Source organism: Ruegeria sp. CG4 (assembly GCF_056537185.1).
Genome location: NZ_JBQFRB010000017.1, coordinates 1 through 47,621, shown reverse-complemented (window position 1 = coordinate 47,621; position 47,621 = coordinate 1). Strand labels below are relative to the sequence as shown.

The window sequence follows — 47,621 nt, the reverse complement described above, 5'->3', positions numbered from 1 at the left end:
CATCAATATCTCAACCTGCCGCAACTTCGAGACAATCTCTTCCGGCTTCGGTCGCTTGTTCGCCATGTGGTTCCTCCGTTTTCTTAACCATAACGGCGGACCACTTCAGAGGGGGAGGATCACGAAAGTTCCCTTGAGGTCTGCGACTTGTTCTGCATTCAACATTCGGGTTCGCATACCGCGCAAAGCCACTAGCAGCTTGGCTGTTTCTTCTAACTCTTCTGCTGCACAGACCGCTGAGAACAGATCCTTTCCTGATACGACAGGTCCGTGATTGGCCAGCAGAACAGCACTATCATTGCCGCCCAGTTCGCGGATCATATCACCGGATTTCGGATCACCCGGCTTGACGTATGGAACCAGTTTGACCGTGCCGACGCGCATGACCACGTATGGTGTAAGCGGTGGAATACAGTCATTGGGATCGGTGTCTTCCAGGCAGGACAGAGCAGTGGCCCAGGTCGAATGCAGATGAACCACGGCGCCCGCTTCTGGCCGCGTCTCATAGAAGGCTTGGTGCAGAAAAACTTCCTTGGTCGGCTTGTCGCCGGAGACGTGGTGCCCATCCAAATCAATCTTGGCGATGCGCTCGGGATCGATATTCCCCAAGGTGGAGTTGGTTGGTGTCATGAGGATCCCGTCATCAAGACGTGCCGAGACATTGCCCGCAGTGCCGACGGAAAATCCACGCTCAAACAGCGAGGCGCATAGCTCTGACATCTGCTGCCGCAAAGCCGATTCATCCGAACTCATTTGCCTGCCTCCATCATTCTGAGCGCCTTCGCGAAAAAGTCCGGAGCGCCAAAGTTTCCAGATTTTAGAGCCAGCGCAATGGTTTCAGTTTTTCCGACGCTCAGGACAGGTACGCCCGGGTCGATCTCTGGACCAATTGACATGGCAGGAGACCCCAGTGCCTCAGATACGACCTTGGCGACAGCTCCCGACGTCTCCCCTCCGGCAACGACAAGGCGCTTATAGCCCGTTTGGACAAGTTCCCGGGTAGTTTCAGCAAAGAGATTGTCCAGCTTTTCCGCCACAGTTTCCTGACCGAATTGACTTTGGATCGCGCGCACCTCTTCCGGGCTTCCTGATGAGTAAGCGAGGGGGGCCTCACCTGAATGCTTTTCAAAGAAATCCAGAAGCGTTTGCTTAGTCACATCCCCGGACATGACACCCGGAACATTGATGGCGAACGTCGGATTGGATTCCGCATGAACATCGATCTGTCCGCGGGTCGCACCTGAACATGATCCTGCAAGGATGGCGGCGGGTCCAGCGATACCTGTGAACACACTACCACCTCTTTTGGACGACGCTCTTCTGACGAAGTTTCTGGGTAGACCCAATGCTATCCCGGATCCCCCGGTAGTGAGCTGGGCATCCTTCAGAGCCTCACCCCAGGCCAGCAAATCCTCGTCCGAGATCGCATCACCGATTACAAAGCGTTCGTTTGCGTTCTGCAAAGCATCAGCAATCGCCTCTAGCCCTTGCTTCACGGTGTCAACTGGCACTAACCCAACCGCTTCTTCGGTCTGATGCTGCAACCAACGCCTGATGTTGGCATCCGTCATCGGAGTAAGAGGGTGATTTTCCATCCCAGACTCGTTCAACGGCTTGCCAAGCACAAAAAGATGGCCCTGATAAACCGTACGCCCCGTGGTGGGAAAGGCCGGACAGAAAACCACCTTTTGCGCACTCAGTTCATTAGCCAACGCTTCCGCAACGGGGCCGATGTTTCCTTCTTTAGTGGAATCGAATGTGGAGCAATACTTAAAGATGAACTGCTCGCATCCTTGATCTTTAAGCCACCGCAGAGCGCGCAAGCTGTCCGCTACCGCTTCCTCAGTCGGTGCGGTGCGGCTCTTGAGTGAGATCACACCCGCTTCGATCTCCTCGTCGGCTGGGGTCGTTGGAATACCCGGGAACTGAGCCGTTCGTAATCCACCTTCCGGCTCAACGCCCTTGGCCAAGGTGTTCGCAATATCACTCGCACCAGTGAAGTCGTCTGCAATGACACCGATTTTCATAATTCAATGTCCCTCGTCGGTCCTGGATCCAACCTATGGATATGTGGTGCCGCACCGACGGGAAAAATCTCACGCACAAGTGGATCATGGCCGGGCACGATAAGTCGAGGATGCGAGGCCAACCTCTCCAGGGTCTTGAAACCATCCATCATTTCCTGCAAATCGACGACGATGGGAAAGGCTTTGCGTGCCATGAAATTCTCGTAGTAATGCGAGGCATCAGAGGCGAGCACCATCCACCCGGCTGCCGTTCTTACGCGAACACATTGCAACCCGCGCGAATGCCCACCGATGCAGTGTACCGTAACCCCATCTGCAATCTCGGCTTCTCCGTCGTAGAATATGACCTGGCCTGAATAGAGACGCTTTACGACCTCGCAGACATGGTCAGCCGTGAAAGGCGCACGCAGGTGATCATGGCACATGCAGGGACCTGTAGCGAAGGCCATTTCCGCCGACTGCATATGCAACTTCGCGTTGGGGAACATATGCAGTCCCCCTGCGTGGTCATAATGAAGATGGGTCACGATGACTTCGGTCACCGCTTCCGGCGCAATGCCCAGGGGCAGCAAAGCCTCGCGAGGGTCCATCGCAATGGGACGACCACGGGCAGCGGCCTCATCGGAGTCGTAGCCAGTATCGACCAGAATGACTTTGTTGCCGCGTTTTAGCACCCAAACGAAATAATCCATCGCATGAGGCGCGTTGTGATTGTCATCGATGATGAAACTATCAGCTCGTGTCCGGGCGTTGCGATCCGCGTATTTCACGGCATGGATTTCCCAATCGTTCATCGGATGACCTCGGAATACTGGTGAACTACCTTGGTGGCGATCATATCAGCCACTGCCGTATCGAAGGACTGAAAATGCGCACTTTCTAGGTGGCCAGAAAACGCCGCGCTGTCATCATAAACCTCATAGAGAAAAACCGTCTCGGGATCGTCGCCGAGGCAAACGTCAAACTGCTGGCATCCGGGTTCTTCACGCAAAGAGGTTGAAGCGTTTTCGACCATCAGCGGTAAAAAGGTGCATCTCGTACCGGGTTTGAGAGTGAAAGTTACAGTGACTACAAACATCAGACGGAAAGTCCTTTCAGACGTGAGAAAGCTCGCTTCGCGACGGGCAATTGGCTGAGGATCAGGCCAATGTTGAGCACTAGCAGAATGGCCGCACCAGGCCGTGAAAAGAAGACCGACAGATCCCCATCCGACAAGAACAGCGACCGGCGGAAGGTTTCGTCAAACAGGCTGCCCAGAATAACCCCGATCACCAACGGCGCGATTGGGTATTTCATCAAGTTCATGAAATAGGCCACGGCGCCTACTCCAAGCATCAGGTAGAGATCATTGATACCACCACCGACGCTGAAAGACCCAATTGTTGTCAGAACCATAACGACGGGTAAGAAGATGGTCTGCGGGATGGCAAGTATTTTGATGAATACCCGAGCGGTGAACAGGCCCATCAAGAACATTGTCAGGGAGGCCAGCACTAAAATTGCAACCACGCGCAAAATGATCTCGGGGTCTATCGTGGGGCCTGGGATCACGTTGTTGATCTTGAAGGCCCCCATCAAAGCCGCGGCGGGTGGCGAACCGGGAATGCCCAACACTAAAAGCGGGATTAGCGCACCACCAATACAGGCGTTGTTTGCAGTCTCAGAGCACAGCAGACCTTCCAATGATCCTTTTCCAAACTTGTCGCCCTCGGCAGATACGGTCTTGCCAACACCGTAGCTGACCCAACCGGCAACATCTTCGCCGACGCCAGGAAGCGCTCCTACCCCAGTTCCAATCACTCCTGACCGGCCAATGGTGGGCAGGTAGCGTCGGATGGAGCGTAGGTTCGGAAGGATGCGACCTTTCAGGGCCAGAACTTTCCCGGCCTCAACGTGCCTCAAGCCGTCGATGATTTGGGGGATGGCGAAGGCCCCCATCAAAACTGGCACGACCTGAAACCCGCTCAACAGGTAAGACCAGCCGAAAGTATAGCGCGGTTCAGACAACAGAGGGTCGAGCCCCACCATTGACATCGCAAGCCCGATCAAACCGGCGATCCATCCCTTAATCACCAGGTCTTCGCTCATCAAAGTGCCAGAAAGCAGAATGCCGAACAGGGCCAGCAATGCTTTCTCAGGGCTTGCGATGTTCTTTGAAACCAAAAGCAGCGCCCAGACAAAAATCAAAAGCGTGATGGTCCCGATAACTGTGCCAATAAAACTGGCCGTTGTGGTCAGCCCAAGTGCTTCGCCCCCTCGACCCGCTTTAGCCAAAGGGTAGCCATCCATGGCCGTCGCCGCGCTCGCTGCTGTACCGGGTATGTTCAGCAGAATAGACGGGTAAGAGCCGCCGTAAATCGCGCCGACATAGGCGCCGAGCAATGCGATAAGTGAATAGTCCAGCGGGATTTTGTTGCCGAAAAATCCCGTCAGGATCGTCACTGCTAGGGTTGCCGTAAGGCCCGGCAATGCGCCGAACGTGATGCCCAGGAACACGGATGCGATCAAATAAAGATAGGTCAGCGGGTCTACTGCCAGGCCCATGAAGGCAGCCCCAAATCCAGCCAGTTGCGAAAAGATAAAGTCCATCCGGTCAATCTATCCATAGCGGACGAAGCGTCACGTAGTAGTGGTATTCGATTTGTTTGAAGATCAGCCCTCCGCGCGCAGGTACGTTTTGGCGGAAGACGAAGGCCATCGCACAAACGAGGATGAGCGGGGCAAGTACTGCCACCAATGGAACGAACCGCAAAACCCGTTCGGTAGTCGCTTTGACCGGCACCAACAGCGTCAATGCGACCCACAGGATCAGCGTGAACCAATCATCGCCGTGCGCATTCCAATCCACCTGTGCCGGAAAGCCGATGAAGGCAAACAGTCCCGCAGCAACTACTGCAATGCACGCCACCAAAGCACGCCGCGCATGCCCCCCGTAGTAGCCGTAAGTCAAAGCTGTAATCAGCAACCCAGAACACAGAATGAAGTCCACTCTGGGGACCAGCCCCACGACATATGCAAGAAGGATCAGGCCGATTGTTGAAGCTCGAAAGGCTTCCGACTTATCCCATCCGATACCCAAAGCGCTAAGCGCGTTTTGGGCTCCACCTGAGCGGATCGAAATAGCTAGCAAGACGAAGGACAACACAAGCAATCCACCGAAGATAAACAGCGGTACAATTGCAGCCGAGTTGTACCAATCCGATCCACTCACACCTGCGCGGTTTTCACCCCAAAGTGGAATTTCCGACGTCTTCCAAAGAAATAAAACGGCCACGGTAATAAGAACTATCGCTGCCCAAAAGTCGCGGGTCCGCATGACCAGTGTTTCGTCGATTTTGTCCATGCCTGCCTCCTACAGGAAAGGGCACGGTCAAACGCGCCCTTTCAAAATTGATCGGATTAGGGCTTCTCGATACCCAGCGAGGCCGGATCGACCGTGGCAGCGCCCAGATCTTGCAAGGTATAGGCAAAAGTAGCCTCGAGGTTCGCAAACAGCTCTTGCGCTTCTTCGCCGTGTTGACCACCGACATCGTAATTGTTTGCTGCGGCCCATTCGGCGACGGTTTCGGACGCAATCGCTTGCTCGAAGGCATCACCAAGCGCGGCCTTTACGTCGTCCCCGGCTGAACTGTGAACTGCAAACCCAATGGCCTGTTTGAGCGGCAAATACTGATCGAGACCGTCGTAAATGCCAAAGGCAGAAGGCACCGTTGCCCCTGCAATCTGCGCATCTTCGGGCGTCAGCATCGCGAGCGGCTTCAACTGACCGCCTTCGATCAGCGGAGCTTGTTCAGCCAGCGAAGTAACAACCAACGCAACCTCACCTGCTATCGCCGCTTCCTGCCCGGGCGCTGAGCCTTTGTATGGAACAAACTTGAACTCTGCACCGGACCCTTTCTCGATGGCGAGAAGATTCAAGTGGTGGATCGAACCCGCGCCGGACGCGGCAGCAGGAATTGTGCCAGGGGCGGCTTTGGCAGCATCAACCAATTCTTCCAGAGTATTGTAAGGGCTGTCCGCCGGAACCGAGATCAGATCAGGTGAACCACCGACAATAAACGGATACCAAAAATCAAATTTCTTGTCCCAACCGCCCTGCACAGCAGCGGTGACGTTCGACTCAGACAGACCAACCAGCGTATAGCCATCGTCTGGTTGATTCATGACGTAGACCATACCGTTAGAGCCTGCGACACCACCTGTTTGATTGATCACATTGATCGAGACCGGAAGGTGTTTTTCCATCTCGGCCATGATCATTCGGTTGATCGTATCCGTGCCACCTCCGGCCCCCCAGACCACAGCTGTAGTGATATCACGATAGGGATAATCCTGCGCAACAGCTGCCCCTGCAATGCCGGTCGCCATCACGGCTGCGGCCGCCAACCGCCCTAGCTTTAGTTTCATTTCCAAGTCCTCCCAAACATCTTTGCGTTTATTATTGCATTTATTTGCGTATACATTAAAGAATGCGTTGTCAACGGACTGTAGTGAAAGCTGCTATCGCGCTATGAATGCGAAACGGGAAGGAAGCGGGCTAAGATGAAGAAAAGTTATGATGTGGCAGTGTTCCACGGGGACGGAATCGGCCCTGAAATTATGGCCCCTACGCTTGAAATTCTACGCCAGCTCTCAGGCGAAAACCCCAGCTACGAATTGGCGTTTTCGGACGCGCCGGCAGGCGCCTCCCACTACGCAGAAACTGGAGAATCGTTTCCAGCGGGATCACTTGAAACGGCTCGCAACGCCGACACAATTCTGCTGTCTGCAATGGGTTTGCCGGATGTTCGCTACCCGGACGGAACTGAGATTTCACCGCAGATTGATCTGCGAAAGCAACTGGGACTTTTCGCTGGTGTACGTCCAGTAAAGGTAAGCAGCGGACAAATGACCCCCTTGGCGCTGCCTCCCGGAAAAGAGATCGACTTTGTCTTGATACGCGAAAGCACAGAAGGACTGTTCTTCACTCAAGGCGCTGGAGAAGTTACCGAACACGAAGCACGTGAAACTCTGCTGATCACTCGTGAGGTGTCCGAAAAACTGTTCCGTTTCGCGTTTGAACTCGCCCAGAACCGCAAAAGAACCGGGCGCGGTCAGGGTCGAGTTACATGTGTCGACAAAGCCAATGTATTCCGCGCCTTTGCATTCTTCAGATCGATATTTGATGCAGAAGCCGCCCACCATCCCGATTTGCAGGCAGACCATGCTTATGTTGATGCCACCGCACTGTGGATGGTCCAAAAACCTTGGGAGTTCGATGTCTTGGTGACCGAGAACATGTTCGGAGACATCCTCTCCGACCTTGGTGCAGGTCTTATGGGCGGTCTTGGACTGGCTCCATCAGCGGATATCGGGTTGAATCACGCTGTATTCCAACCCTGCCATGGTTCCGCTCCAGACATTGCAGGACAGGGTATTGCCAACCCTTTTGCGATGATCCTGTCCGCAGCAATGATGCTTGAATGGTTGGGTTTGACCCATGATCACCCAAGCCTGTCCAATGACGGCGAACGATTGCGTGAAGCCGTGGAAAAGGTGACTGCGAACGGAAAGAACCTAACGCGTGACCTAGGTGGCTCCGCCGGAACGCAGGATGCAGCCGCGTCGGTATTGGAAGCATTGTGGGCATGAACACTCGCCAAACCATCAGAGTCGCGTGTGTGGGTGCGGGGTATTTCAGCAGGTTCCACTACGAAAGCTGGTCCCGAATGCCCGGAGCGGTTCCGGTTGCATCCTGCAACCGTGATATCAACAAGGCGAAGGAAACAGGACTCGCCGCTTACGATGATCTGTCAAAAATGCTGGAGGTGGAAAAACCAGATCTCGTGGACATCATCCTTCCACCTGTGGCGCAGGCCGACGCTATCCGAACGGCACTGCGCTCAGGAATAAAATGGCTGATCTGCCAAAAACCTTTCTGCATGTCATTGGATGAAGCTAAGAAGATCGTCTCCGAAGCTGACGCAGTAGGCGCAACCATTGTCGTGCATGAGAATTTTCGCTTCCAGCCCTGGTATCGGGCGATCAAGGTGGCGATGACCGAGGGTCGAATTGGAACACCTCTACAAGCGACTTTCCGGCTTCGGCCCGGCGACGGACAGGGACCACAAGCCTACCTTGACCGGCAGCCGTACTTTCACGACATGCCGCGTTTCCTGGTTCATGAAACAGCGGTTCACTGGGTAGACACATTCCGATTTTTGTTCGATGCGCCCAGCGCAGTTTATGCGGACTTGCGCCAAGTTAACCCCGTTATCGCAGGCGAGGATGCAGGTTACATCCTGTTTGACCACCCCAACGGTTTAAGAGCTCTGTTCGATGGCAACAGATGCCTTGATCACAGCGCCGAAAACCTGCGTCAGACCATGGGCGAAGCGCTCATCGAAGGAACGGAAGGATCACTGGTTCTTAACGGCGACGGTTCAGTTGACTTCCGCGCTTTTGGAAAACAGGAGCGACGGCAGGTTTTACTTCCGAGCAATCATGATGGGTTTGGCGGAGACTGCGTACACGCCTTGCAAAGTCACGTCGTTTCAGGCCTTGTAAAGGGCACGCCGCTGGAAAATACGGCTCGAGACTATTTGGACGTGATCCGAATCGAAGAGAACATCTATCTCTCGGCTGCGGAGGGACGAAAGATCAATCTGGAGACGCCGTGAAGGGTCAAGACGCAAAAACTCTTTCCAATACGCAACGCGCTGTGAGGGATTTGCGAAAGATGATCCTGTCCGGCGAACTTGCAGCCGGAACTGACCATCTGGAATCGGAACTCGCCGAGACCCTTGGCATGTCCCGTACCCCGATACGGGAAGCTGCGCTGATGCTGGAAAGTAAGGGCTTGCTGGAAATGCGGCCCCGAAAGGGCGTGCGAATACTGCCCGTTTCATCAGATGATATGCGTGAAATCTACGACATACTGACGGAACTCGAGAGTCTCGCAGCACAGCGCGCTGCCGAAGCGGGCTATTCCGAAGATGAACTGGCGGTCCTTGCTGGATCAATTGCAAAGATGGATCAAGCCATCGAAGCCGAAGACCTTGAAGCCTGGGCCGAGGCCGACGAGTTGTTTCATCAGGAACTCGTTCGGTTGGGCGGCAACAAACGGGTCGAAGCGATTGTTGCCATGATGAGCGACCAGGTGCGCCGCGCACGCGCAACGACGTTGTTCATCAGGCCCCTACCCGTCAAATCCAATGAAGATCACCGGGTTGTTTTTCAAGCGATTAGTGAAGGTCGACCGGGTGTTGCCCGTGAACGTCATCGAGAACACAGGCTGCAAGCGCAGGCTATGCTTTGCGGGATACTAGAGAAGCACCGACTCAACAGCCTCTGATCTTCTCGCATCCAGTCGTTAATCAACTAAAATAACTGCATCTTTTCGGCACCAAAGGAGCTCCGAGTACTTGTCCACCGCGGTAATCGGCGGTTGCGTCCGGCGGCTCTAATATTCTTTTTTCAAATCACTCAAGCAATCACTGCACCGATTGGGGTTGAAATAGTTCGATTTCGTATTATTTTAGTTCGATATCGTACTATCGGAGACTCAAGATGCCAAATCGAAGACGTTTTCTCAAGATTCTAGGCGGAGGCACAATTCTGGCGGCAACTGGCGCGGTCGCGTTCCTCGCTACACGCACGCCGCATGAAGCGTTGGCTCCGTGGACGCCAAAACCGTATGACGACCCACGCAAGGCTGCTTTGTCCTACGCAATTCTCGCCCCCAATCCACACAACTTGCAACCATGGCTGGTCGAGTTCGTTGGGCAAGACAGGGTGCGCATCCACCGTGATCCTGATCGCGAGCTTCCGGAAACCGATCCTTTCCACCGCCAGCTCTATATTGGCCTTGGTGCATTTGTTGAGACGATGGTACTGGCAGCAGGTGCTCTCGGGTTTGATACCGAAGTCAAATTGCTGCCAGATGGGGATGAAGGGCCTATTGCAGAAGCAGTGTTTGTACCTGGAGGGGCACCCGATCCACTTTCAGATCAAATCCTCAACCGACATTCAAACAAAGAACCGTATACTGAACAGCGGCTGTCCGAGACGGAAGTGTCGGTCCTTGAAAACTACGCCACCCTGATTACCGATGAAGATTTGGTGACCCGTATTCAAGATCTTACGAAACGCGCTTTCGAAATCGAAATGCGAACACCGCAGACCTTGAAAGAATCCGTGGACCTCATGCGGATCGGGAAAGCAGAAATCGACGCCAACCCGGACGGGATTGAGTTACGCGATCCGTTTCTGGAAACGCTGCGACTTACTGGCCTTTTGGACAACGAGACCCTGATGAACGTTGACCACCCAGGCACTCAGTCACACATGCGAGGCTACTTCGCCATGCTAGACGCGACGCCGCAATACGCAGTCCTCACGACGGCTACAAACACGCGAAGCGATCAACTCGATGCCGGACGTCAATTGATGCGTTTTTACCTGAAGACAACCGAAATGGGCCTGAGCGTTCATCCGGTCAGTCAGGCCCTTCAGGAATATCCTGAGATGGCAGATGAATACACTCTCGCGCATGAGCTTCTTGCGTCACCAGGCCACACGGTGCAAATGTTGCTGCGTTTGGGGTATGGGCCTGAACCAATTGCCACGCCCCGCTGGCCGCTGGAGACACGAATTCTGAATGAAGCCTGAAGATGAGACCAACGAAGTCTACCGGTTCTTCACCGAGGTCGGGATCATCAATCAGTTGATCTCGACCAAGCTTGAAGCGTTCTTACCTGGTCGAATGACGGCGACCCAATTTGGAATTTTGGGCCATCTGGTACGGCGCCCCGAAGGTGAAACCCCACTGCAACTCTCAAACGCGTTTCAGGTGCCCAAGACTTCGATGACGCATATGCTCGCCAGCCTTGAAAATCATAACTTGATCACTCTTGAGACCAACCCAAAGGACAAGCGTTCGAAAATTGCCCGGTCGACGCCGCATGGCGTAGAGTTTCTGAAAACTTGTATGGATCGGATGTCGACAGCTCTTGGTCCGATGTTGTCCGAGCTCGGGCCCAAACCGTTTCATGAGTCTTTGCCTAATCTGGCGCTCATTCGCGAAACTTTGGACAGTGAGCGCGACTAGCGGAAACCTGCGTCGACCCAAGCAAACAGAAAAGCTCTCAGAACATCATGCAATCCGCGCCCGGCGGCAGCGGCGGTGATCCTTCTGGCAAGGTGGGCGTGTAGTCAAATGTCACAATCTTCGCGCCGCCATCGAATGCAACGAACAGTTGGTTGGATCCCGGCCTAATGGCGATGCCTTCTGGGTCGGTTCCGAACTCCAACAAGCTTTGCTGGGCGAGAAGCCGGCCATCAGCCGTGAACTCATACAGGCTGTTTGACCCTTCCCAGTCATCAACAATCAGCATGTGACCGGTACGCGGGTCAATCGCGATGCCTTGTGCCTCGCTTAACGGGGGAGAGAGCTTCATGGTATCCAACCTCGCCGTTAAAGCACCCTCTGAAGTGAACCAGGACAACCGTTCCGGGTCATCTTCTACGGTCACGATCTGCCCCTGGGCATTGATCGCGATGCCTTCGGTATCCGCGAACCCACCTTCCAATTCGAAAGGCGCTCCCAGGCGTGATCCATCCTTGGTGACACGTTGAAGACGGCCGAGACCGTCACCCAGCAACAAGTGATCCCCTTCAACAGCAATTGCTTTGATCCGAAAGAGATCGCTGGATATTCGGCGCAACTCGTCCCCTTGCAATGTAACGAGAATTGCTTCGGGCCCCTCGTTGGCAATCCACAAGCCACAAAACGTTGGATCGTAGTCAAGGCTTGCAGGTTGGTTGAGCTCGTAGCGCCCAGTTTCGCGCAGCTGCAATGCTACGACTGGATTGGACACGGTGCAGAGCAACAAGGCGATGGTCCTTGCAAACACTCGGAATGCTCCTAAAAACTGCATTAGAAAGGTGGATCGGTGTCGCGAAGAGTCAATGCAAAGAACGCATGAACTCCTAAAAGCTAATCGCATCACTTAGCCTGATCAGAGAGACTGAGGACACGAAAAATCTGCACGGGATTACCGATGCCCTTCATCTTTCTTTCTCCCAGTTCTTCTGTCTCTACATACTCTTCTATGTCTAAAAGCGCACGTTGGTTCAAAAGGATCTGCCCGTCGATGGCAAAATCGCAAAGCCTCGATGCAGTGATCACCACACCGCCGATAGCGGTGTAGTCGGCACGACCATGAAACCCGATAAGCCCTAGGGTCGCGTAACCGCTGCTGATTCCGATACCCAGACCCATTGCATGCCCAAGCTTTTGCCAAGGTGCTCGAATTTCTTCAAAAGCTTCGCTTATTGCTTTAGCCAATCGTACAGCTTGCAGAACGGGTTGATCGCAGGGAACCGGATCATTGAAAAAGACCATTAATCCGTCTCCGGCTCGGTATCCGATTGTTCCCTTGTGTAGTGCAACTAGTTGACCAACCTCGTCGTGGAATTGCTGGAGAAGAGTAATGGCTTCTTCCGGCTCAATCGCCTCAGAAACGGCGGTGAAATTCCGGATGTCGCAGAATAGGCAAGAGATGTATTGACGATGGGTCTTAAGAAGCTCGTCAGAGTTTTCTTCTACGACAAGCTCCGCCACCTGAGGAGCAAGGAATTGTTTAAGTCGCCCTAGCCTGTCAATCTCGCCTTCCTGGCGCTTCACCTTCTCTGTCAGCCTTTCGTTCAAAGCCTCTATTTCACGCGTCTGGTTACGAACCGTGTGGTTTAACGCGTCGAGAATGAAGTTTTGGTTTAGCAAAGCCGCAATCACCAAAAGCACATAGGCGAGCGCTTCTACGCGTTCGTCATAGCCAAAATACAGTGTGATAATCAGTATAGCGGCAGCAATTCCACCAAGGACGAGTGGAAGCTCTTTGGCATGCCGTTTCCGGTCTCTCCACAAGAAACTGACCGCCAACAAAGCAAACACCCACATGAGCACGGCTTGCGCATGTGGATTTATTGAAAGCGCTTCATACCCAACCAAATAAGTCAACAGAATTCCAGAATAGCATGTGGCCAAAGAGGCAAGTGCAGCCAAAACTGCTCCGATCCCTATTGGCATCGAAATTCTGAATTCCTCCGTTGCCACGCCGATACCATCGGCTACAGCACGCGACGAATGTTCCGCGGCGGAGTCACTTCTGTTCTCGGGATCAGACATGGTCCTCGTTTGCGCTTGGCCGCTGCCAGAGTACGTTTGAAATGATGTTGCGTCAAAACCGCCAGCCCCTATTTGGACGGTCGAGGTTTTTTGCGAAATCATCACCCTCAGACAAGACAACCTCAAGTTTCACATTGGCTGGCAACAGAGGTAAAATTAGGAACCTGACCTTCAGTAGAAACCAATCTCGCTTACATCTACGCGGGCCTCGTGATCGCGCCCGAAGGCTACAACTCCAACTGAAGTGATTGCGTCTGCAACGGGAATAGCGCGTAACATGGCACCTGATGCCTTGAAGCCTGACAGAGGTAAAGAGACTTCGGTCCATTCGTCAGAAGTTGCGAACTCGGCCTGATAGTATTGCCACGGAAGCACCGTGCCACGTGTTCTGAGGTGAACAAAGTACAGCTCGCCGTTCCCCCGTACCAACAGCCTGACGCCTGATACACTTGCATCTGGCCTGTCAGTCAACTTGCGTCGGAACTGGATGAAGCCGCCGTTGTTTTCTGTACTGACGGTTCCGGTCAACCGTGCGAATGCAACATCACCTTCCGAACTAAACTGCACCTGACCTGAAGAAACTCCTCCCATGACGGTGTCGGCAACGAAGTCCCAACGCTTCTCCGGAGACTTAGAGAAGTCTTCGGCAAGATTTCCATCAGCCTGTGCCATTGTAAATCCGATGATAACAAGACCTGAAACGAGCCCAGCGAAGTTTCCACGCATATCGTTCTTTCTCAGTTCAGTATTGCAATAGAAAGGTTCAAGACAGTGGCAAATGCGACCCATGCAAAGTACGGCAGGAAGGCTAGTGCAGAAATCCGATCCGAATTCCTGACCTTAACGATGAACACAACGATGACAGCCAACAACGCGACAATGACCAAAAAGGCAAACCACGGCAGTTGCAGTACGAAAAAGGTCGGGGACCACAAAAAGTTCAGACCCATCTGTGCCCACCACAGCTTCATGGCGGTCGAGCTTCGGTCTGTTTCAAACTGGCGCCAACCCGCCATAGCGATCAAGACATAAAGCGCCGTCCAAACCGGCCCAAAAATCCAATTTGGTGGATTGAAAGCCGGTTTAGAAAGCTGTGCATACCAATCGCCGGGTGCAGTCAGTGTCCCGATCAGGATGCCGCCTCCCACCATCAGCGCAAGGAATGCTATGCGGATCAACCAATTCGACATTGTTGGATAGCTTTCAGCAGTCCTTGGTCGTCACGTTCACAAGTGCTTCGGAAGAGAAGGTCGCAGTATTAGTCTCATCCGCATCGGTATATGACACCGTGGCGCCTGCGATCTCCGACCCTGTTACGGTGATTTCGCGTTGCCCGATAGTGTCATCGACATCGATGGTAAAGGCGAGATTGTCCCCGGCTGCGAGGGAGGCGATCTCAAGCTCAATTGTATCTTGCCCATCCACGACCGCTGGAATTTGACGCAGAGCATCCGCACCCTCAACGAATTCGAGAGGTTGGAATACTTCCACGCCCGCACCCTTTTCGGTAACGTCGAAAATCAGACGCCCGGCAGATTGCGACAAGTCAATTTTGACGGTCGAGGCTTCTACTTCGCAAGCTCCGACATTTTTCAAAACAAAACGGTCTTTGGGTGCGCCTTCTATAAAGCGAATTTGTACACCAGCCTGAAGCGAAGTAGCTGCAAATAATCCAAGGGTCGCCGCAAGAATACTCTTCGGGAGCATATTTATTTCCTTCCTTATTGGTTCTTGATAGATACGCTTCGGCGGATTTCTTGGATCAGACTTATGCCCTTTGACTATGGTGGTTTAGCCGACAGGGCCTTTCGAAGTTCCATGCAACGCTGTCAAAACGGTTAAGTCAAAACATGCCGTTTTCATTCTTGCTGTTTGCCGGAACCTCCTGAAGAACGTCCCAGTGCTCGACAACCTTCCCATCGACATCCAGGTGAAAAATATCGATCCCTGCGTACTCGAGACCATCGGGCCAGATTTGATGGCAATGCAGAATAACGTGATCGCCTTCAGCAAACGCACGTTTGATGTCCACACGCTTTCCCGGGTATTCGGCGGCCATGCGCTCGAAGTACTCGACAAAGGCTTGCTTGCCGTCGCCAACATGCGGGTTGTGCTGCGTATAAGTATCACCAACAAAGGTTGCTATGGCCTCGGCAGGTCGACACTCGTTGAACATCATTTCGTAGAAAGCGATGACGTTTTTCTTGTTTGTTCCAAGGTCCGGCATGCTGATCTCCAAATCGACGTTTGTACCGCCCAAAAATGTTGGTCCGCGTAATTCTTGGAAGCAACCTGGCAAAGATCTCGACCACTAACTGGCAAGAAGCTACGCGCTTGATTTTGCGTTCCGACTATTTCGAGGGTTAGCCACTTACTCGATTTCTTCGAAGTCTATATGAATATGATTTCCATCAGGATCGGCCACATGGATTTGGACCATTCGGGCGCCCGGGACGTCAGTTTTGCGGTACTTGATCTGACTCGAGCTCAGTTTTTCTTCGAATGCGCTCAAACCCGTGGCTGAGAGCGCAAAATGCTCGAGCTTGAGCTTCACTTCGGAGCCGACATTTGGCGTTCCTTCGTGCCCCACAAGGTGAACCACCGCGCGATCACCCGCATACAACCATGCTCCGGGAAACGGAAAATCAGGGCGGGCCCCAAGTTCCAAACCCAGGACCTCTTCATACCAAGTAACCATCTCAGGCAACTTAGTCGTCACGATATTCACATGATCCAGCCGCTCAATTCTCATCTAAAAACCCTCAAGCACGAGCTTTCCTTTGGCCTTGCCGCTTTCAAGGATAGCATGCGCTTTCTTTAAGTTTGTAGCATTGATCCTACCAAGTGTATCGGTCGCTGTGGATCTGATCTTTCCGTCATCTATCAACCCGGCGAGCTGATTCAGGATTTCGCTTTGACGGTTCATATCTCCAGTCCCAAAAAGCGACCGAGTGTACATGAACTCCCAATGCAATGAGATCGATTTGGGTTTAAACGGCGCGATGTCGAAGGTTTCAGGATCATCAATCAACCCAAAGCGACCTTGAGGTGTCATCACCTCTCCAGCTTGGGAAGCATAAAGCTGGGAATGGTTTGTCGAATAAATGAAATCCACGCTGTCTATGCCGAGAGCCTCGAGTTGTAAGCCAAAAGGTTCCGCATGATTGATGACATGGTGTGCGCCAAGCTCTCGAACCCAGTCTTGTGTCTCGGGTCGGGACGCAGTTGCAATCACCGTCAAGTCAGTGAGAGCCCGCGCCAATTGAATGGTAACTGACCCGACACCACCTGCGCCACCAATAACCAGCAACGTCTTGGTTCCGCCGGAAACGGCATTTTGGACTCGCAAGCGGTCGAACAGCATCTCAAAGGCAGTAAGCGTCGTGAGCGGCATCGCCGCAGCCGCTTTCGCCGGTATGGATTTTGGCGCTGCTCCGACAATACGTTCATCCACCAGATGAAACTCGGCATTGGTTCCCGGTCGGTTGATCGCCCCGGCATACCAGACTGCATCTCCCGGACTGAAAGTCTCAACCGTTTCGCCAACTGCTTCGACGATCCCTACTGCGTCCCACCCCAATATTTCAGGTGACGGGCCTTCAGGAGCACGTCTTTGCCGAACCTTCGTATCGACCGGGTTTACTGACACCGCCTGCACCTTCACCAACAAGTCGTGCCCCTTCGGCGTCGGTTTGTCGGCCTCAAAGTCGATTAAGGCGTCCGCCCGATCAATAGGCCCTGTCTCATTGTATCCAACGGCTTTCATAACGTGCTCCTTTGTCCGGTTCTGTATCAACCGATGACTGTCATTTCATTCAGCGTGAATTCTGCAACGGCGCCCTCTGTTGCTTCCAGGTAAGCCGCAAGGTGCTGAGCACCCATGTGGGTTTGCCAAAGCTCCCGGCTTTCCCAATTTTCGTAGAACACGAAATGAGCCGGGTTGTCGTTGTCCTGGTGCAGGTCGTAGTTAATGCAACCCTCTTCGGCACGGGTTATGTCGATGAGCTTGATCAGCTCACCCTTTACGAGGTCGATCTTATCGGGATTGGCTTTGATGTTGGCGACGATTGTCAGCTTGGCCATTGGATTAGATTCCTTGTGTTCATGAGCGATGTGCCAGATTTACTCCGCCGTTTTTTTGGGATAAACAGGACTTTTTCGAACATATAATCCGGAAAATCCGTTTAATGCTGCTAGACAATCTTCGCTTGTTTCTGACGATAGCCGAGAAAGGCAGTCTTGTGGCCGCAGCGCGAGAGACTGGGATGTCGAGCACGACAGTATCCGAGCGACTCGCGGCTCTGGAGGCACACTACGGAGTGGTTTTGTTCAACCGCACCACTCGTTCTATTAGCCTGACCGAAGAAGGCCGTACACTAGCTGACGGAGCAAGAAGCGTACTCAGTGAGGTTGCGGATTTGGACACACTTGTTCGGCACGGCGCCGAAACTTTGTCTGGCCCAATTCGCATAAGCGCGCCTATCGATTTGGGGCGGAGCTTTGTTTCCGAGGTTATTGCCGAATTCACCGAAGATAACCCTGCCGTCTCAATAGAACTGTCTCTTTCAGACGGCTACGTCGACCTTGTAGGCCAGGGTTTTGACCTTGCCGTTCGCTTCGGCAACATCACAGACAGCTCGCTCAGATTACGAAATCTAGGAAGCTACCAACGTTTCGTATGTGCGTCCCCAAGTTACCTAGCCTTATTCGGAACGCCTGAAAAACCAGAAGATCTTTTAAACCACAACTGCTTGGTCATGAGGTTTGGAGACATAATCGACAACGTTTGGGAGTTTGGATCAGGACCAAATGCCCGGCGCGTATCGGTAAAGGGAAATCGAATAGTCAATGATGGTTCACTCATCCGCGATTGGGCAATTGCAGGCCATGGGGTCGTCTTGAAGTCAGAGCTGGATATAGGCGACGATGTTCGATCTGGCAGGCTTGTTTCTGTCTTGCGCGAATTCCTCCCACCGCCGAAACCCTTGCAAATGATGTTTCCGCCTAGCCGAGCCCAACCACGTCGCATAACGGCCTTGGCTGAGCATTTGCGTCGCAAATTTGGTGTGAGTTGAGGCCGCAGGGGAAGACACTAGTCTGACAGCCGTTATGTTTGCTCAATGAATTTCAAAGTCGCGTTTGCTAGCTCTGCCCCAGCATCTTCTTGAATGAAATGCCCCGCTTTAGGCAAAACGGTATGATTTTGACCAACTGCGCCAGGGATCGACTTTTGGAACAGTTTGTCTACCCCCGCCATGACCCTGTCGTCTTCTCCAAAAACAGTCAGAAACGGGGTGTTGAGGGTCTTGAGGGTTTCCCATGCGGCCCGGTTGGCTTCTGAAGCTGGATTGTCAGGCGAGTCGGGCACCAACACTGGAAACTCTCGAGCGCCTGCCAGATAGCGCGCATCCGGGAATGGTGCGTTGTAGGCTGCGACCTCTTCTTCTGAAATTTTAGATGTCGTTCCGCCGAATACGATGCGTCCCGAATTAAATTCAGGTACGGATTGTGAGTATTCCCGCCATGAAAGAAATGCCTCACCCAAGGGCACGTCACCGGTGGGCAAGGCCGTGTTCGCCACAACAACACGAGAGAAACGCTCGGGCATACTCGCGACCAGCCGCAAGCCTATTAAACCGCCCCAGTCCTGGCAAACCAATGTGATGCCCGTTAGGTCAACTTTACGCAACCACTCGGACATCCAGTCTACATGGCGTTGGTAGGTGTAATCGAACCGCTCGGTTGGCTTGTCCGACCGTCCAAACCCAATCAAATCAGGAGCCAGAACTCGATGGCCCGCATCTTTGAATAACGGAATCATGTGCCGATACAGGAAGCACCAAGTTGGCTCTCCATGCATCAACAATACGGGCGGTGCCTGTTCCGGTCCCTCGTCCAAATAGTGCATTCGGAGACGACCGCCCTCGGTATCATCCACATCAAGATAATTCGGGCCGAATGCGAAATCTGGCAACCCGTCAAACCGATGGTCAGGTGTTCGAAGGAACTTCATTGTGAACTCTCCAAAATGCCGACGGTATTGGCCAAGCAACAGTGATCGATAAAACAAAGACGGTCCAGTACCAGCGTATGTCGACGTCAGGTTTGCATTTGTTCGCCGCCCTTCTTCTCTTTCTCGCAGCGAAAGTCCATTTGTATAGATCTCGGATTTTCTGCTCCAACAAAAGGATTGGCCTCCAAGACCTCATCTTGCCAGTTCTTCTGAGCTGAAGCAGAGTTCATTGTGCGGGTCGCCTAGAAGCGGCTCAGAAGAAAAGCGCAAGTCCGGTCATTGAAACAACCAAGAAAAGGAGAGTCATGATTCCGCCCGAGCGAACGAAATCGACCACCCGATAGCCTGCTGGGCCCATGATCAACGCATTCACCTGATGTGTTGGGATCAAAAATGAGTTGGACGTTGAAATTGCCACGGTGAGAGCAAATACGGCCGGGTTACCACCCGCCGATACGGCAATAGAAACCGCCAGCGGCACCAGCAGAACAGTTGCACCTACGTTGGACATGACCAGCGTGAACGCCGTTGCCAAAACGGCGATCCCTGCTTGCAAAGACCAGATCGGCCACCCCTTCAGAAGGGCCAACACATGCGCGGCAATCCAATCCGCAGTGCCAGTGTTCTGAACTGCTTGGCCCAACGGGATCAGCGAAGCCAGTAGAAAGACTGTGCTCCAACTTATCGACTCGTAGGCTTCGTCAATCGAGAGCACCCGGCTCAACACCATCCCAATAGCGCCGATCAACAGGCATAATGACAATCGCAGATCAGAAAACAGAATTAAGCTCAACGCTATTAGGAAGAAAGCAAGCGCCCATCCGACCTTGTGTGGGCGTAACTCTTCTTGGGGAAAGTCCGAAGTTACGACGACAAAATCCCTGTCTGACTTCAGTCGTGTCAGGCGGTCCCATTGCACGTGCACGACACACGTATCACCCGCCTGCAAAGGGACTTGCCCGATGTGCGTGGCTGAATGATCTTCGGTTTCTACATGGCTCAGTGTTTCTTCGCCGCGCTGAATGGCCAACAGAGACAAACCATGTGTCTGACGGAGACGCAAATCAATCGGAGTTTGCCCGACCACCGAAGATCCGGGGGGAATGACAATCTCTGCAACCCCTGATTGGGTCGCGGCGAAATCATCCGCAAAGACATCCAGCTGTGGCAAAATCTCCAGCCCGTATGGCTCAGTGAACTGTTGCTGAACGACCCGACGCAGACCAAGCACTGCAAGCCGTGCTGGCGCTTCGATTACGGTATCAGCCATCGGCGCGATGACCTTGTGGCCGCGATAGGATGTACCAAGAATGTAAATATTATGGGCGACCATGACATCCGCGAGCGTTTGTCCAATCAAGATCGAGCCTTCTGGAACACGAACCTCGAACATATCGGCCCTAAGCCCATAGGTGTTTTCTACATAGGTCTGCATGGACCGAGCTGAGCTTGCGTCTTCTCCACGCTCTCGCTGCGCTGGAAGAACCCAACGACCAAAGAGCACAAAGTAAAGCACCCCTGTCAGCACCAGCATCACTCCGATAGGCGTGACTGAAAACAACCCAAATGTCTCCATTTGTTGGTCAGCTGGAAGGGATGAGTTTGCCGAAACAATCAGGTCATTCAACAGGATGAGGGGCGACGACCCGACCAATGTGATCGTACCACCCAGAATCGCGCAAAACCCCATGGGCATCAGCAACCTGCTCATCGGTATTTCTGTACGCGCTGAGATGCGGCTCACAACAGGCAGGAAAAGCGCAGCAGCTCCTACGTTCTGCATGAAAGAGCTGATGACACCAACCGTTGTTGAAATTATGGGGATTATCCGGGCCTCTGTCGTGCCACCATTCTTGAGGATCAAGGCCGCGACCTTTGACATAAGTCCGGTCTTATCAAGCCCAGCCCCAATTACCATCACTGCGATAATGGACATTACAGCGTTGGAGGAGAAACCTTCAAAGAGCTTAGAAATATCGGCGAGATTACCTAGCCCTGGTAGATAGCTCAGTGCGCCAAGCAGTACCATTACAAGAATTGCTGCAACATCGATCCGTATAATCTCGGTAACAAAAAGTAAGACCGTAAAAGACAATAGACTCAGTACGGCTATCATTTCGTGCGTCAGTGTTGGTAATTCCATATCGTACTCCCAACCTGACGTTACCTGACTAGCAGCAAATACGAAGGACCAGCTCTGCGCAGCAAATAAGGCCAAAGTCCATCAGGCCGGCTCACGCGGCTTGTTTTCTCGGACGTGATATCTGCTGAAACCTGGATTTCGCCAACGCAAAGAGACGCTGGTGACAAACTCCCAAGCCTCTCTTAACCATCGCAATGCAAAATGAACTTTCACTATTTCTCGAGTACAAACACTTACATATTCCGTATCGTCATTATTCATATGGACTCGGCGCAGACCTTCGCTGCACTTACTGCTAGCAACAGCTTTGCGGGCTATGCTCCCCTAGGCGCGAGTATATGCTGGTCATTCCTGTCCGTCGTCGGAAGTTTTGGGTTAGTTGACGTACTTTGCAAGAAGTGTCTTCACAGGCAACGAGGCATTCAATCGAGTGGCCAATAAGAACATCCCTCCAATCTTTCGCTGAAGGTAAAGAACATCCATTGGAAGCTGGGGTGGGAAATACCCGGCCTCAGCCAAAGACATGCCTTCTTTGTTCAAGTGGTTGGAGAGCGCTCGGTCGGAGAAATCAAATTCATCCGCAGATAGGATTGCGTCAAAAACGCTGCGGATCATTCCGAGGATGCGGTCGTCAAATGGGCCATCACCTTCAATAAGCTTCAGTTGTATGGCAGCCTTTCGAAGCGCCGCGCCGTCTTCAAGCAAACCGGCGCGCAACAGATCCACGTATCCATCTATTGCAGATGGTTGCAGTGCGCGTGCCGCGCCAAAATCCAAGAGACCGATTTTTCCATTGGATGGGTTGTATCGGTAATTGGCAAAGTTTGGATCGCTCTGCATCATACCGAACTCAAAAACCTCGCGCAGCGTGAGATTGACCAAGGCCTCTAAGACTCGATTGCGTTCCTCGCTTGTCTCATCACTCACGGCCTCGATAGGGCGACCTTCCAGAAAGGACATCGTCAGAACTTCTGGCGTGCTCCAATCTGGATAGAACTCTGGGATTTTAAACGCTTCATCGCCCTGCAATAGGTCAGCAAAACAGCGCAGGTATTGCCCCTCGCGTTCATAGTCCGTTTCTTCATGTAATTGACTGCGCGCCTCTTGGATATACGGAGCCAGATCAAAGCTTTGGGGAAGCAGACCTGACATGCGAACCAGAGTGGCAACGTTGGCCATGTCGCTGTCGATACTGCGCGCGATACCGGGATATTGCACTTTGATCGCCACATCGCGCCCGTCTTTCAAGGTTGCACGATGTACTTGCCCTATACTAGCCGCCGCAATGGGCCTTACATTGAAGGTGTGAAAGGCCTTTAGCCAGTCCTGGCCCCAGTTTCGGTTCAAGACGTCACGCAGTTGTTTGGGGGGCATGAAATGCGCCTGATCTCGCAAACGCGCCATGATGTCAGCCAGTTCAGGCGGCAAGACCTCACCTGCATCCATTGAAATCAACTGACCCACCTTCATCGCGGCGCCTCGCATGCGAGCGAGTTGATCCGCGACTCGTGTCACGTTGCCGGGTGTCATCAACAAACCACGCATATCGGGTCGCGCGCCGCGACCGATCTCTCTTAGGGCGCGTGCTGCCATGCTCCCCGCAATGCCTGCCGTCATGCTGCTTAAACCGGCAACACGGACCAAACGGCTTGTAGGAACTGCCAAAGGGGTTGGTGAGGATTTAGGGTCGGTCATCAATACTCACCAAAATTCCGTGCCCGGAGCGCCTTTTATGCGACCCTTCAAGTTTTCGGTGACCCAACCTCCATAGAAATCCCCGGGTTGCGGGATCACCCGGTACTCACCAACAAAACAGGCGTCCATAAGTCCGGCGTAAAAGGCGAGATAGCCCTTAATCCGTTCAAATCTGATGGTTGGTGCAGCATAACTCCACGCAGCTTTCTTAGCCGCAGCTGCCCCGCTCTGAACGTCCCAGTAGCTCGCAACACCCTTCCACTCGCAGAATGATCTACCCGAGGCCTTTGTCAGAACGGCATCAATGTCTTGCGGCGGAATATAATACGTGGGGGCGTGGTGGGTTTCGAGAACCTGAAACGCCTGATCGGTTTCCACGATTGTTTGACCGCCGAGCTCGATCCGCACTCGATGAGGCACTGCCCGCAGCGCAGGTGGTCGCGGATAGTCTTGGATGTTTTCAGTTGTCCAACCTGTCATTTCGAACCTTGGTTATGAATCAGTTGTTCCATCTTCGAACTAGCGCCCCGACAGCGTTATTCTAGCGATAGAGCTTTCAGCGTATGGCAGGTGAACTTGCACCAAAATTGGGCTTAGTGTCAGCTTGGGACGGGCAACGTTATTTGACCGACTTTGCAGCCCGAACCGTCGAAATGAGTGTCCTAAATCTACCAGTTTGCCAATAGTTCGCCCATGCGCTCTAGGCCAAGGTCGAGGTTGGCAGCAGCACCTCCCCCCACACCCAGTCGGATGTGGTTCTGCATCCCATAAGACGAACCCGGTAGTAGAAATGTCCGATAGGGATCGGCGAGCAAGCGTTTGGCGAACACGTCGCCATCAATCCCATCGAGCCGTGCCAAACCAATTAATCCGGCCTGAGGTTTGACCCAATCGAGGTTGGGCTGATCGGCAACAAACCTATCCAGGCGTTCCAGCGTTTTCATCCCAGCTGCCCGTGCAGTTTTCAAAGCCTGATTATATCGGTCAGACCTCAAGGCGATTTCGGCGATGACTTCGCCAAGAATATTCATAATTTCGCTCGAGTTTTCCCGCAGAATAATAGCGTCCCAAATGAGATCTGAATCACGGCATATCATCCAGCCGGTGCGTAGCCCCTGGAGCCCCAGTGCCTTGGAAACGCTGCCCGTCGTGATACCCCTTGGATACAAACCAGCAATCGAAGGGGCACGGGACCCGTCCCACTCCAATCCCGCGTAAACCTCGTCAACAACCAGCCATGCGCCTACGCGATCTGCGATTTGGACAAGCCTTTCCAGCTCTGCTTGTGTCATCAACTGCCCGGTGGGGTTATTGGGGTTGGTCATAAAGATGAGCCGCGTGCGCGCTGTTACTGCGGCCTCAACTTTGTCGAGCGGCAATACCCAACCAGCCCTCTCTTCGCGGTCGACAAGTTTTAGCGTCGCGCCAACTGCCTCTGCCAATACGCCCGCTTGTGGCCAGCCCGGGCGTTCCGTTACGACTTCGTCGCCCGGTTGGACCAATTGCATGAATGCAAGATAATTGGCTTCCGCGGCGCCGGCGGTGATCAGAACGTCGTCTGGCTTGCAAACATCAGACAAGCCAGCGCGGTCCAAAACATGCCGTCGTAAAGCAGGCAGACCCCGAAAGCTCTTTTGGTTCCAATCCAACGGCAGCGCTGGATCCAGCGCATCCATGAACTCACCCAAACGCGGCGACTCGGACAAGGAAAACCCAACGAAAGCTTCTGGATCCGCTTCCGTGGTATCCAGTAGGTATTGAAAAAGTGTGTGTATCTTGACTTTCATGCTCTACTCAAAACCTTTGTAGTCAATCAGGGAGAGAGTCTGTGCAAGCAGAGGGATTTGTCAAAGGGCGACCGATTGACCTTGTGGTTTTGGACTACGGGCTGTTCAAGGTCCATTCCACTGGCCGCATCATAGGTATCTGCGGGTTTCTGATCCGAACAGATTTGGGAGAAGCAATACTCATCGACACTGGATTTCCTGAAAAATACGCCATTGATACCGACGCCGCGGTCATAGAAGATCGATTGTTCGAGTTTGGCGAGGTTCTGAAGTGCGAACCAGATAATCTGCCACGCGCACAGCTGGCAAAACTCGGGCTTATTCCGTCAGACATTACATTACAGATTTGTACGCACTCCCATATCGACCATATCGGTGCATTGGGCGACTTTCCAAACAGTCCCATTCTCATCTCCTCTGCCGAGCGAGCCTTACCTCGCCCCTTGTATTGGGGCGATATGCGGCCGATGGAATGGCCCGAGCAGGATTACCTGGTTATTGATGACGACGTAGAGATTGGGCCAGGTATCTTCGTTTTGATGGCACCCGGTCATGCGCCTGGCCAGATCGCGGTAATGGTCGATCTTCCGTCGGGGGCGATTTTATTGACTAGTGATGCGATTTCCCGACCAGCAGAAATCGACGAGAAGTTTGCCGGGTCTTGGGACGAAGATGCAGCAATTGCCAGCGCAGACAGGTTGATGCGTCTGGCATCCGAGCGAGATGCCTTTGTAATCTATGGGCATTGTCCAAAGCAGTGGGCTGTTCTGAAGAAAGCACCAGAAGTCTACAGCTGATCCCACCCCTTGGACCATTTTTCCGGAAAGTGATGTCGCACCAAAGAATTATCTGACGTCGCGCCCTTGGTTCAGAATAATCACATTCCCACTGGAAACATCCCCTGCCGGTGAAATGAGAAAACCAACCCAAGAGGCGATTTGCTCAGGTAGCATCGCATGACCATGTGGCATGGCACTAACGGCTTTCTTCAAGACTTCCTCGGTCAAGACATTGAACAACGGTGTCTCAGTCATGGCAGGTGCCAGAGAATTTACACAGATTTTATCCTTTGCGTATCGACGGGCGAGGTCTTTTGTTAGAGTATCCATCGCTGCTTTTGACGCGCGGTAGTGCGGAGGGTCGAACACATCGAAATTGTAAGCACCGTTCGATGAGATATTTACAATCTTTTTGATGCCTTCGCGTTCTAACATCAATTGGACCGCTTGCTGGCAACAATGGAATGCAGAATTAAAGTTGATTGCCATCTGCTTTTCGAGTTCCTCGGGCGGAATGTGCGGGAAGTCAGACATAAAGCAGGTGCCAGCGTTGTTTACCAAAGCATCCAGACCGCCATGGGCTGTCCTAATGCGCTCAAACGTTTGAGCCACGGCCAAAGGATCAGTTAAGTCAACGTAAATAGGTGTGAAGTCCGAACTAAATTCTGATGCCAGTTCGTTCAGACGCTCTTCTTTGAGGTCCAGACCAATCACATGCAACCCGTTTGTCTGCAATTGGCGGCAGATGGCCTGCCCCATCCCTCCCGCGGCGCCGGTCACAACAGCTGTTTTCATAGTCACTCCTCTGACCTCGGCCTCGTATGAAGCACAATAGAGTATAGTATGAACCAGGCATCCCTTTTACATGAAATTGGCACGGTTCAATTGGGCTTGAAATCATCGCTCGTCCTCTTTGGGCTCAGTGTGGTCATTCGCAGCTGTCTGCTAGGTAACTGCTCTGCGAAAATTTCCAACATTGGACTTTCGATAATCGCTGATGCAGCGTGGCCTTTTAGGCGCGTCAAAGGCTGCGCGGCATTGCATCGGGTTTCCCGTTTGCAGCCACTCAACGAGGCGGAATTGGCGCGAACTTAAGTCTGAGCACTTGGACCGTAGTGCCACAAACGCGAAAATTCATTGCTTAAGCGGACGGCGACCTCCGTAGCGGCTACTCCAAACCAAAATTTTGGCTGCGTTGCTCTAATGCGATACGAAAGTTCAAGTTCCAACTAGGGACTAAGAACAAACCTGACGGCGCCACATTTGCTGCATTCTTTCGCCGGTGTGCGTGGTTTCGACCGTGTTATCGATCCGCCGTTGGCGCGTTGTCGGGTACTTGGCGACCTTAATCCAGCGCAGGACATTGCGTCGGTGAGACGGTGGCAATCGCACCCATTTGTCCAAGTTCAATACAACGGATAAATCGTTTGGGACGATTAGAGCATTGACATCGTCAAAAAAGTTCCAAAGCCCTGAAGCTTTACCGGCTTGTATGGAAGCCTCTCCGGCGGGGTGCACTATGCCTTCTTGCCCAAGGCGCTCCGCCCTGTCCTTGTAGCTTTTGGACAAAGATTGTTGTTTTCGCGGGCTGATAAGTTGCGCCGTACGGTCTTCATCGATTCGAAATCGTCTTCCATCAATCCAACCATACGCAATCAGCGCATCCAACACTTCATCCCGGCTGACATATCTACACAGATGTGCAGCCTTCCACGTGATCAGTCGGACGCTCTCAGGTTGGGTAAAGTGCTTGTTCAGCCAGTCCCAAAGTTGATCTCTGGATGTGACCTCACTCTCAGTCATACGCTGCCGAGGAGTTCATGCTCGTGTCATCCGTTGCAAAAAAGCTTCAGCCGTCTTGACATGCTTGTTTTTGACTTCTGACGACATGCGCCCAGCCGTACGGCACATCATCGCCCATCGGGGATTTCCTGCAAGTCTATCGGTGTGTTTCAGGATAAAGCGCCAATAAAGTCCGTCCCAAATTTCGGTCCAAGGCCCTTTGCCCCAATGGCTCATTTTGCGAACATAGTTTGAACCCGAAAAGTACGGTTTGGTGGTGATCAACCCGCCATCGGCATGCTGGCTCATCGCGTAGGCATTGGGAACCATAACCCAATCATAGCTGTCGACGAACATTTCCATAAACCAGCGATAGACATGATCCGGATCAATTTCGCACAGAAACATAAATCCGCCCAAAACCATGAGGCGTTCAATATGATGACAATACCCTGTCTTGAGCACCCTTTTGATCGTGTCGTCCAGCGGATCAATACTGGTGGTTCCGTCGTAGAAAGCGCGGGGCATTGGGCGGTGATGGCCCCAATGATTTGTCGTACGCATCGGCACACCCAGGCTCTCATAAGTCGCGCGCATAAACTCGCGCCAGCCAATGATCTGGCGGATAAAACCTTCTACCGAATTCAAGGGAACGCCCTTGCGATCCGCATGCGCCAGGGCAGCGTCCAAAACTTGTTTTGGCGCCAACAATCCTATGTTCAATGCTGGCGTGAGAACGGCGTGCCATAGCCAGTTTTCGCCCTCAACAATGGCATCTTCATAGTCGCCAAAACGTTCGAACCGCCGTTCCAGAAACTGCGCCAGCCAGTCGGACGCAGCTTTGTGTGATGTCGGATAATACAACGTATCCAGGCTGCCCAATGCTTCTGGAAAATCAGCAAGAACGCTTGCTTTTGCGGCTTCATCAACTGCGTCATGGGAAGGCCAATCGATCCAAGGCAGGCTGCCTAACAGCGCCTTGGGCACTTTCTTGCGGTTTTCCTCGTCAAAGCTCCACTGTCCCCCCGTCGGTTGACCTCTGTCCATCAACACGTTCAAGCGGCCGCGTTGGCTTTTGTAGAAATCCGCCATGAGCCATCGTTTTCGACCGGCAAACCAATCTAGATTGTGGTTCCGCGGATTCAGAAAGCCAGGCGATGGCTGGAAATCGAGCGTGATTTCGGTACTGCCAGCTGCCGCCCGTAAACGTCTTTTTGCGATGAAGTCTACTGGGTCAGCCATGGTCATTTGGCTGACACCGCGATCACGCAGACTTTGAAACAGTCGAAGACATGCGCCCGGCTGCCGCTCAAAGGGCCATATCGCGGCATCAAAGCCCTTGGCTACTAAGCCATCTCTATAGCGCGCCATTGAGGCGCGGTGCAGCCAAAGCTTTTGCTTGTGCATCGTGGCCGGATAATACGCATCACCGAAGAAAAGCGGGTCTTCGAAAAGCACAACAATGTCTGGCTGGGCGGCCAGACCCGGGTGCTGTGCAAACAATTGATTGGGAAGTAGAAGAGCAGCAGAATACACGGGTTATGGTCTTTGTTGGCTGAGCAGATTCAGTTGGCCTAAGAGCGATGGGATCTTCTTTCGAAGGCCGAAGAATCCGGCCTTTGCATGAGACCATGTCATAGCGTCGTACGGTCGCATTATCCTGTACAAAGACAAGCCTGCGTCTCTCAATACAGGTTCTGCACGATCCAGGCGTGACCGAGTGGGGCCGACAGGCACATAGGCTGTTGCAATGGTCGTGACGCCGGCATTCCGTGCTGCCTCGATCAACGGACCACACCAATCCTCAGCTGATTTCGCGTGTTTTCCGTGGGGTTCCAAAGCGTTGCTCATCGCGCCCTTGGCAAAATCCTTTGCGACGTCTCCTATCAGATTTGGAGACCGACCATGCGTCGCCAAAAGTCCAATCGCGGCAGCAGGCGACGTCGGCATCACGCCTTCACCTGACAGATCATCCTCCGTCAACAGTAACAGATAAGGACTGTTTGAGGGTATGTGAGGAGTCGCAAGGGAAACAAGCGGGTGATCTACCGGCTCGGTCAGCGGTTCTGCAAATTTGGCCAAGCCTCTCGGTTGAAACCGTCCTTCAGTAAACTTGGCAATATTTTCCGGGCGCGCGAGGTACGTTTTGCCTTTTGTGTGCAATCCGCCGACCCACCGCCAGCTCAGCGTGTTAGACGCGGGATCACCATCCAGCAAATGCCGCAAAAAGAAATCCGCGCCAAGCTGCCAGGGAATGCGCAGTGTAAAAATCCAGATTGATGCAAACCACATGCGTGCATGGTTGTGAAGGTAGCCGGTCGCCACCAGTTCTCGCGCCCAATGATCGAAACAGTCGATGCCGGTACTGCCGTTTACTGCTTCATTGAAACGGGTCTCCAAGCCCTCATCATCTTTTAGTCGCTCAAAAGCGCTCAACAAATCCCGCTGATAAAGTGCCCAGACGCTGGGCCTTTGTTCCAGCCAACCCTTGAAGTAAGTGCGCCAAAACACTTCTTGCACGAACTTCTCTGCCGCGTTGGAACAATGCGACGCTAACACCGCTGCCAAAACCTCATTCTCCGTTATCAAACGGTGGCGCAGCCAAGGTGACAAACCCGATACATTGCTGCGTTGATCGGTCCCAAAATCGTAGTTCCGCTTACCTGCATAATGCCGACCGGCGCGTCCTACGAACTGCTTCAGCCTTTTAAGGCCATTGGTTCGTGTGGGCTTGAAACTGATCGTCTCTTTCGCTTCCGCAAGTTCTGGAAAAATCTCGGTCATGCGGCCGACCTGCATTTTTTTGAGCAGTATTTCACTTGATCCCAAGCGTTTTCCCATTTCTTGCGCCAGGTGAACGGGCGCTTGCAGATCGGGCAGATTTTCTGGGGCAAATCGGCTTTCTTCCGCATCCTCATCGTTAGTCCCCCAAAGGCAGGTCGAGTTGCTCTTGATCTTGAGCCGACCGCGCATCTTTGCGAGCAGTCCACCTGGTCTTTCGGCTCGCGTGCTTTGCCGCGATGGCTTGCGCTTGGGCGCGAAACTCAGTGCTCCGGCGGACATCCCAAACCCGCTCGCGCGCGGCTTTGGCTGCTGCGAGATGGTCAAAAACACGATCTGGATAGACCGTTCCAACGATTTTCTGCGCGCTTTCAACTTTCCAGGGTTCATGGATATGCTGATCCGAAATATTGGCCAATTCCGGCAACCATGTCCGAATGAACACCCCATCAGGGTCCTGATCGTAACCCTGCTTAACTGGGTTATAGATGCGCACGGTATTGATGCCGGTGGTGCCCGATTGCATTTGCACCTGACTCCAGTGAATGCCCGGCTCATAGTCGGTAAACATGCGCGCCAAATGCTCACCCGGGGCACGCCAATCCAGCCAGAGGTGATAACTCGCCGTGGCCATCACCATTGCGCGCATCCGAAAGTTGAGCCACCCCGTCGCTTGCACTGACCGCATGCATGCATCCAAAAACGGATATCCCGTTTCGCCTTTGCACCAGGCAGCCAAAAGCTCGCAATCTGGCGCTTTCGGTCGAAGCCCGTCGTAGAGCCGATGCAAATTTTCAAACTCAATTCGAGGTTCATCCTCAAGTTTCTGAATGAAATGGCAATGCCAATGCAATCGGCCTGAAAACGAGCGCAGCGATTTGCGCCAGTCCTTTGCTTGCGACGGCAATCTGCGTCTTTGCTTTTCAGTCGCTTGTGTTACCTCGCGCATCGAAAGCGCGCCCCAAGCCAGGTAGGGTGATAGCCGCGAACACGCAACGGCTCCCTCCAAAGGGCTGGACATCTCGCGTTGGTATCTTTTGCCTCGGTAGGTCAGAAAGCTGTTCAGCCGTTCCAAACCCGCAGCTCGTCCACCTGCTTGACGACCAACGCATAGATCATCCCGCAAGCCGAGGTCGTGCCCCGTGGGAATGTATCCTGGTTCTATGCCGATATGCTCTAGCGCAACTGGTGAAGAAACGGGCAGAGCCATAAATCTATCCCAACTTTCCGCCCAGCCGTCGCGAGACTTGAGCCTCCGAAAAACGCCATGGTTTTGCACTTCGTGCCACCGCACGCCATGCTCCCTGCACCACGCAGCGACTTGACGGTCCCGCTGATACGTCCAATTATTTCCAGTTTCCTCATGTGACCAAAGCTCGTCGATTAGACCACGATCTTTTAACTGGGAAAGGACCTCCACAATTTGCCCCATGCGCACAATGAGCGGCTGGCCCAGTTTCCCAAGGTCTTTTCGTAACCCAGCGATTGTCTCAGCAACAAAGTTCCACTGCCGTGTTGACGCGTCGGGTTGCTGCCAAAGCTCCGTTTCAACTACATAGAGTGGCAGAACTGGCCCGACCTCAGACGCTTGCGCTAGTGCCGGATGATCCGTTACCCGCAAATCTCGTTTGAACCAAACGACCTGCACGACACCTCCATTGTTCAAGTAGTGTACGAACGGCCACTAAAAATGGATCTTTGTTAAAGTCGTCTCCGCAATTCGCTGCTGACGTGGCTTTTGCACAAAAGCCATTGGCCTTCGGTACTTGAATGCTGGAAGTTTCTGCGAGGAGGGGTCATAGGTGTACTGTGTGCGCCTGAACTCGACCTTTTTCTAAGAGGCCCATTCAGCAAAAAAAATTGCCTCCCGGCGACGCCACTCACTTTCGTCTCCAGGAGGCTAGCCAGACAGATCTGGCGACTACGTGAGCAAAATCGACAATACAAACTTGCCACACACGCTGATACTTGAATCTAAAATACAACAATTCAACAATTTTTACGCGCGATAAAGTAATTTTTCTCGCGTGTTATATGTTTGCTTGTGTATCAGATCTTGCAGTCACGCCTCTGAAGACAGGGTCCCATTGTGCGAGTAGTTGGTCACTAGGTTGGACAACACTGTCGTAAATGAGTAGCCAAGCCAATCTGGTTAAATACGCATGTCCAATTTCGCATTCCAAATAGTCTGGGCAGTCCCATGACCAGACTATGGCCCGCGCTGTCTGTCATCCCAGATCATGACGGCGCGGGCATTTGGATCACTGCTGCGTTCTTGCCCTGCCTGTAGCAAGCGACTGCTTGGGGCTCGGTGCAGTCGTTGGCGATGGCCTGTTTGAACGGCGGTTTTGGGCCCTCCGTGCAAGGGAGAGTGATGCGGGGGAATGGACTTTTGCCAAGGATCTGGACGTACTATGCCACGCAAGGAGCGTACCGTCGGATCGAAGACCGGTGTTCTGATAGCATGACATGCTTCACGCCTGTCCTAAGCGGCGCTAGTCTCCGGTCATGGCAACACTGAAAGGAGCCGCCCAATGTCCCTCTTCTCTAAGCTCTTCGGTGGTGGCGAAAAATCGGAGCCGGAGCCGGTCTATTACAGAGGGTTCGAAATCTTTCCGGACCTGATGCACGAAGGTGGCAAATACCGTCTTTTGGCCCGTATAGAAAAGACCATCGATGGAGATCGCAAGACCCATACAGTGATCCGTGCGGATGTCTTTGAAACCCGGGATCAGGGCGAAAGCTTCAGTATCGCAAAGGCGAAACAGGTGATTGACGAGCAGGGCGAACGCATTTTCGATTAAGTAAACAGATAGCCCAATGTAAGCGATGCAATCGACAGGTGTCCCGCAAAGTAGACATCCGTTCCGATTGGGCGAACGACCGCAATGCGGACAAAGCCGACATTCTTCTGCGCAACCTTCGAAACATTGAAAATGCAGGATAAATTCGATGCGCACTGGAAAGTATCAAGTGCTGCCGTCCGCTCGAAAATTCGTTGTGACTTCTAGTTTGAAGTCGGCTCAAAACGCAGCGCTGGAAATAATTTTCCCTATCACGGCATCGTTGCTCCAAAACCCCGTGGTCACCGATAGTATTTAGCTTGGGCGCCGCAATCTTGTTGAGCGGAAGATACAATCAAAAACTGGATTTCAGTTGTTTCTGAATCTAGGCTTCAGCGTTTAGGGAGGTGCGGGCATGAAACGAAGACTTGCTGCAATACTTGCAGCAGATGTCGTGGGTTATTCGCGCCTTGTCCGCTCTAATGAAGAGCGGACGTTGGAGCAATTGCGACAACTACGGGAAAACGTCATCGAGCCAGCCTTTGCAAAACACGAAGGTCGGGTCGTCAAATGGATGGGCGACGGAGTACTTACTGAGTTTGCAAGCGCTGTCGAAGCTGTTTCATGCGCCTACGATGTTCAAAAGTCTATCCATTCACGCAACAGAGATTCTCCAGTTGATGAGGGGATTGCTTTTCGCGTTGGCATCAATATCGGCGACGTCGTGGTGGAGGGCGACGACATTCAAGGCGATGGAGTCAACGTGGCCTCAAGGCTAGAAACGTTGTCAGATCCTGGTGGGATCTGCATTTCGGCTTTGGTCTATGAACAGATCAAGCACCGTCTGGATGTGCCGTTTCACGACGCGGGTGAACAGAAAGTAAAAAACATTGCAGAGCCGATCCGCGTCTGGAAATGGGTGGGCTCGGCAAACAATGAAGCAACTAATCAAGAATCCACTTCTGAGTCAGAGCTGATTTCAACTCCTAGTCTGCCAGACACTCCGTCTATCGCGGTATTACCGTTTGACAATATGTCAGGTGATACCGAGCAGGAGTACTTCGCAGACGGCATGACAGAGGATCTGATCACCGACCTTTCAAAATTGTCTGGCTTGTTAGTCATCGGTCGCAACTCTTCTTTTGCTTACAAAGGCAAGGCAGTGGATCTGCGACGCGTCGGTAAGGAGTTGGGTGTGCGCTATGTCCTTGAGGGCAGTATACGCAAGGCAGGCAATCGGGTTCGTATGAATGCGCAGCTGATTGAAACCGCAAATGGAACCCACGTATGGGCCAATCGCAGAGACGGAACGTTAGAAGATGTCTTTGACCTGCAAGACGAGATTACAAGAGAAATTGTCGACGCGCTGTCTATTCAGTTACGGGAAGGTGAGGAAAAGCGTCTTGGCAGTCAATACACAGAGAATACTGAAGCGCGTGACTGGTTTCTTAGAGGGCGATTGCGCTATCGTGAGCCGGGTCCGCAAGCCAACGCTGACGCGCAATTACTGTTCACCAAGGCATTAGAAGCTGACCCAAGCTTCGCTTATGCAATGGCTGTTAGAAGCTATCTAAAATTCCACGCTTGGTTCTTCAAATGGAACACCCAGCACAACGCGTTCGACGAAGCTTTGGCTGGGCGGAACATGCCGCTAAGATCGATCCTAAGCTAGCGGCAGCTCACGCGTTTCTGGGCTGGATGCATATGTGGGGTGAGGGATTCGAAAGAGCTCTTTCTGAGCATGAAACAGCTCTATCACTGGATCCCAATTCCTCGGATGGACATTTGTGGCAGGCTTCTTCACTTATCTACGCGGGAACTCCGGAGCTGGCAATTGCTCCGATGGACCGAGCAATGCGGTTAGAACCGCATACCCCACCCATTTACCTTCTGAATTATGGTCACCTGATGTTGCAGCTTGACCGCTATGAAGAAGCTGTCGAATATTTGCAGGCGGCAATACGTAACGCTCCTCAATTTCCTATGAACTACATTTTTTTGTCGGCGGTAAAAACTGCGCAGGGTAAATTGCGGGAAGCAGAGGACGCCGGCTTGAAACTTCTCGGACTGATCCCTGTGGCTACGGTATCCACCCTCAGTTCCCAATTACCCTACGCAAAGCAAGAGCACAGACAAAAAATCGTTGCGGGCCTGAAAGCCGCAGGATTGCCGGATTAGTGAGAAGCAAAGAAGCCCGTTTTGGGATAGATGCGGACTTTCCTACCCTTCGCGGCAAACGATCAAACGTCCGCTTTGTAGTGTTTCAGAAACATCGTGACACAATCGTCCAGCACGTCCTTTGGCGTCGGGTTCTGGCCGAGGAAGTACTCAGGCCAAAAGAAGAAATTTTTGACAAGCGCAAGAAGTTGGTTGGTCGCAAAAACCGGGTCAGCCTTTCGGATCACTCCTGCGTCCATGGCTTCGCTGATCAGCCTCGTTACTGGGTAATCATGTGTTGCTGTTTCAGTGAAGAATTGCCGGGAACGGTCAAGGTGACGGATCAATTCTGAGATGACCATCCGGTTTTATCCGATGGCTGTCGAACAGCTCCATATTCGCGCCACTCAGCATCAAAAAATACTGGAGCGGGCTCATAGCGGGCGGCTGTTGCACTAGCATGACTGCCCACTCCGCGGCCGAAACGGACATCCTGTCGCAAGGTCGAATGTCCGCTCACCGTGGCTCAACCAACCAACGTGTCAAAGTCGCATGGACATTTCGTGCCAAGTCATTCCTCCATGATCAGAGGTTGATGGGCGAAGATAGTTGTACCCAAATCTCTGATAAAGCGGGAGATGATGCTCTTTGCACATAAGGTAGATCGCGGATTTGCCCATTTTTCTCATGCGGCCGGCGAATTCTGTCATCAGTGCCCGCGATAGGCCTTTTCCTTGATGCGCCGGATCCACGACGACAGACATAATAACGACATTTGACGCGTCGGGGTCATGCCCTACAAGTTCTTTGAATTCCTCGTCAGACATTTCAACGTTGTACGCACATCCGCAATTCACAAAACCAACAATCTCACCTTCGATTTCAAGAATGAGAAAACCATCGGGATAGACCTCGATTCTCTTTACTATCTTTTCGAGGGTAGCTGCTTCGTCGCCTTCATAGGCATCAGTCTCGATCTCAAAGCATCGAATTGCATCAGAGGGTTGGGCATTTCGAAATCTGTTCATGCAGTTACACTATGAACGATGGGTCAAGTTGTATAGCCGCCGTCGGTTTTGCTCGCATCATTGCTCAATCTGCGCTCGGCGCAGACACTCACTGCACTTACCCCTGGCGGCAGCTTTGCGGTCAATGTTGCCCCAGGCGCGGACACATGCTTTTCATTCCACAACAACGCAGCACACCCTTGACCGTAATCAGTTGCACATTTAGTCAACTTTGATCTGCCCGCTGGGACGACCCGGCCAAGCAAGGGAGTTTTTTTCAGGACGACCTGGCAAATTAGAGGTCGAACATGACAACTAAAACCAAACAAGCCAGGAAACTGATCGAGGGTAGACCTGCCCTAATCGTAATCGACATTCAAAAGAGCACGTTTATTGATGACAGCGAAGTACGCTCCATCGACAACATGCCGGGCTACAAAGAGCGCATGATCGCTGCGCGTGATTTGGTTGATGCCGCACATGATTACAATGTGCCAGTCATTTTCATCCAAGAAGTCCATCGTCCCGATAGGATAGACTTCGGCCGTGAACTGGATGGTGACGAAGACATACACTGTCTCGAAGGTGATCCAAGAACGGAAGTTGCAAAAGATGAGATGGGATATCGCAAAGGTGACTACATCGTACCAAAGCGACGGTATTCTGCATTTTTTGGCACCGATTTCGAAATCCTGCTGCGAGGTTTAAAGGTAGACACACTTTTGTTGTGCGGCGGGCTGACAGATGTTTGTGTGCACTACACATTCGTCGATGGCCACCAATCAGACTACTTCTGCCGCGTAGTAGAAGATTGCGTTGGAGGGTCATCTGTCCAAGCCCATGAAGCTGCTCTCAAAGCAATGGAGTATCTACAAACCGGCGCTGTTCAGAGCCGAAAAGCAGTGATCAAGGCCATCTCGTCGCTCTAAATTGCAATCGAACCGCTAGTACCAATTGGGGTGCGGAAACGGGCGGAGATTTTTGTCGCTTGAACGCCTTGGACTTGCCCGTTTGATGCAGAAGGAATCGGCAATTTCTGTACGACCCTTTGAGTTTGCGACTATGGCCCTTTAAAACCTCGATTGCACCGCAATCCAGCCGTCGGCGATTTAAATGCGAATATGACTATAGATAGTGAAGTTAACGCTTAGACAATCGCTGATGCCCTGACCTCTGCCGAGCAGATTTCCAAACTGTCTTCTGAGGCAGATCAGCTAGCGCTCCAATCTGTCACAGGCAACAGATTGGAGCGCTAACTGATCTGAGCAAGAGAACGCCGAAAAAGCCGTAGGCTCATTAGTAACAAAGCAATTCCTAACAACGTCATCCAGACGAATTCCGGCCAGACAGTCTCAATACCAGCGCCTTTGAAAACAATAGCCTGACTTGCTGACATGTAATGGCGTGACGGCAGAACCAAAGTACCTGCCTGCAACCACGCCGGTTGCCCTTCAATTGGGGTCTCTCCACCTGACAACATTAGCATTGGCAGCACAATCAACATGACCAGAAGCGCGAACTGCGCCATAGAGCGTGCAATGGTTGCCAGAAACACCCCAAGCGCCGTCGCAGTAAAAAGAAACAACGCCGTGCCAACCAAAAACAACATCTTGGATCCAGCGATACTAATGCCCAGAGAACCCTGCATCACAAAGGTTAGTGAAAGACCAGCGGCGACCAAAACCACTGCTGCATTCGCCCAAATTTTGGCAATGGCAATATCAAAAGGAGCAAGCGGCATGGCCAGGAGATGTTCAATAGTCCCGTGCTCTCGTTCTCTGATCATCGCAGCTCCGGTCAAAATAGTTGTGAGCCACATGATCTGGCCAATCAAAGCAACGATACCGGCAAAACGTACCGTATCTCTATTTGGGTTGAAGGCGCTTCTTAGAATGACACTGATTAAGGGAGCATCTACTAGATCGATACCAATTGCATAGCGATGTATTTCAGCGCTCAAGATACTGGCGATGTAGTTTGCGCCAATACCGGCCTGTTCCATTGCGGTTGCGTCAATAAGAACTTGAATCTCCGGACTGCGCCCTGCGCGCAAATCCTTTTCGAATCCGGGGGGCACAGCCACAACGAAAATAAAGCGCCCGGCATCCATGTACGCAGGTCCTTTTCCGGGTTCGATTTGGACGACCGGTTGGAACTCTGGTGGAAAAAACGCTGTGGCAAGTGCTCGAGAAAGTGGCGAGTCGTCTTCATCCGCAAACGCTATCGAGGCGTTGTTTACAGAACTTGCCACTCCCGTTGCTTCCATGATCGGGGCCAGCGTAAAAGACCAAACCAACAAGGCCATCATCACCCAATCACGGCGCAGGCTCATCACTTCCTTCAAGCCTAGCCAGAATATGCAGTAGAAGCGCTGCATTCACTTCTCCTGAGCCCGAAGACATAGGGCTGCGATCAGTGTCAGAACGGGTCCGAAGCAGGCGAGGGCCAGAATGTCTGGCGCAAGGGCCTCCCAACCCAAACCTTTGGTGAAAGCACCAACGTTTAGGTGTAGGAAATATGAGGAAGGCCAAAGAGAACCCACCACTTGTGCGCCTCCTTCAAGCGTTGAAACAGGTTGCAACAGACCTGAGAACTGGATTGTTGGGACAACTGAGGCGATGGCAGTTGCAAATGTGGCGGCCACCTGACTGGATGTCATTGTAGCGATCAATAACCCGTAGGATGTTGTTGCCCAAACGTAAAGAAGGGCACCAACAGCCAAAGGGAAAGGATTTCCTTTTAACGGCACCCCAAAAAGAAAAACGGTCATTCCGGCCAAAAGCAGAAAATTTGCGTAGGCGATCAATATGTACGGAATTTGTTTGCCGACTAGAAATTCAAGCCGCGTGGTTGGTGTCACGTAGAAATTGACAACTGACCCCAGCTCTCGTTCCCTTGCTACGCTTACGGCAGTCAAAACAGCTGGCAGCATAATCAGTAAGATAGCAGGCATTGCCGGAGCCATCGCGGCGATGCTTTCAAAGCTCTGATTGTAGCGAAACCGGGGTTCGATCCTGGCGATATCTATCTGGCTTTTGCCGTTGTTAAGGGCATATTCCTCTAGAAATGATCGGTGCAATCCGGAAACATATCCTTCAACCGTCTCACCCTTAAATGGGATAGCGCCGTCTACAGTTGCTAGTATCTGGGTCGGTTCACCCGTACTCATCTTTCGGTCAAAGTCAGGTGGCAACTCAACAACCAGAGAGACCTCACCTGCCACTAGACGGTCGCGCCCTTCGCTTGCGCTTTGCAGCGGCGATGTGGCTTTAAAATAGGACGATCCGGCGAATTCAGCCGAATAAGCACGACTCTCCGGCCCCTGAGAAAGGTCAAGTACCGCGAATTCAAGCTCATCGATATCCAGCGTAATTCCAAAGCAAAAAACCAACATTAGAATAGCAGAACCCAGAAACGCGAAAGCCAGACGCACCGGGTCACGAGCTACTTCAACAGTCTCGCGCCGCGCATAAGCCAATACACCAGAAAACGCTCCTCCCCCGGCGTGGGATCTGGCCCTAAAACCGACCTCTGGCGCGACAACAGAGACTGGTTTTTCTGCTGCTTCCAATATCGAAATGAAGGCGTCTTCAAGGTTTTCCGCCCCTTCAACGGTGATCAGTTCAGCCGGAGTACCTTCCGCTAGAACTCTACCAGCATGCATAAACGAAACGCGATCACAGCGTTCCGCCTCACCCATGAAATGGGTGGACACAAAGATCGTTACCGACTCATTTCGCGACAGCTCAATCAACAAGTCCCAGAAGGAATCGCGTGCCTCTGGATCCACACCGGATGTTGGTTCGTCGAGTATTAGCACCCGCGGACGGTGGATCACTGCTACGGCTAGCGACAGTCGCTGTTTGATCCCTAGAGGCAGTGCCGTCGCCAACGTATGCCGGTGCTCTTCGAGCCCAAAGCGCTCAGTGAGTTCCGAAACACGTTGTTCTCGGTCGGCAATTGCAAATATCCGCGCATGCAATTGTAAGTTCTGATGTACCGACAACTCGCCATACAAGGAAAAGGCCTGGCTCATGTAGCCTATTTCACGCCTCATTTTGCGATCATACGCATCGACAGGATTGCCAAATAACAGTGCTTCACCTGAGCTTGAAGGTAACAAGCCAGTCAGCATCTTCATTGTCGTGGACTTGCCGCAACCGTTTGATCCGAGAAACCCGAATATCTCTCCGCGATTGATTGTGAAGTCGACGTTGTCTACGGCCGTGAAATCACCAAAGCGTCGTGTCAGTCCACGCGCAACTATCACTGGGCTTGCTTCGATCTGCCCATTCGATTTGTTTTTCCCCGCCGGTTCGACAGGCAACTCCCTTGCTCTCAGACGCCGATATGCAATTTCGAGGTCGACATCACTTCCTTTCAATTCGGCGGGCTTCCCATGAAAGATGACTTGACCCGCGTCCATCGCGACAATCCGGTCAAAACCGTCGGCTTCTTCCATGTACGCCGTTGAAACCAATACCGACAGTTCAGGGCTTTTTACTCGGATTGCATCGATCAAAGCCCAGAACTGCCGACGCGACAACGGGTCGACCCCGGTCGTTGGCTCATCCAAAACCAAAAGTTTGGGGTCATGGATTAATGCACAGCAAAGGCCTAGTTTTTGCTTCATCCCACCCGAGAGTTTGCCCATCAGACGGTCTTCAAACTGCGCAAGCCCTGTCGCAGCCAATAGCGCTGCGATACGGTCATCCCGCTCTGAATACCCTTGAGCAAAGAGACCTGAGAAGAACTCGAGGTTCTCGCGTACAGACAGCTCCGTATACAGGTTTCGACCCAACCCTTGCGGCATGAAAGCGATGGCTGGGCAAATGCTGTGCCGATGACCGGAATCGCCAATCGGGCCGCCTAGAACGTCGATATTTCCGGATTGCAGTTTCTTTGCGCCGGTGATCAAACCAAGCAGTGTAGACTTTCCCACCCCATCCGGCCCGATAAAGCCAACCAGCTGGCCGCCTGGCAGTTCTAACGAAACAGAATCCAATGCAACATGCTTGCGATAACGGTGCGTAACACCTGAAATGTGAATATCGCAGGCGTCATCCTCTACTCTCATTCGAACAGCTCTTCTGGGATGCGTTGTTCAAGCGCCTCAGGCCAAGCAGCGGCTGGGTTCAGCCGGATCACAGCGACACCGCGCAGACCGGTTTTGACGTGCTCAATCCGACTTTCAACCAAGTCTATTGGGATACGGACGCGAACGCGAAAAACCAGTTGCTCTCGCTCATCCAGGGTCTCGACCTGTTTGGGGGTGAATTGTGCCTCGGGAGAAACAAAGCTCACGTAAGCAGGTATTGCATATTCCGGCAAAGCGTCGAGCACGATGCGAGCCTCAGCTCCAATGGGCAAAAGTCCGGCTTCACGCGCCGGAAGAAAAACTTCCATGTAAACATTCTCAAGGCCAAGAATAGTCAGGATTGGTTCGCCCGCGCCAACCACCTCTCCGGGTTCTGCAAGCCGGTAAAGCACGCGTCCGGGCAAAGGTGCCACTAGAGCGCTGTCTTCAATCTGTGCCTCAATCCTACGCACTTCCGCCTCAGCGGCAGCAATACGGCTTTCCGCGGTTGCAACTCGGGCTTTGGCGGCGCCTAATACTGCTGTAGCAACCTTATGAGTGGTATCGCGATCTTCAAAAATAGTTTTGGAGATGTTTTGTCCTGCCAGCAACGCCGTGGCACGATCAAGCTCTTGCTCGGCCCTGCGCTGTTCGCTTTCGCGTTGCACAACGAGCGCTTCTGCTTCGGCCCTTGTCTGATTTGCCAAGGCTACTTCGGCTCTAGCCCGGTCCAGGGCCGCAGATAACTCGTCTATGTCCATTTCGGCCAGGATTTGACCGGCTGCAACCATACTGCCCTCTGTTGCCGTTACCTTCGCAACCCGACCTGCATTAGTTGGTGCTATTTCGACTTGTTCCGCTTCAACCCGCCCGTTTCCTTGCACAAATCCGACCGGCAATTCATCGCCATCCTCGGCAACAACGAAATACAGCAACGCACCAGCAATTACTAAACCAGCCAAAATAAGAAAAACCGATAGGTTTTTGGTCATAGCGTTTCACCTGAAACAGGGTTTCTGGCGCAGAGTTTAGTGTCTCAAAAGACTCAAAGCCTTGTTTTGGATCAAAACCGATCCGGGCACCTCAGTTCCAAGCAATTGTTTGTATGAACACCGTTTTGGGTGTTGCAGGCTCTTTCGCGATGGGTCGGAAGAAGTAGACTTGAAGTGTTTTTGTTATCAGTTTGGTATTGAAACGGGTTGTCTTTATAGCCGCTCCGGCTTGGCCTACACTGACAGGACCTCAGAAATGGAGATCTCGGGAAAAGGTTATGCCATGACACGCTTCAAAAGGAACTGGACGTGCGAAGGTCATGTTTTTCGAAGTAGTTTTCTGGCCGTCGACGCGACGGTTTTGGCATGAGAGATACGATCAGCCCCTCTTCGGAACTCGCCGCTATAGTGGCACGATGGATCAACGCCTACGGTCGGGGCGATGGAGAGACGGTGGCACATCTTTTTTCTGATGACGCTGCCCTGTCATACTTTGGCTCAGCACACGGCGAGGCTTGGAAAGGCGATGCGCTGCGTCGCGGTATGGAGCAATACATCGGTGAGGATCCACGGTTCAAGTGGCACCCAAAAGACCTGAGAGGATTTGAATGCGGATCACTCGGTTGGGTCGAATGGGAAGCAAGCATTGAGGGTATTGAAACAGGACAGATCGCGCACCTACGTTCTACGGTCATTCTGAAACTCGACAAAGGATCCTGGAAGATTGTGCACGTTCACAATTCCCTACCGGTCAACAACGTAGAGGGATTTGGGTATGAGGCCAGAGGCTTTGAGGAACTGCTTGATGCCGCCCTCTCTACACCCCATGAACTCGGCCAAAGTGGTATAGCGACCATCATGTTCACCGATATCGCGGACAGCACAAAAATCGCTGAGGCTATAGGTGATACGCTTTGGAGCGACGCCCTCGGAAGACATCTGCGACTTGTCGAAACGCAGATCGTCGGGAGTGGTGGACGTACGGTGAAATCACTGGGAGACGGGGTGATGTCGTCTTTTGCTTCTGCAAGGGCAGCATTGCTGGCAGCTCAAAATATTCAACAGGCGAACGCGGCGGAAACAAACGAGCCAAAGTTGCGGGTTCGCATCGGCTTGCATACCGGCGAAGTGATAACTTCTGATGCTGATCACTTCGGGACTGTTGTCAACAAAGCAGCACGTATAGCCGCCCTGGCAGCACCAAGTGACATCCGCGTCTCGGATGCCACACGGATCATGGTGGGCGGATCACAGGAGTTTCAGTTTGCCGAGCAAATGACTGTTCCGCTTAAAGGTCTCGAAGGAGAGCATACAATTTTCAAACTCAACTGGCTTGAGACAACTTGAGACCGTAAGCATGAAAACAGAAATCCCAGTGCAACGAATAATGTACTCGAGTGAAGTCCCAATCTAGACACCCAAAGCTTATGTTAACACGCAATTTGATAGCCTAATCGGGAAGCCGGGTTGTAAAATGGAGCGGCGCCAACATGACTTCTGAAAGCAAAATTACTTATCTTTCTGACAAAGACTTGGAAGGTTTAGGTATCCAACCTTCGGAAGTTGCTGACGCGATTGAATCTGCGCTGATAGCCAAGGCAAGTAAGCAGCTTCATACGTCCCCCAAGACAGCCATTTTGCCCGGGGATGGACGGTACGCAATGTCGACCTTGGCAGTAGGAGATGATGGGTTCATCGTGACCAAACAGGTAACGGTGTGTCCGAACAATCCGGCAAAGGGGCTCCCTGCGATTAACGGCGCTATCATGGTAATGGACGGGCAAACCGGGGTTCTCCGGGCAGTCTTAGGGGCAAATTGGGTAACGGCTGTTAGAACAGCGGCGCTGTCAGTCGTCGCCGCGCGTCGACTTGCTGATCCAAATGCTGAGACAGTGGCTTTTGTTGGGGCCGGCGTGCAAGCTCACTCCCATTTAGTTGCGTTTTCCGAGGTTTTCCCATTGAAAAGCATTCGTGTGTTCGGACGTGGCAAAGCGAATGTCGACAAGCTTTGTCGCCGGGCTCGGGATATGGGCCTCGAGGCCCAAACAGCCACCAGTGCCAAGGACGCCTTGCGGGATGCCGATCTGGTAGTGACATCAATAACTTTGGACTATTCCATCGAACCTTTTCTGGATGCCCGATGGCTAAAGCCGACTGCCTTCGCCGCCATTACAGATGCCTGCATTCCGTGGCTTCCAAAGGGTATGACCGCTTTCAAAACCGTTATTGTTGACGACCGAAAACAGGAATCTGAAAGCGACAAACCAATGCTGCCATATCAGCGAGTAACTGGAGATTTGACGGAAATTGTCTCGGGAGCAGTCGATACCACTTTAAGCGAGAAACCGGCTGCATTCGCTTTCAGAGGGATTTCTTTGGGAGATTACGCCACAGCGGTACTCGCAGTTCGACGGGCGGCCGAGGCACGAGCTCGGCAAGAATAGGATTCTTTCGGCTTTGGGCTCAGCGCTGCCATTTTCTGCGATGAGCATGATTGACCGCTCGCAGCCCCGAACGGTCTTTCAAAGTTGGAAATTAACACCTCAGCCACCGTGGCTCGCTCCGACCGATTTTATGCTAAAGTAAGCAGGCACCAATTGGAGATTTTTAGCTCGGAGCAACGGAGATGGAACGCAAATTAGCGGCCATTCTGGCCACCGATATAGTCGGTTTCGCAGGATTGGTATCACGCGATGAAAGCGGAACATTAGCTAAGTTGGTTCGACTAGAACGTGAAATCATCGGCATGCAGGTGGAAGCAAACCGGGGTCGTGTTTTTAAGTCTACTGGCGATGGGTTTTTGGCTGAGTTCTCGAGTGTCTTTGAGGCGGTCAATTGTGCAATCAACATTCAACGAGCGTGCGCGCGCGAAGCACGCCAATCGAACAGTGACGACCCACTCATTTTACGCGTCGGAGTTTCGCTCGGTGATGTCGTTGTACACGGCGACGATATTCTCGGAGACGGCGTAAATACTGCCGCACGGCTTGAGGCAATAGCGGAACCAGGTGGAATCGCGGTTTCAGGAGAAGTAATGGCGCAAATAGCGGGCAAGATAGATCTTCCGCTGGCGGATTGCGGTCACAAAAGACTCAAGAGCACTGATACTCCAATACATGTCTACATGACCGTTTCAGAACCCGGCGAAGAAGGGGGTTTTCTGGATTTTGATGAAGATGAATTGGCCAAAACCTTAGTGACAGGTGGCTGCATCTGTGGGTTGGTCCGGTATGAAATAAACGCACCCGCCATAAGCACAGGGTATTGCCATTGTAGTTGTTGCAGAAAATTTTCTGGTTCAGCAGTTAATGCATGGGCGGCCTTTCCCGCTTCTGCTGTTCGATTTCTCACCGAGGAACCTCGATACTTCGCAACTACGCCAATAGCAAATCGTGGCTTTTGTGCCAAATGCGGCGCAAGCCTAACTTATAAGCTCGTTAAGCCAAGAGAAACGGCCTATCTGGTCCTGCTTACTTCGAGCCTCGACCAACCAGAAAACTTTTCTCCTTCGGTCCACTCTGGAATAGAAAGCAAAATGCCATGGTTTGATATTTTGGATGACTTACCTCGCACAAGGTCTTCGGACTCTAAAGTTTTGCAAGAAGCATGGTCAAGTGTCGGTCTACCAGACCCTGAAACTTGGGGACCTTTGGCTAAGCCGCCTGAGGCTTTTTAGTGATCGAGCGATTTCTGCTTTATCCGCAAAGAGAACACTCCTAGCGTTTGAAAAATGATAACATCGAGCCCAATGCGGGCGCCCATCCGACGGCAGTGCGGCTGCACAAAGACTGTCTGACGTCAGCACCAATGGGACAGTTTAAGTAGATTTGATAAGAGAGGGTTTCTGGCTCATCGTAACCGCCAAGGAGTGGAGATGAGAAAGAAACCCGGAACCAAGCAGAGCCACGGTGAGAAGGTCGTAAAGGACATTCGCCGTGTGACCCGCAAACAGTATTCCGCAGAAGAGAAGATCAGGATCGTGCTGGACGGCCTTAAAGGCGAGGACAGCATTGCAGAGCTGTGCCGTCGTGAGGGCATCGCGCAGAGCCTGTATTACAGCTGGTCCAAGGAATTTCTGGAAGCCGGCAAGAAACGTCTGGCAGGTGACACGGCCCGTGCGGCAACTTCCGCCGAAGTGAAGGATCTGAGACGGGAAGCCCGTGATCTAAAGGAAGTTGTTGCAGAACAGGCCCTGGAACTGCGTTTGCTCAAAAAAAGCATGATCGCAGATGGGGACGACGACGAATGAGGTATCCTGCATCTGAAAAGCTGGAGATCATCCGCCTCGTCGAAGGTTCGCATCTCCCGACCAAGCGCACTTTGGAAAAGCTGGGCATCCCGAAGACCACCTTCTATCGCTGGTACGACCGGTATCTGTCGGGTGGTCCTGAGGCGCTTGAGGATCGTAGTCCCAAGCCCTCACGGGTCTGGAACCGCATTCCGCAGCCAATGCGTGAGAAGATCAAGGACCTGGCACTGAAGGAAAGTGAGCTTTCCCCGCGTGAGTTAGCTGTTCGCTTCACCGACACAGAAAAGTACTTTGTGTCAGAGGCTTCGGTCTATCGCATCCTCAAGTCCTACGATCTGATCACCAGCCCGGCTTATGTGGTTTTGTCGGCCGCAGACGAGTTCCAGGACAAGACCACACGGCCGAACCAACTCTGGCAGACCGACTTCACTTACCTGAAGGTCATCGGCTGGGGCTGGTTCTATCTCAGTACGATCCTGGACGATTACAGCCGTTACATCATCGCTTGGAAGCTTTGTACGACTATGAAGACCGAGGATGTGACCGACACGCTGGACCTGGCACTACAGGCGTCGGGCTGTGATCAGGCAACCGTGCTGCACAAACCGCGCCTGCTCAGTGATAACGGATCCAGTTATATCTCTGGTAAACTTGCTGAATGGCTGGAAGATCAGGAAATGGATCATGTCCGAGGGGCGCCATACCATCCGCAAACTCAGGGAAAGATCGAGCGCTGGCACCAGACCTTGAAGAACCGCATCTTGCTGGAAAACTACTACCTGCCCGGTGATCTCAGGCAGCAGATCGATGCTTTCGTCGATCACTACAACCACCGGCGCTACCACGAAAGCTTACAAAACCTCACGCCCGCTGATGTCTACTTCGGGCGCGGACAGACCATTCTAAAACAACGAGAGAGGATCAAACGAAAGACCATCGAAACCCGGCGCTTGCTTCACCGCAAATCCGCCGCATAATCAAACCAACCAGATGAGCCACATCCTCTCTTAGATCAGAGCGCCATCTGTCCCAAAATCCCTGACGACGGACAATACGCTTCTAGATCATCGGTTGGCCGTTTCCTAAGCGAAGCGATTTCTTCTTCCTCAACTACTATTTTCAGGGTGGATGCGATTTCCCGAATAAGGTCGGCCTGAGCGGAAAACAATTCTTCGACGCCAA

The 47,621-nt window shown here is 52.6% G+C and carries 48 protein-coding genes; 15 read left to right on the top strand and 33 right to left on the bottom strand.

The window, feature by feature from the left end:
- Window positions 1-105: 105 nt before the first annotated feature.
- Genes otnC through ACR0J2_RS23965 form a run of 7 tightly spaced genes read right to left on the bottom strand, consistent with a single transcriptional unit; the run spans window position 106 to window position 6,434 of the window.
- Window positions 106-753, bottom strand: a complete 648-nt coding sequence (gene otnC, locus ACR0J2_RS23995) for a 3-oxo-tetronate 4-phosphate decarboxylase (protein WP_480814106.1) — start codon at window positions 751-753, stop codon at window positions 106-108.
- Window positions 750-2,027, bottom strand: a complete 1,278-nt coding sequence (gene otnK / locus ACR0J2_RS23990; protein WP_480814105.1) for a 3-oxo-tetronate kinase — start codon at window positions 2,025-2,027, stop codon at window positions 750-752. Before otnK ends, otnC begins: the two co-directional genes overlap by 4 nt.
- Window positions 2,024-2,821 carry an N-acyl homoserine lactonase family protein gene (locus ACR0J2_RS23985; protein WP_480814104.1) on the bottom strand — a complete coding sequence of 266 codons (798 nt, stop codon included), beginning with the start codon at window positions 2,819-2,821 and terminating at the stop codon, window positions 2,024-2,026. The genes otnK and ACR0J2_RS23985 overlap by 4 nt, the downstream gene beginning before the upstream one ends.
- Window positions 2,818-3,105 (bottom strand): putative quinol monooxygenase, encoded by a 288-nt coding sequence (locus tag ACR0J2_RS23980; protein WP_480814103.1) that lies wholly within the window; start codon window positions 3,103-3,105, stop codon window positions 2,818-2,820. The genes ACR0J2_RS23985 and ACR0J2_RS23980 overlap by 4 nt, the downstream gene beginning before the upstream one ends.
- Entirely contained in the window at window positions 3,105-4,616 is a 1,512-nt protein-coding gene (locus ACR0J2_RS23975) for a tripartite tricarboxylate transporter permease (RefSeq protein WP_480814102.1), read from the bottom strand. Before ACR0J2_RS23975 ends, ACR0J2_RS23980 begins: the two co-directional genes overlap by 1 nt.
- A gap of 4 nt (window positions 4,617-4,620) precedes the next feature.
- The gene (locus ACR0J2_RS23970) at window positions 4,621-5,370 is read right to left on the bottom strand and encodes a hypothetical protein (RefSeq protein WP_480814101.1); all 750 of its coding nucleotides are present in this window, start codon (window positions 5,368-5,370) and stop codon (window positions 4,621-4,623) included.
- Window positions 5,371-5,426: 56 nt separating this feature from the next.
- Window positions 5,427-6,434 (bottom strand): Bug family tripartite tricarboxylate transporter substrate binding protein, encoded by a 1,008-nt coding sequence (locus tag ACR0J2_RS23965; RefSeq protein WP_480814100.1) that lies wholly within the window; start codon window positions 6,432-6,434, stop codon window positions 5,427-5,429.
- A 135-nt stretch (window positions 6,435-6,569) separates the two neighbouring features.
- Here ACR0J2_RS23965 and ACR0J2_RS23960 point away from each other — a divergent pair, with 135 nt between their 5' ends.
- The 5 genes from ACR0J2_RS23960 (at window position 6,570) to ACR0J2_RS23940 (ending at window position 11,115) form a co-directional block, all read left to right on the top strand.
- Window positions 6,570-7,658: an isocitrate/isopropylmalate dehydrogenase family protein gene (locus tag ACR0J2_RS23960; RefSeq protein WP_480814099.1), complete on the top strand. Its 1,089-nt coding sequence runs from the start codon at window positions 6,570-6,572 to the stop codon at window positions 7,656-7,658.
- A complete protein-coding gene (locus ACR0J2_RS23955; protein ID WP_480814098.1) occupies window positions 7,655-8,686 on the top strand; it encodes a Gfo/Idh/MocA family protein in 1,032 nt (343 codons plus the stop codon). Before ACR0J2_RS23960 ends, ACR0J2_RS23955 begins: the two co-directional genes overlap by 4 nt.
- A 41-nt stretch (window positions 8,687-8,727) precedes the next feature.
- Window positions 8,728-9,360: a GntR family transcriptional regulator gene (locus ACR0J2_RS23950; protein ID WP_480814097.1), complete on the top strand. Its 633-nt coding sequence runs from the start codon at window positions 8,728-8,730 to the stop codon at window positions 9,358-9,360.
- 215 nt (window positions 9,361-9,575) lie between these two features.
- Complete coding sequence (locus ACR0J2_RS23945; protein WP_480814096.1) at window positions 9,576-10,676, top strand: Acg family FMN-binding oxidoreductase; 1,101 nt, start codon at window positions 9,576-9,578, stop codon at window positions 10,674-10,676.
- On the top strand, window positions 10,666-11,115 hold the full coding sequence (locus ACR0J2_RS23940; RefSeq protein ID WP_480814095.1) for a MarR family winged helix-turn-helix transcriptional regulator: 450 nt from the start codon (window positions 10,666-10,668) through the stop codon (window positions 11,113-11,115). Before ACR0J2_RS23945 ends, ACR0J2_RS23940 begins: the two co-directional genes overlap by 11 nt.
- Before the next feature lie 37 nt (window positions 11,116-11,152).
- On the opposite strand, the gene ACR0J2_RS23935 is transcribed toward ACR0J2_RS23940, so the two are convergent.
- The 9 genes from ACR0J2_RS23935 to ACR0J2_RS23895 all read right to left on the bottom strand — a co-directional run bounded on the left by ACR0J2_RS23935 (window position 11,153) and on the right by ACR0J2_RS23895 (window position 17,277).
- The gene (locus ACR0J2_RS23935; protein WP_480814094.1) at window positions 11,153-11,920 is read right to left on the bottom strand and encodes an SdiA-regulated/phytase-like domain-containing protein; all 768 of its coding nucleotides are present in this window, start codon (window positions 11,918-11,920) and stop codon (window positions 11,153-11,155) included.
- Window positions 11,921-12,012: 92 nt separating this feature from the next.
- Complete coding sequence (locus ACR0J2_RS23930; RefSeq protein WP_170682721.1) at window positions 12,013-13,194, bottom strand: adenylate/guanylate cyclase domain-containing protein; 1,182 nt, start codon at window positions 13,192-13,194, stop codon at window positions 12,013-12,015.
- A gap of 171 nt (window positions 13,195-13,365) precedes the next feature.
- Complete coding sequence (locus tag ACR0J2_RS23925) at window positions 13,366-13,920, bottom strand: CIA30 family protein (protein ID WP_170612284.1); 555 nt, start codon at window positions 13,918-13,920, stop codon at window positions 13,366-13,368.
- Between the two features lie 11 nt (window positions 13,921-13,931).
- Entirely contained in the window at window positions 13,932-14,384 is a 453-nt protein-coding gene (locus ACR0J2_RS23920) for a TspO/MBR family protein (RefSeq protein WP_480814093.1), read from the bottom strand.
- Window positions 14,385-14,397: 13 nt separating this feature from the next.
- Window positions 14,398-14,901 (bottom strand): aggregation factor core, encoded by a 504-nt coding sequence (locus ACR0J2_RS23915; protein ID WP_170682722.1) that lies wholly within the window; start codon window positions 14,899-14,901, stop codon window positions 14,398-14,400.
- Between the two features lie 136 nt (window positions 14,902-15,037).
- Window positions 15,038-15,421: a nuclear transport factor 2 family protein gene (locus ACR0J2_RS23910; RefSeq protein WP_480814092.1), complete on the bottom strand. Its 384-nt coding sequence runs from the start codon at window positions 15,419-15,421 to the stop codon at window positions 15,038-15,040.
- Window positions 15,422-15,565: 144 nt separating this feature from the next.
- The gene (locus tag ACR0J2_RS23905) at window positions 15,566-15,946 is read right to left on the bottom strand and encodes a VOC family protein (protein ID WP_170682724.1); all 381 of its coding nucleotides are present in this window, start codon (window positions 15,944-15,946) and stop codon (window positions 15,566-15,568) included.
- A complete protein-coding gene (locus ACR0J2_RS23900; protein WP_480814091.1) occupies window positions 15,947-16,960 on the bottom strand; it encodes a zinc-binding alcohol dehydrogenase family protein in 1,014 nt (337 codons plus the stop codon). It lies immediately after the preceding gene.
- Window positions 16,961-16,986: 26 nt separating this feature from the next.
- Window positions 16,987-17,277, bottom strand: coding sequence for a putative quinol monooxygenase (locus tag ACR0J2_RS23895; protein ID WP_170682726.1), 291 nt, complete (start codon window positions 17,275-17,277; stop codon window positions 16,987-16,989).
- A 104-nt stretch (window positions 17,278-17,381) separates the two neighbouring features.
- On the opposite strand from ACR0J2_RS23895, the gene ACR0J2_RS23890 reads away from it, so the two are divergent.
- Window positions 17,382-18,269 carry a LysR family transcriptional regulator gene (locus tag ACR0J2_RS23890; RefSeq protein WP_170682727.1) on the top strand — a complete coding sequence of 296 codons (888 nt, stop codon included), beginning with the start codon at window positions 17,382-17,384 and terminating at the stop codon, window positions 18,267-18,269.
- 32 nt (window positions 18,270-18,301) lie between these two features.
- Here the strand turns inward: ACR0J2_RS23890 and ACR0J2_RS23885 are convergent, their stop codons facing one another.
- The 6 genes from ACR0J2_RS23885 to ACR0J2_RS23860 all read right to left on the bottom strand — a co-directional run bounded on the left by ACR0J2_RS23885 (window position 18,302) and on the right by ACR0J2_RS23860 (window position 24,832).
- On the bottom strand, window positions 18,302-19,207 hold the full coding sequence (locus ACR0J2_RS23885) for a haloalkane dehalogenase (RefSeq protein WP_170682728.1): 906 nt from the start codon (window positions 19,205-19,207) through the stop codon (window positions 18,302-18,304).
- Window positions 19,208-19,293: 86 nt separating this feature from the next.
- Window positions 19,294-19,437 carry a hypothetical protein gene (locus ACR0J2_RS23880; RefSeq protein WP_170682729.1) on the bottom strand — a complete coding sequence of 48 codons (144 nt, stop codon included), beginning with the start codon at window positions 19,435-19,437 and terminating at the stop codon, window positions 19,294-19,296.
- Window positions 19,438-19,460: 23 nt separating this feature from the next.
- Entirely contained in the window at window positions 19,461-21,350 is a 1,890-nt protein-coding gene (locus tag ACR0J2_RS23875; RefSeq protein ID WP_170825411.1) for an SLC13 family permease, read from the bottom strand.
- 375 nt (window positions 21,351-21,725) lie between these two features.
- Entirely contained in the window at window positions 21,726-23,045 is a 1,320-nt protein-coding gene (locus tag ACR0J2_RS23870) for an ABC1 kinase family protein (RefSeq protein WP_170825410.1), read from the bottom strand.
- A 6-nt stretch (window positions 23,046-23,051) separates the two neighbouring features.
- Window positions 23,052-23,525 carry a DUF427 domain-containing protein gene (locus tag ACR0J2_RS23865; protein ID WP_170682732.1) on the bottom strand — a complete coding sequence of 158 codons (474 nt, stop codon included), beginning with the start codon at window positions 23,523-23,525 and terminating at the stop codon, window positions 23,052-23,054.
- A 188-nt stretch (window positions 23,526-23,713) separates the two neighbouring features.
- Window positions 23,714-24,832 carry a pyridoxal phosphate-dependent aminotransferase gene (locus ACR0J2_RS23860; RefSeq protein ID WP_170825409.1) on the bottom strand — a complete coding sequence of 373 codons (1,119 nt, stop codon included), beginning with the start codon at window positions 24,830-24,832 and terminating at the stop codon, window positions 23,714-23,716.
- A gap of 41 nt (window positions 24,833-24,873) precedes the next feature.
- Between ACR0J2_RS23860 and ACR0J2_RS23855 the strand changes: the two genes are divergently transcribed.
- On the top strand, window positions 24,874-25,629 hold the full coding sequence (locus ACR0J2_RS23855; protein WP_480814090.1) for an N-acyl homoserine lactonase family protein: 756 nt from the start codon (window positions 24,874-24,876) through the stop codon (window positions 25,627-25,629).
- A gap of 48 nt (window positions 25,630-25,677) precedes the next feature.
- On the opposite strand, the gene ACR0J2_RS23850 is transcribed toward ACR0J2_RS23855, so the two are convergent.
- From ACR0J2_RS23850 to ACR0J2_RS23825, 6 genes are all read right to left on the bottom strand, one after another.
- Window positions 25,678-26,406 (bottom strand): SDR family oxidoreductase, encoded by a 729-nt coding sequence (locus ACR0J2_RS23850; RefSeq protein WP_170389737.1) that lies wholly within the window; start codon window positions 26,404-26,406, stop codon window positions 25,678-25,680.
- Window positions 26,407-26,847: 441 nt separating this feature from the next.
- Entirely contained in the window at window positions 26,848-27,414 is a 567-nt protein-coding gene (locus tag ACR0J2_RS23845; protein WP_480814089.1) for a YdeI/OmpD-associated family protein, read from the bottom strand.
- Between the two features lie 15 nt (window positions 27,415-27,429).
- Window positions 27,430-28,929 (bottom strand): cryptochrome/photolyase family protein, encoded by a 1,500-nt coding sequence (locus ACR0J2_RS23840; protein WP_480814088.1) that lies wholly within the window; start codon window positions 28,927-28,929, stop codon window positions 27,430-27,432.
- A 3-nt stretch (window positions 28,930-28,932) separates the two neighbouring features.
- Window positions 28,933-30,177 (bottom strand): FAD-binding domain-containing protein, encoded by a 1,245-nt coding sequence (locus ACR0J2_RS23835; RefSeq protein ID WP_480814087.1) that lies wholly within the window; start codon window positions 30,175-30,177, stop codon window positions 28,933-28,935.
- Window positions 30,174-30,305 carry a DUF2256 domain-containing protein gene (locus tag ACR0J2_RS23830; protein ID WP_480814107.1) on the bottom strand — a complete coding sequence of 44 codons (132 nt, stop codon included), beginning with the start codon at window positions 30,303-30,305 and terminating at the stop codon, window positions 30,174-30,176. Before ACR0J2_RS23830 ends, ACR0J2_RS23835 begins: the two co-directional genes overlap by 4 nt.
- Before the next feature lie 8 nt (window positions 30,306-30,313).
- Window positions 30,314-31,822, bottom strand: coding sequence for an FAD-binding domain-containing protein (locus tag ACR0J2_RS23825; protein ID WP_480814086.1), 1,509 nt, complete (start codon window positions 31,820-31,822; stop codon window positions 30,314-30,316).
- Window positions 31,823-32,708: 886 nt separating this feature from the next.
- Here ACR0J2_RS23825 and ACR0J2_RS23820 point away from each other — a divergent pair.
- The 3 genes from ACR0J2_RS23820 to ACR0J2_RS23810 all read left to right on the top strand — a co-directional run bounded on the left by ACR0J2_RS23820 (window position 32,709) and on the right by ACR0J2_RS23810 (window position 35,135).
- Window positions 32,709-32,978: an HlyU family transcriptional regulator gene (locus ACR0J2_RS23820; RefSeq protein WP_170825407.1), complete on the top strand. Its 270-nt coding sequence runs from the start codon at window positions 32,709-32,711 to the stop codon at window positions 32,976-32,978.
- 394 nt (window positions 32,979-33,372) lie between these two features.
- Entirely contained in the window at window positions 33,373-34,629 is a 1,257-nt protein-coding gene (locus tag ACR0J2_RS23815) for an adenylate/guanylate cyclase domain-containing protein (RefSeq protein ID WP_480814085.1), read from the top strand.
- Window positions 34,554-35,135 (top strand): tetratricopeptide repeat protein, encoded by a 582-nt coding sequence (locus tag ACR0J2_RS23810; protein WP_480814084.1) that lies wholly within the window; start codon window positions 34,554-34,556, stop codon window positions 35,133-35,135. The genes ACR0J2_RS23815 and ACR0J2_RS23810 overlap by 76 nt, the downstream gene beginning before the upstream one ends.
- Before the next feature lie 62 nt (window positions 35,136-35,197).
- On the opposite strand, the gene ACR0J2_RS23805 is transcribed toward ACR0J2_RS23810, so the two are convergent.
- Both ACR0J2_RS23805 and ACR0J2_RS23800 read right to left on the bottom strand, forming a co-directional pair.
- Window positions 35,198-35,476 carry a TetR/AcrR family transcriptional regulator C-terminal domain-containing protein gene (locus ACR0J2_RS23805; protein WP_170682868.1) on the bottom strand — a complete coding sequence of 93 codons (279 nt, stop codon included), beginning with the start codon at window positions 35,474-35,476 and terminating at the stop codon, window positions 35,198-35,200.
- 180 nt (window positions 35,477-35,656) lie between these two features.
- A complete protein-coding gene (locus tag ACR0J2_RS23800; RefSeq protein ID WP_480714554.1) occupies window positions 35,657-36,142 on the bottom strand; it encodes a GNAT family N-acetyltransferase in 486 nt (161 codons plus the stop codon).
- A gap of 287 nt (window positions 36,143-36,429) precedes the next feature.
- Between ACR0J2_RS23800 and ACR0J2_RS23795 the strand changes: the two genes are divergently transcribed.
- Window positions 36,430-37,050 (top strand): cysteine hydrolase family protein, encoded by a 621-nt coding sequence (locus ACR0J2_RS23795; protein WP_480814083.1) that lies wholly within the window; start codon window positions 36,430-36,432, stop codon window positions 37,048-37,050.
- Window positions 37,051-37,373: 323 nt separating this feature from the next.
- Here the strand turns inward: ACR0J2_RS23795 and ACR0J2_RS23790 are convergent, their stop codons facing one another.
- The 3 genes from ACR0J2_RS23790 to ACR0J2_RS23780 are packed head-to-tail and all read right to left on the bottom strand — an operon-like array spanning window position 37,374 to window position 42,190.
- Complete coding sequence (locus ACR0J2_RS23790) at window positions 37,374-38,498, bottom strand: ABC transporter permease (protein ID WP_480814082.1); 1,125 nt, start codon at window positions 38,496-38,498, stop codon at window positions 37,374-37,376.
- Window positions 38,499-41,198: a ribosome-associated ATPase/putative transporter RbbA gene (gene rbbA, locus ACR0J2_RS23785; protein ID WP_480814081.1), complete on the bottom strand. Its 2,700-nt coding sequence runs from the start codon at window positions 41,196-41,198 to the stop codon at window positions 38,499-38,501.
- The gene (locus ACR0J2_RS23780; protein WP_480814080.1) at window positions 41,195-42,190 is read right to left on the bottom strand and encodes an HlyD family secretion protein; all 996 of its coding nucleotides are present in this window, start codon (window positions 42,188-42,190) and stop codon (window positions 41,195-41,197) included. The genes rbbA and ACR0J2_RS23780 overlap by 4 nt, the downstream gene beginning before the upstream one ends.
- Before the next feature lie 366 nt (window positions 42,191-42,556).
- Here ACR0J2_RS23780 and ACR0J2_RS23775 point away from each other — a divergent pair, with 366 nt between their 5' ends.
- The 4 genes from ACR0J2_RS23775 to ACR0J2_RS23760 all read left to right on the top strand — a co-directional run bounded on the left by ACR0J2_RS23775 (window position 42,557) and on the right by ACR0J2_RS23760 (window position 47,416).
- The gene (locus ACR0J2_RS23775; RefSeq protein ID WP_480814079.1) at window positions 42,557-43,537 is read left to right on the top strand and encodes a nuclear transport factor 2 family protein; all 981 of its coding nucleotides are present in this window, start codon (window positions 42,557-42,559) and stop codon (window positions 43,535-43,537) included.
- 143 nt (window positions 43,538-43,680) lie between these two features.
- Window positions 43,681-44,634 carry an ornithine cyclodeaminase family protein gene (locus tag ACR0J2_RS23770; protein WP_170804870.1) on the top strand — a complete coding sequence of 318 codons (954 nt, stop codon included), beginning with the start codon at window positions 43,681-43,683 and terminating at the stop codon, window positions 44,632-44,634.
- 182 nt (window positions 44,635-44,816) lie between these two features.
- On the top strand, window positions 44,817-45,866 hold the full coding sequence (locus ACR0J2_RS23765; protein WP_480814078.1) for a GFA family protein: 1,050 nt from the start codon (window positions 44,817-44,819) through the stop codon (window positions 45,864-45,866).
- Window positions 45,867-46,064: 198 nt separating this feature from the next.
- A protein-coding gene (locus ACR0J2_RS23760) for an IS3 family transposase (RefSeq protein ID WP_480814077.1) occupies window positions 46,065-47,416 on the top strand; the annotation gives its coding sequence in 2 pieces (ribosomal slippage) (window positions 46,065-46,401 and window positions 46,401-47,416; 1,353 coding nt in all).
- The last annotated feature ends 205 nt before the right edge of the window (window positions 47,417-47,621 follow it).

What these genes read in the sequence shown, in the direction of transcription:
- otnC (WP_480814106.1), bottom strand. Translation starts at nt 753, where the DNA reads ATGAGTTCGGATGAATCGGCTTTGCGGCAGCAGATGTCAGAGCTATGC.
- otnK (WP_480814105.1), bottom strand. Translation starts at nt 2,027, where the DNA reads ATGAAAATCGGTGTCATTGCAGACGACTTCACTGGTGCGAGTGATATT.
- ACR0J2_RS23985 (WP_480814104.1), bottom strand. Translation starts at nt 2,821, where the DNA reads ATGAACGATTGGGAAATCCATGCCGTGAAATACGCGGATCGCAACGCC.
- ACR0J2_RS23980 (WP_480814103.1), bottom strand. Translation starts at nt 3,105, where the DNA reads ATGTTTGTAGTCACTGTAACTTTCACTCTCAAACCCGGTACGAGATGC.
- ACR0J2_RS23975 (WP_480814102.1), bottom strand. Translation starts at nt 4,616, where the DNA reads ATGGACTTTATCTTTTCGCAACTGGCTGGATTTGGGGCTGCCTTCATG.
- ACR0J2_RS23970 (WP_480814101.1), bottom strand. Translation starts at nt 5,370, where the DNA reads ATGGACAAAATCGACGAAACACTGGTCATGCGGACCCGCGACTTTTGG.
- ACR0J2_RS23965 (WP_480814100.1), bottom strand. Translation starts at nt 6,434, where the DNA reads ATGAAACTAAAGCTAGGGCGGTTGGCGGCCGCAGCCGTGATGGCGACC.
- ACR0J2_RS23960 (WP_480814099.1), top strand. Translation starts at nt 6,570, where the DNA reads ATGAAGAAAAGTTATGATGTGGCAGTGTTCCACGGGGACGGAATCGGC.
- ACR0J2_RS23955 (WP_480814098.1), top strand. Translation starts at nt 7,655, where the DNA reads ATGAACACTCGCCAAACCATCAGAGTCGCGTGTGTGGGTGCGGGGTAT.
- ACR0J2_RS23945 (WP_480814096.1), top strand. Translation starts at nt 9,576, where the DNA reads ATGCCAAATCGAAGACGTTTTCTCAAGATTCTAGGCGGAGGCACAATT.
- ACR0J2_RS23940 (WP_480814095.1), top strand. Translation starts at nt 10,666, where the DNA reads ATGAAGCCTGAAGATGAGACCAACGAAGTCTACCGGTTCTTCACCGAG.
- ACR0J2_RS23930 (WP_170682721.1), bottom strand. Translation starts at nt 13,194, where the DNA reads ATGTCTGATCCCGAGAACAGAAGTGACTCCGCCGCGGAACATTCGTCG.
- ACR0J2_RS23925 (WP_170612284.1), bottom strand. Translation starts at nt 13,920, where the DNA reads ATGCGTGGAAACTTCGCTGGGCTCGTTTCAGGTCTTGTTATCATCGGA.
- ACR0J2_RS23920 (WP_480814093.1), bottom strand. Translation starts at nt 14,384, where the DNA reads ATGTCGAATTGGTTGATCCGCATAGCATTCCTTGCGCTGATGGTGGGA.
- ACR0J2_RS23915 (WP_170682722.1), bottom strand. Translation starts at nt 14,901, where the DNA reads ATGCTCCCGAAGAGTATTCTTGCGGCGACCCTTGGATTATTTGCAGCT.
- ACR0J2_RS23910 (WP_480814092.1), bottom strand. Translation starts at nt 15,421, where the DNA reads ATGCCGGACCTTGGAACAAACAAGAAAAACGTCATCGCTTTCTACGAA.
- ACR0J2_RS23905 (WP_170682724.1), bottom strand. Translation starts at nt 15,946, where the DNA reads ATGAGAATTGAGCGGCTGGATCATGTGAATATCGTGACGACTAAGTTG.
- ACR0J2_RS23900 (WP_480814091.1), bottom strand. Translation starts at nt 16,960, where the DNA reads ATGAAAGCCGTTGGATACAATGAGACAGGGCCTATTGATCGGGCGGAC.
- ACR0J2_RS23895 (WP_170682726.1), bottom strand. Translation starts at nt 17,277, where the DNA reads ATGGCCAAGCTGACAATCGTCGCCAACATCAAAGCCAATCCCGATAAG.
- ACR0J2_RS23890 (WP_170682727.1), top strand. Translation starts at nt 17,382, where the DNA reads ATGCTGCTAGACAATCTTCGCTTGTTTCTGACGATAGCCGAGAAAGGC.
- ACR0J2_RS23885 (WP_170682728.1), bottom strand. Translation starts at nt 19,207, where the DNA reads ATGAAGTTCCTTCGAACACCTGACCATCGGTTTGACGGGTTGCCAGAT.
- ACR0J2_RS23880 (WP_170682729.1), bottom strand. Translation starts at nt 19,437, where the DNA reads ATGAACTCTGCTTCAGCTCAGAAGAACTGGCAAGATGAGGTCTTGGAG.
- ACR0J2_RS23875 (WP_170825411.1), bottom strand. Translation starts at nt 21,350, where the DNA reads ATGGAATTACCAACACTGACGCACGAAATGATAGCCGTACTGAGTCTA.
- ACR0J2_RS23870 (WP_170825410.1), bottom strand. Translation starts at nt 23,045, where the DNA reads ATGACCGACCCTAAATCCTCACCAACCCCTTTGGCAGTTCCTACAAGC.
- ACR0J2_RS23865 (WP_170682732.1), bottom strand. Translation starts at nt 23,525, where the DNA reads ATGACAGGTTGGACAACTGAAAACATCCAAGACTATCCGCGACCACCT.
- ACR0J2_RS23860 (WP_170825409.1), bottom strand. Translation starts at nt 24,832, where the DNA reads ATGAAAGTCAAGATACACACACTTTTTCAATACCTACTGGATACCACG.
- ACR0J2_RS23850 (WP_170389737.1), bottom strand. Translation starts at nt 26,406, where the DNA reads ATGAAAACAGCTGTTGTGACCGGCGCCGCGGGAGGGATGGGGCAGGCC.
- ACR0J2_RS23845 (WP_480814089.1), bottom strand. Translation starts at nt 27,414, where the DNA reads ATGACTGAGAGTGAGGTCACATCCAGAGATCAACTTTGGGACTGGCTG.
- ACR0J2_RS23835 (WP_480814087.1), bottom strand. Translation starts at nt 30,177, where the DNA reads ATGACCGAGATTTTTCCAGAACTTGCGGAAGCGAAAGAGACGATCAGT.
- ACR0J2_RS23830 (WP_480814107.1), bottom strand. Translation starts at nt 30,305, where the DNA reads ATGCGGAAGAAAGCCGATTTGCCCCAGAAAATCTGCCCGATCTGCAAG.
- ACR0J2_RS23820 (WP_170825407.1), top strand. Translation starts at nt 32,709, where the DNA reads ATGTCCCTCTTCTCTAAGCTCTTCGGTGGTGGCGAAAAATCGGAGCCG.
- ACR0J2_RS23815 (WP_480814085.1), top strand. Translation starts at nt 33,373, where the DNA reads ATGAAACGAAGACTTGCTGCAATACTTGCAGCAGATGTCGTGGGTTAT.
- ACR0J2_RS23810 (WP_480814084.1), top strand. Translation starts at nt 34,554, where the DNA reads ATGGAACACCCAGCACAACGCGTTCGACGAAGCTTTGGCTGGGCGGAA.
- ACR0J2_RS23805 (WP_170682868.1), bottom strand. Translation starts at nt 35,476, where the DNA reads ATGGTCATCTCAGAATTGATCCGTCACCTTGACCGTTCCCGGCAATTC.
- ACR0J2_RS23800 (WP_480714554.1), bottom strand. Translation starts at nt 36,142, where the DNA reads ATGAACAGATTTCGAAATGCCCAACCCTCTGATGCAATTCGATGCTTT.
- ACR0J2_RS23795 (WP_480814083.1), top strand. Translation starts at nt 36,430, where the DNA reads ATGACAACTAAAACCAAACAAGCCAGGAAACTGATCGAGGGTAGACCT.
- ACR0J2_RS23790 (WP_480814082.1), bottom strand. Translation starts at nt 38,498, where the DNA reads ATGCAGCGCTTCTACTGCATATTCTGGCTAGGCTTGAAGGAAGTGATG.
- rbbA (WP_480814081.1), bottom strand. Translation starts at nt 41,198, where the DNA reads ATGAGAGTAGAGGATGACGCCTGCGATATTCACATTTCAGGTGTTACG.
- ACR0J2_RS23780 (WP_480814080.1), bottom strand. Translation starts at nt 42,190, where the DNA reads ATGACCAAAAACCTATCGGTTTTTCTTATTTTGGCTGGTTTAGTAATT.
- ACR0J2_RS23775 (WP_480814079.1), top strand. Translation starts at nt 42,557, where the DNA reads ATGAGAGATACGATCAGCCCCTCTTCGGAACTCGCCGCTATAGTGGCA.
- ACR0J2_RS23770 (WP_170804870.1), top strand. Translation starts at nt 43,681, where the DNA reads ATGACTTCTGAAAGCAAAATTACTTATCTTTCTGACAAAGACTTGGAA.
- ACR0J2_RS23765 (WP_480814078.1), top strand. Translation starts at nt 44,817, where the DNA reads ATGGAACGCAAATTAGCGGCCATTCTGGCCACCGATATAGTCGGTTTC.